Origin of the sequence: Streptomyces sp. NPDC059897, assembly GCF_042730865.1 — a bacterium.
GTDB lineage: Bacteria > Actinomycetota > Actinomycetes > Streptomycetales > Streptomycetaceae > Streptomyces.
Genome location: NZ_JBHWKQ010000035.1, coordinates 1 through 56260 on the forward strand (window position 1 = coordinate 1; position 56260 = coordinate 56260).

The following is a 56260-nucleotide window of genomic DNA, read 5'->3' on the forward strand; positions in this document are numbered from 1 at the left end:
ACAGGGGCACTTCGCTGCCCCGCCCGCGGCGTTCTGCTGTGGTCGCGGGCCCGCTTGAGCGCGACGTCGACGGTGCCCGGCTCCGGTCACACCGCCCGATGCCCCAGCGCGTCGATGATCCGGTCCATGAAGTCCGCCGCCGCGGGCGGGAGTTCGCGGCCCGCGCGGCACTGGACCTGGAGGGTGCGCTGGCGGAACTCCTTCTCCTCCAGGGGGATCGCGGCCAGGGCGCGGCGGTCGGACGGCCCCAGGGTGACGCGGCTCGCCAGGGTGACCGCGCTGCTGGCGCGGACGAAGCGCAGGAGCGCGTCCACCGTGGTGCACTCGAAGACACCCTCCACCGTGAGCTGGTGGGCCGCCGCCGAGGCCTCCAGGAGCAGCCGGCTCGTGGTGTCGGTCGAGGGCAGCGCCACCGGATGCCGGACGAGGTCGCGCACGGAGACCGCCGCCTTGTCGGCGAGCGGGTGGCCCCTGCGGACGATCGCGCACAGCGGGGCCTCCTGCGTGTGGCGGATCGAGACACCCGCCGGGAGCGCGATGTTGAAGGTGACGCCGAGGTCGGCGATGCCTTCCGCCACCATCTGCGTGGCCTCCGTCGGCCGTGCCACGTGCAGGATGACGCGGGCCTCCGGGTGGGCCGCGTGGAAGCCCGCCGCGACATCGGGCAGCAGGTGGTGGGTGACACCGATCGTGGCGGCGACGGTGATGACCGCCCGCGTCGTGCGACGCTGGTGGACCTCTTCGGTGAACGCCTCGGCGTCCTGGATGGCCCGCCGCGCGTAGCCCGCGAACGCGCGACCGGCCGCGGTCGCGGTGACACCGCTCGGCTGCCGGTCGAAGAGCGGGGCTCCCACCTCCCGTTCGAGACGGGCGAGTTGGCGGCTCACCGCGGAACCGGCGACGAAGAGCCGGCGCGCCGCCGCGTTCACCGAGCCCGTCTCGAAGACGGCGATGAAGTACTTCAGGGCCGGGTCGACCAGTGGCATCGGATGTGCCCTCTCCCTGCGCCTTCGCCATGGACCGGGCGTTGCCGTTACGGCAACGCACGCGTTCCCATATTGTCACCGCCGGACGTGCCACCGCCCCTTGTTGGCCTCTCCCGTGCGGTGCCACCGTCGTGGCCCATGAGCAGACAGGACGCGATCGACAGCGCCGCACACCACTTCGACTCCGGGGCGTTCCTTGAGGAACTCACCCGCCTCGTCGCGGTCCCGACCGAGAGCCACGACCCGGCCCGGGAGCCCGCGCTCCACCGCTACTTGAGCGAGGAGATCGCGCCGCGCCTGCACCGCATGGGGTTCGACGTCGACATCGCGGAGAACCCCGTCTCCGCCCGGCACCCGTTCCTCGTCGCCCGCCGCACCGAGGCCGAGGGCCTGCCCACGCTCCTCACCTACGGCCACGCCGACGTACAGCCGGGCCATCCCGAACGCTGGCGCACCGGGCTCGACCCCTGGCGCCTCACCGTCGAGGGCGAGCGCTGGTACGGGCGCGGCGTCGCCGACAACAAGGGCCAGCACCTGGTCAATCTCGTCGCCCTGGAACAGGTCGTCGCGCGGCGGCAGGGCGTCCTCGGGCACAACCTGGTGTTCCTGCTGGAGACCGGCGAGGAGTTCGGCTCCCCCGGTCTCGCCGAGTTCTGCGAGCAGCAGCGGGACCAGCTGCTGGCCGCGGACCTGCTCATCGGCTCCGACGGGCCGCGCGTCGCGACGGACCGGCCGACCGTCTTCCTCGGTTCCCGCGGCGCCGTGAACTTCACACTCCGCCTCGACCTGCGCGAGGGCTCCCACCACTCGGGCAACTGGGGCGGGCTGCTGCGCAACCCCGGCACCGTCCTGGCCAACGCGATCGCCTGCCTCGTCGACGAGCGCGGCAGCATCCGCGTCGAGGGCCTGCGCCCCGCCGCGATCCCCGACGAGGTGCGCCGCGCGCTCGCCGACATCCCCGCCGGCACGGACGGGCCGGCGCCCGATCCCGGCTGGGGCGAGCCGGGGCTCACCCCGAACGAGCGGCTCTTCGCGTGGAACACCATCGAGGTCCTCGCCATGACCACGGGCCAGCCGGACAACCCCACCAACGCCATCCCGGGCTCCGCTCGTGCCCACTGCCAGCTCCGCTTCGTCGTCGGCCTGGAGTCGTCCGACGTGGAGCGGGCGGTGCGCAAGCATCTCGACGAGCACGGCTTCGGCATGGTCGAGGTCACCGCCGACTACGGCATGGAGGCGACCCGGCTCGACCCGGACAACCCCTGGGTCGCCTGGACGCTCGGCTCGCTGGAACGCACGACCGGCACGACGCCCGCGCTCCTGCCCAACCTGGCGGGCTCACTGCCCAACTCCGCCTTCTCCCGCGGCCTCGGCCTGCCCACCGTGTGGGTTCCGCACTCCTATCCCGGCTGCTCCCAGCACGCACCCGACGAGCATCTGCCGGCGCCGCTCGTGCGGGAGTCGCTCCAGGTGATGGCCGGGCTCTTCTGGGATCTCGCCGACCTCGCCGAGCACGGCACCTGGCCTCCGGCCGCCCCTTCGACCGACGGGAGCGCCCCATGAGCGCGCCGCCTGCGAGAACCACGGCACGGTCGACCACCACCCCGAGCCCGGGGAAGATCATCACCGCGGCGTGCGTCGGCAACGCCCTGGAGTGGTACGACATCGCGGTCTACAGCTACTTCGCGACGTACCTGTCGAAGGTCTTCTTCACCGACGACGACCCGGCCCTGGCCCTGCTCCTCACCCTGGGCACCTTTGGTGTCTCGTTCCTGATCCGCCCGGTGGGCGCCCTCGTGCTCGGTTCGTACGCCGACCGGGCCGGCCGGAAGGCCGCGCTGACCTGGTCGATCGGGCTGATGGCCCTCGGCACGCTGCTGATCTGCGTGATGCCGTCGTACGCGGCGATCGGCGCGGCCGCGCCGGTTGGCATCCTGCTCGCCCGGCTGATCCAGGGCTTCGCGGCGGGCGGCGAGTTCGGCAGCGCGACGGCCCTGATGGTCGAGTTCATGCCGAACCGGCGTGGTTTCGCGGCCAGTTGGCAGTTCACCAGTCAGGCCGCCAGCACCCTCCTCGCGGCCCTCCTCGGCACCGTGCTCACCTCGACGCTGAGCGAGGAACAGCTCACCTCCTGGGGCTTCCGGATCCCGTTCCTCATCGGCCTGCTCGTGGCGCCCGTGGGCCTGTACATCCGCCGCAACGTGCCCGAGCCGCCCGCCGCCGCGGAGCCCGAGTCCACCCGCGCCCCGGTCCGCACCCTGCTGCGCGAGCACAAGGCGGGCGTGCTGCTCACCATCGGGCTGCTCGCCGTGACGACCTGCCTCAACTACCTGATCACGTACATCCCGACGTACGCGACGAAGACCCTCGGCCTGCCGGATTCCACGGGTTTCGTCGCGGCCCTCGCTGGTGGTCTGGTGCTGCTCGCGGTGACGAGTGTGGCGGGCCACTTCTCCGACCGGGTCGGCCAGATCGCGATCATGATTCCGGCCGCGGGCGCGGTCCTGCTGCTGATCTACCCGATGTTCGCGCTCCTCGTGGCCGCACCCTCGCTGGCCCTGCTGATCGGCGTCGTCATGGTGATGGCACTCTTCAAGGCCTGCTATTACGGACCGATGGGCGCACTCATGGCAGGCATCTTCCCGGCCGGGACCCGCGCGACGGGGATGGCCGTGGGCTACAACATCGGCGTCACCGTCTTCGGCGGCTTCACCCCGATGATCGCGGCCTGGCTGCTCGATACGACCGGGCAGTCCGCGGCCCCCGCGTACTGGGTGGCATTCGCCGCCGTGGCGAGCCTGACCAGCCTGTTCGTGCTGCGCCGCCGCACCATGCACCCCCGTTGACCGCCACCCGACGCGCCCGCCCACGTAAGGAGTCCCCATGTCCCTGAACGACTTCGAGCGCCACCCCCTCCTGTTCGGCCCGAGCCCCGTGCACCCCCTCGACCGGCTCAGCAAGCATCTCGGCGGCCCGCGGATCTGGGCCAAGCGCGAGGACTGCAACTCCGGGCTCGCCTTCGGCGGCAACAAGACCCGCAAGCTGGAGTACCTGGTCCCCGACGCTCTCGCCCAGGGCGCCGACACGCTGGTCAGCATCGGCGGCGTGCAGTCCAACCACACCCGGCAAGTGGCCGCGGTCGCCGCCAAGTTGGGCCTGAAGGCCGTGCTGGTGCAGGAGAGCTGGGTGGACTGGCCGGACGCGGTCAACGACAAGGTCGGCAACATCCTGCTGTCCCGGATCATGGGCGCCGACGTGCGCCTGGTCGAGGCCGGGTTCGGCATCGGCTTCAAGGACAGCTGGCAGCAGGCCCTGGAGGACGTACGCGCCGCGGGCGGCACCCCCTACGCGATCCCGGCGGGCGCCTCCGACCACCGGCTCGGCGGTCTCGGTTTCGCGAACTGGGCGTACGAAGTGGAGCGGCAGGAACGCGAGTTGGGCGTCTTCTTCGACACCATTGTGGTGTGCAGCGTCACCGGCAGCACGCACGCGGGCATGATCGCCGGGTTCGCGGGCCAGGACCGGCCGCGCCGGGTGATCGGCGTCGACGCGTCGGCGAAGGTCGACGAGACCCGCGCACAGGTGGCGAAGATCGCCCAATCCACCGCCGAACTCATCGGCCTGGGCCGGGAGTTGCGCGAGGACGAGATCACCGTCCTGGACGGCTGGGCCGGTGACCGCTACGGCATCCCAGTCGACTCCACGGTGGACGCGATCCGACTGACCGGCGAACTGGAGGGCGTCATCCTGGACCCCGTCTACGAGGGCAAGTCGATGGCAGGACTCATCGACCTCGTACGCGACGGCGACATCCCCAAGGACTCCAACGTCCTGTACGCACACCTGGGCGGGCAGCCCGCGCTCAATGCCTACAGCGGCGTCTTCCACTGATCGGTGACCCACTCGCGGAACGTCCGGGCGGGCACCCCGAGGACATCGGCCACCGTCGATGTCACGTACGCCGGGTGCCCGTCGGACGCGCCCCACGCGTCGAGCAGCATGTCGACGACGGGGCGCGGCCAAACACCTTCGGTCGCGCGCCGGAATCCGTCCGGGGTGAGCTCCTCGAAGGGGATCGGGCGGCCGATGACCTCACCGATCACGCGCACCTGGTCGGCGTGACTGAGCGCCTCGGGGCCGGTGAGGACGTAGTCGCCGCCGGTGTGCCCGTCCTCGTACAGGGTGCGGGCCGCCACGGCGGCGAGGTCGCGCTCGTCGATCGGGGCGGTCTCCACGGCAGCGTAGGGCCACCGGACGGGTTCGCAGGCGTTGATGGCAGGCTCCCACCACAGGCGGACGTTCGAGGCGAACATGCCGGGCCGGAGGATGGTGGAGTCGAGCCCCGAGGCCGCGATCAGGCGCTCGATGCGGGCGTGCAGGTCGGCCATCGGGTTGGGCTGCTGGAAGAACGGGTGCGGCGTCCGGTGCGGCGAGGAGAGGAAGACGATCCGTCGCGTGTGGGCCGCGATCCGCTCGACGACGGCCTCGGCCGTCGCGGGCGGCGCGGTCCACAGCAGGAACACCGAGCGCACACCTCGCAGTGCGGGGTCGAGCGAGGCGGGGTCGGCGAAGTCGCCCGCCACCACCTCGACCCCGTCGGGAAGTTTCGCTGCCGCGGGGTCGCGCGTGAGCGCCCGCACGGGCACGCCCGCGGCCAGCAGTTCATCGACCACCGCCCGACCGATGCGGCCGGTGGCTCCTGTCACGAGGACGGGGTGCGTCCCGCTGCCCTGTTCGTTGTCCGTCTGGTGCGCTTCGTCGGTCGTCACGGGAGCCATCCTAACGTAACCGAGTTACGTTTTTTACCGGGTGAACCTCACGGTGTGACGATCGCGAAGTCCCGGTCGCCGGGGTCGAGCACCGCGGCGAGCCGCCCGAGCACCGACGCGTCGCCCTGGACCTGCACGCCCGCCCGCTCCAGCCCTTCGGGGGTCAGCCCCGTGGTGGCCAGCGCGGACAGAGCCTTGACCGCACCGGCGAGGGAGACGTCGGCCGCGGTCTTCCGGGACGCGGAGCTGTAGGTGAGCACACCGTTGGCGAGGCGGAGCCGGTAGCGCTCGTCGACATCCGTGAGATGGACGTCGATGCTGAGCTTCTCGTCCCAGGCCTTGGGGCCGTCGATCTGGATGGCGATGGCGTCGAACAGCATGGTCGGACCGAGGTTCGCGATCACGTCGGCCGACGCGGCGACGGTGGGGGTGCCGAACCGGCCGTCGCGCAGTTCGGTGGCGCCGGAGAGGTAGAAGTTGCGCCAGGGGCCGTTCTCCGCGCCGTAGCCGAGCTGTTCGTAGGTGTCGGCGAGCAGTTCGCGCGCTGCCGCGTGGTCGGGCTCGGCGAACACCACGTGACTGAGCACCTCGGCCGCCCAGCGGTAGTCGCCCGCATCGAAGGAGCCGCGCGCCTTGTCCACGACGGTGTCGGCGCCGCCCATGAACTCGACGTAGCGCTTGCCGGCCTCGACGGGCGGGTGCTGCCAGAGATGGGCCGGATTGCCGTCGAACCAGCCCATGTAGCGCTGGTAAATGGCCTTCAGGTTGTGGCTGACGGAGCCGTAGTAGCCGCGGGCGTTCCAGGCGTTCTCCAGGGCGGGCGGCAACGGCAGGTGTTCGGCGATCTCGGCCCCGGTCCAGCCCTTGTTGATCAGGCGGAGCGTCTGGTCGTGGAGGTAGCCGTACAGGTCGCGCTGGCTCTCCAGGAACTCGACGACGCGGTCCTGGCCCCAGGTCGGCCAGTGGTGCGAGGCGAAGACGACATCGCTCTTGTCGCCGAAGAGGTCGATGGTCTCGGTGAGGTAGTGCGACCAGCCGTGCGGGTCGCGGACCACGGCGCCGCGCAGGGTCAGCAGGTTGTGCAGGGTGTGCGTGGCGTCCTCGGCCGCGCACAGCGCCCTGAAGTCGGGGAAGTGGATCAGCATCTCCGAGGGAGCCTCGGTGTCGGGCGCCATCTGGAAGACCATGCGGACCCCGTCGACGGTCTCCTCGTGACCCGTCGTCGTGATGGACAGGGTCGGCGGGATCAGCGTGACACCACCGGTCGAGGTCGTCTGCCCGAGCCCTGCGCCGACCTGCCCCTGCGGTCCGCGGGCGAGCGCCGCCCCGTACATGTAGGCGGCGCGACGGGCCATGGCGGTGCCCGCGTACACGTTCTCGGCGACCGCATGCTCGGTGAAGCCCTCGGGCGCGATGACGGGTACGCGCCCCGCGTCGACGTCCTCCTGCGTGGTGACACCCTTGACGCCGCCGAAGTGGTCGGCGTGCGAGTGGGTGTAGATCACGGCGGTGACCGGGCGCTCGCCTCGGTGCTCGCGATACAGGTCCAGCGCCGCCGCGGCCGGTTCCATCGACAGCAGCGGATCGATCACGATCACACCGGCGTCGCCCTCGACGAACGTGACGTTCGACAGGTCGAGACCACGCACCTGGTAGATGCCTTCGACGACCTCGAACAGGCCCTGTTCGGCGGAGAGTTGGGACTGCCGCCACAGGCTCGGGTTCACCGTGTCGGGGGCGTCACCCTTGAGGAAGGCATACGTGTCGTTGTCCCACACGACACGCCCGTCCTCCGCGGTGACGGCGTTCGGCGCACGCCGGGCGATCAAGCCCCGCCTCGCGTCCTCGAAGTCCTGGGTGTCGGAGAACGGGAGACGCTCACGAACCTCCGTCTGCTGGTGAGTGATGGACGGCTGCGCGGCCTTGGGTGTCGAAGTCATATCGACACATTCACACCTTTATGCCCCGAATGTGTGGCACGACGCGCACAACCAACCGTTGTGCCCGCGTGCCATGTTCGTTGTTTGATCCCGGCGGCCGCCGATGGCTTGGATGACTGCCATGCCAGACCAGGATCGCCTCTACGTCCACACACCCGAGTTCGCGCGCGTGGCCGAACGCATCGAGCACGTCACCATGCTGACGTCACGGCTGAACGTCCTGCCCTTCGACGACAAGGAGGCACGCGCGGTGCTGCTCTCCGACATCCTCGGCAAGCCGCTGCCCGACTCCGCCACCGTCTATCCGCCCTTCTACACGGACTTCGGGCTCCGCACCGAGTTCGGTGAGCACGTCTTCGTGAACCAGAGCTGCACGTTCCTCGACCAGGGCGGGATCACTCTGGGCGACGGCGTGCTGATCGGGCCGAAGACCAATCTGATCTCCGCCAACCACCCGATCCGCGCGTCCGAGCGCCCCGAGTACTACACCCGGGCACCCATCACCATCGGGGCGAACGCATGGCTCGGCGCGGCGGTGACGGTGCTGCCCGGTGTCACGATCGGCCGCGGTGCCGTGGTCGGCGCCGGCGCCGTGGTCACCAAGGACGTGCCACCCGACACCTTGGTGACCGGGCCCGCGGCGGCTGTGCGCAAGCGCTGGGACGACTGAGCCCGGCCGCCCCAGCGGTTCTACAGGTCCACGTTCAACAGGCCCACGCTCTAAAGGCCCACGTCGCGGCTGCGCATGTCCTCCAACGACTCGCGGCGTACGAGGAGTCGGGCGCGGCCGTCGCGGACGGCGACCACCGGCGGGCGGCCGACCGCGTTGTAGCCGGAGGCCATCGACAGGTGGTACGCGCCGGCCACCGGCACGGCGAGCAGGTCGCCCGCCCGCACGTCGTCGGGGAGCCGGGCATCGGGGGCCAGCACGTCACCGGCCTCGCAGTGCCGGCCGACGACCGTGACGGGGGCCGTGCCCGCACCGCACCGGCGGCCCACCAGGCGGGGCGCGTAACGCACTCCGTACAGCGCGGGCCTCGGGTTGTCGCTCATGCCGCCGTCGACCGCGACGAAGGTGCGGCCGCCGGTGCGCTTCACGGACACGACGCGGTACAGGGCGACTCCGGCGGGGCCCACGACGGCCCGCCCCGGCTCGACGAGCAGGCGCGGCACGGTCAGCCCGGCCGCCGCGCACGCCTCGGTCAGCTCGGCGCGGACCTTTCGGGCCAGGCGGGTGAGGTCCATGGCGGGCTCACCGGGACGGTAGGCGATGCCGTGGCCGCCTCCGATGTCCAGTTCCCGCAGCACCAGGCCGTGCTGCTCCTTCAGACGGGCCATCAGACCCACCATGCGGCGCACCGCCGCCAGGTACGGCTTGACGTCGGTGATCTGTGAGCCCAAGTGGCAGTGCAGACCCGTGAGTTGGAGTTGCGGCTGGTCGAGGATGCGGGCGATGGCGTGCTGGGCGTAGCCGTCACTGATGGACAGGCCGAACTTCTGGTCGTCGGTGCCGGTGCGGATCTTGTCGTGGCCGCCCGCGCTGATGCCGGGGACCACGCGGACCATCACCCGCTGGTGTCCTTCGGGGCCGACCGCCGCGGCGATCCGGGCGATCTCGGAGGGGCTGTCGATGACGATGCGGCCGACGCCGTACCACAGGGCCCGCTTCAGGTCGTGCGGCGTCTTGGCGTTGCCGTGCAGGACGATCCGGTCGGCGGGGAAGCCCGCGGCGACGGCGAGTTCCAGCTCACCGGCGGAGCACACGTCGAGCCCGAGCCCCTCGTCCGACACCCAGCGCGCCATGGCCCGGCACAGGAACGCCTTGGCCGCGTAGTGGACCTCGGCCTCCGGGAAGGCGTCCCGGTAGGTGCGGCAGCGGCGGCGGACCTCGCGCTCGTCGAGGACGTAGACCGGTGTGCCGTAGCGGCCCGCGACCTCGGCGAGCGACACACCGCCGACGGCCGCGTCGCCGGGGTGCGGTTCGGTGGTGGAGTGCGGCCACACCGACAGGTCCTCGGCGCTCGCGGTGGTGGGAACGGTTTCGTGAACGGTGGTCATGGTGTCGTCGCCCCTCAGCCGATCCAGTACGACAGCGGATCCACCGTGACGCGGGCGGCGCCGAGCGGCACGGTCATGTCGCGCAGAGCGGGCTCGGCCAGCCGAATCCATGGCTGGCCCGCGCCGAGGGTGGCCGCCAGCGCGCCCTCTGAGGTGAAGCCGACAGCCGTACGGTCACCGAGCGGGGTGCGGAACAGCCGGGCGGCGCACCCGAGCCGGCCCGGCCGGACGGGAACGTAGAGGGGCCGGGCCGGGAAGGGTTCGGAGGGTTCCGGGTCTTCGTCGCTCACGGGTTGTGCCATGGAGTGTCTCCTGGAGAGTCCGGTAGTGGTGGCTCACCAAGGACGCTAGGCGCCTCTCCCCCACCCTCGGCCCGTCCTGACGGGACGCTGACGAGACCGGCGTCGATGCTGACGCGCTGCTGACGGGCCCGGGTTCGGCACCCCTGACCAGGAGCCCTACCGCCCCTCCCACTCCGGTTTCCGCTTGTCCAGGAACGCCGCCACACCCTCCGCGAAGTCACGGCTGCCGTAGACGCGGGCGTACAGGTCCTCCGCGTGGCCGGGGGCCGAGGCGGCCAGGACGCGGCGGTCCGCCTCCTTCAGGGCGGCCAGGGTGAGCGGGGCGCATCGGGCGATGTCCGCCGTCAGCTCTACGACGTGTGTGTCCAGGTCGGCCGGGTCGAGGATGTCCGCCACGAATCCGGACTCGTACGCCTCCGTCGCCGTGATCAGCCGTCCGGCGAGGAGGGCCCGCAGGACGCGGGCGCGGCCGAGCCCCGCGTAGAGGCGGGACATCATGGCGGGGGAAAGGCAGTTGCCGAGGGTGCGGCCGATGGGGGCGCCGAAGACCGCGTCCGGGGTGCACAGCACCACGTCGCAGCAGCTCGCGAGCGCGCTGCCCGCGCCGACCGCCGGGCCTTCGACCGCGGCGACGAGGGGCATCCGCAGCCCCGCGAGCCGGTCGACGGCGAGCCCGACACGACGCTCGTACGCGACGCCGTCCTCGCCGCTCGCGAAGTCGCGGAACTCGCGGATGTCGGTGCCCGCCGCGAAGGCGCGCCCGCCCGCGCCGCGGAGCACGGTCAGCCGGATGCCGGGGTCCGCGTCGATCTCCTGGCAGGCGCGCTCCAGTTGGTCGTACATGCGCAGCGTCAGGGCGTTGCGCCGGTCCGGGTTGTTCAGGGTGAGGTGGGCCGCGTATGTGTCGGTTCCGGGGACCGCGTGGCGGGTCCAGGTGACGGTCCCGCCGACCTCGTCGTCGTTCGACATCAACTCGGTCTCCTTTCCCAGGAGTTCGTCGTTGTGCTCGCCGAGCACCGGCGGGTGACGGCGCAACGTCGCCGGGGTGCGGGCGAGTTTCACCGGGAAGCCGATGACGCGGCTGCGGCCGTCGACGGGGTGGTCGTACTCCTCGACCATGCCGCGGGCCCGCGCGTGCGGGTCGTGGTCGAGGATCTGCCCGTAGTCGAGGATCGGTCCCGCGGGGACCCCCGCGTCGAGGAGCTGGGCCACGCACTCCTCGGTGCTGGTCGCCGCAAGTCGGCCTTCGAGGAGGGCGATGAGTTCGGCGCGGTGGGCCATCCGGTCGGTGTTGGTGGCGAACCGTTCGTCGTCCGCGAGGTGGTGGAGGTCGAGGGCCTCGCACAGCCGCAGCCACAGCCGCTGGTTGTTGGCGGCGATGGTGGCGTGGCCGTCCTTGGTGCGGACGACCTGGTAGGGCGCGGACATGCGGTGCGCGGAGCCGAGGCGCTGCGGGGGCTCGCCACCGGCGAAGTACTCGACCGACTCCCACACCGACATCGCCAACACCGCTTCGTAGAGCGACGTTTCGAGGTACTGGCCCTCCCCCGTGCGCAGCCGGTGCACGTGCGCGGCGGCGATGCTCAGCGCGCAGAGCATGCCCGCGCCGAGGTCACCCACGGGCAGCCCGCACTTGACCGGCGGCCCGTCCGGGTCGCCGGTGACACTGACGGCGCCCGCCATGCCCTGCGCGATGAGGTCGTAGCCGGGCCGGTCGGCGTACGGGCCGTACTGGCCGAAGCCGGAGATCGACGCGTAGATGATGTCGGGCCGGACCGCGCGGACGGCTTCGTAGCCGACACCGAGGCGGTCGGTGACACCGGGCCGGAAGTTCTCCACGACGACGTCCGCGTCGGCGACAAGCCGGAAGAACTCGGCGCGGTCGGCGTCGGTGCGCAGATTGAGGGTGACACTGCGCTTGTTGCGGTTGAGGGCGTGGAAGGCGGGGGTGTCGCTGCCGGGGCGTGGCGTGCCCATGGAGGTGCGGGTCTGGTCGCCACCGTCGGGTGACTCGACCTTGATGACGTCCGCGCCGAGGTCGGCGAGCAGCATCGTGCAGTACGGGCCCGCCATGACCTGCGTGAGGTCGAGGACGCGGACGCCGTCCAGCGCGCCTGCGGTGCCGGTCATCGCAAGGCCTCCCGGATCAGCTGGAGCGGGTGCACCGCCGTGCGCTCCGTGCCGTGGTGGATCTGCTGGCGGCAGGAGACACCGGTGGCGGCGACGATGGTGTCCTCCGCCTCGGCCCGGACCGCGGGGAAGAGCCGGTCCTCGCCGACCGCCATGGATGTGTCGTAGTGCTCGGCCTCGAAGCCGAAGGAGCCCGCCATCCCGCAGCATCCTGCGTCGAGTTCGACGACCTCGGCGCCCGGGATGCGCTGGAGCAGCGCGACGGTGGCGGCGGTGCCGACCTCGGCCTTCTGGTGGCAGTGTCCGTGGAAGAGGACGCGGCGGCCCGCGGGCCCCACGTCGTCCCGCAGCTGGAGCCTGCCGTCGTCGATGGCCTCGGTGAGCAGCTCCTCCAGTTGCTTGACCCGTCCGGACACGTCGGCGACGGCCGGGTCGCCGGGCAGCAGGGCGCGGTGTTCGTCGCGCAGGGTCAGCAGGCAGGAGGGTTCGCAGCCGACGATGGGGCCGTCCCCCGAGTCCGCGAGGCGGTGCACGAGATCGCCTGCCTGTGCCTTCGCCTGGTCGAGCAGGCCCTTGGAGAAGGCGGCGCGGCCGCAGCAGCCGCCGCTCTCCAACTGCACCTGCCAGCCTGCCCGTTCGAGGAGTTCGACGGCGGCGCGGCCGACGTCCGGGTCGGTGTAGGTGGTGAAGGAGTCGGCGAGGAGGGTGACGGTGCCCTGGCTGCCCGCCACCGTCCCCGGCCTGCGCCGGAACCACGTCACGAGGTTGCGGCGGGCGAACACGGGCAGCGGCCGGGCGCTGGCGATGCCGAGTCCCCGCTCCAACAGCCGCCTCGGCAAAGGCAGGTTGGAGATCGGGGCGGTCGCCGAACCGAGCCGGTTGAGGCGGCGGATGGCGCCGAACACCCGCGACCGCAGCGGCGTGCCGTGCCGTTCGTGGTGGTGGGCCAGGGTCTCGGCCTTGAGGGACGCCATGTCGACGCCGAGGGGGCACTCGCTCTTGCAGGCCTTGCACATCAGGCACAGGTCGAGGACCTCGTGCAGCCCCTCGTCGCCGAGCGCCGCCTTGGGGTCGGGCTCGGAGAGCGCCTTGACCAGTGCGTTCGCCCGGCCGCGCGTGGAGTCGTGTTCGTGCTTGGTGACCATGTACGAGGGGCACATGGCGCCCGCGTCGCTCTTGCGGCACAGGCCGATGTTCATGCACCGGTCGGCGGCGCCGCGCATGTCACCGCCCCCGACGACCTCGAAGTCGAGGTGGGTACGCAGGCGTGGCGCGGGCGGCAGCGCCGCGTCGCGGAGGTGTTCGGTCATCGCCGGGGCGTCGACGATCTTCCCGGGGTTCAGCCGGTTCTCCGGGTCGAAGAGGCCCTTGACCTCGCGCATCGCCTCGTACAGGTCGTCGCCGTAGAGTTCGCGGTTGAACTCGCTGCGGGCCAGGCCGTCGCCGTGCTCGCTGGAGTTGACGCCGTCGTACTCCCGGACGAGCTCCTTGATCTCCTCGGCGACCGCCCGCATCGTCTTGACCTGGGCGGGGTCGGCGACGTCGACGAAGGGCCTGATGTGCAGGCAGCCGACCGAACAGTGGCCGTAGAACCCGGCGTCGAGGCCGTGCCGGTCCAGGACCTGTTTGAAGCGGCGGGTGTACGCGGCGAGGTCTCGCGGGTCCACCGCGGTGTCCTCGATGAAGGCCAGCGGTCGCCGGGTGCCCTCGCTCGCCGCCATCAGCAGTCCGAGGCTGGACTTGCGGACCTTGAGCAGCCCGGACTGCTGGGCCGGGGTGACGGCCTGGAGCGTGTGGTAGCCGTGGCCGTGCCGCTTCCAGAGGCCGGTCAACTCCTGGAGGCGGCCCGTGAGTTCGGCCTCGTCGTCGCCGGTGAAGCTGACGAAGAGCAGGGCCTCCGGGTCGCCTTCGAGGATGTTTCCGAGCGAGGCGTACTCGATCTTCTGCCGGGAGAGGTCGAGGATCGTCCGGTCCATCATCTCGACGGCGGCCGGATCGAGCCCGAGGGCGTCCTCGGTGGCCTCGATGGCTCCGGCGACCGAGGTGAAGTGGCCGACAGCGATGACCGTGCGGGCCGGTTTGGGCACGAGGTCGACCAGGGCGCGGGTGGCGACGACGAGGGTACCCTCCGAGCCGACGACGAACTTCGCGAGGTCGAAGGGGGCGTCGCCGCCGGTGTCGGCCAGTCGGTCCAGGCGGTAGCCGCCGGAGCGGCGCCAGTAGGCGGGGAAGTCCGTGGCGATGGAGGCGGCGTGCGCGTCCACGATCCTGGGGAGCTCGCGGTAGAGCCGCCCCTCCAGGGTGTCGAGTCCGGCGCGGCGGGCGCGCTCCGCCTCGTCGACGGGGGCGAGGCGGGCCGTGGTGCCGTCCGAGAGGACGACGTCCAGCTCCCGTACGTGGTCGATGGTCATGCCGTAGCGGATCGAGCCACTGCCCGCCGAATTGTTGCCCGCCATGCCGCCGATGGTGGCGCGGTTGCTGGTGGAGGTGTCGGGGCCGAACATCAGGCCGTGTGCTGCGGCGGCCCGGTTCAACTGGTCCTGGACGACGCCGGGTTCGACGAGTGCGGTGCGTGCGTCGGCGTCGAGTTCGAGGATGCGGTGCATGTGCCGGGAGAGGTCGAGGACGAGCCCGGGGCCCACGGTCTGCCCGGCCAGGCTGGTCCCGGCACCCCGGGGCACCAGCGGCACACCGTGCTCGGCGGCGGCCACGACCGCGGCCCGTACGTCGTCGGCGTGGCGGGGGAAGACGACGCCCTGCGGTTCGATGGCGTACATGCTGGCGTCGCGGGAGAACAGGTGCCGGGTGTAGTCGTCGAAGGCGACCTCGCCGTCGAGCTCGCGGCGCAGTGCGGCTTCCAGGTCGCGGGCGGCGGTGCGGACTTCGCTGGGGACCTCGCTGGGGACTTCGCTGGGGGCCGTCATCGCAGCACGTCCAGCGCCGCTTCGAGGCCACCCCGTTGGACCGGCACCCCCGCGAGTTCCAGGCCCATCTGCACTCCGGCGAGCGTGCCCGCGAGGGTCAGGTCGTTGAAGTGGCCGAGGTGGCCGATGCGGAAGACACGGCCCGCGAGTTTTCCGAGGCCCGAGCCGAGTGACATGTCGAAGCGCTCCAGGATGATCTTGCGGAGCTTGTCGGCGTCGTGTCCTTCGGGCATCAGGACGGCGGTGAGCGAGCCCGAGTGCTCGCGCTCGTCGGCGCACAGCACCTCGAGCCCCCAGCCCCGCACCGCGGCGCGGGTGGCGGCGGCATGCCGGGTGTGCCGGGCGAAGACGTTCGTCAGCCCCTCCTCCTCCAGCATCCGCAGCGCCTCGTCCAGGCCGTAGAGGAGGTTGGTGGCCGGGGTGTACGGGAAGGCGCCCTTGGCGTTGGCGTCGATGATCGGCTGCCAGCGCCAGAAGGAGCCGGGAAGCCGGGCGGTGCGGGAGGCGGCGAGGGCCTTGTCGCTCACGGCGTTGAAGCTGAGGCCGGGCGGCAGCATCAGCCCCTTCTGCGAGCCGGCGACGGTGACATCGACGCCCCACTCGTCGTGCCGGTAGTCGATGGAGCCCAGCGAGGAGATGGTGTCGACGAGCAGCAGGGCCGGGTGGCCCGCGGCGTCGATGGCCGCACGTAGCTCGGGGATGCGGCTGGTGACACCGGTCGATGTCTCGTTGTGGACGACGCAGACCGCCTTGATGCGGTGGTCGGTGTCCGCGGCGAGCCGTTCGGCGAGCGCCTCCGGGTCCGCGCCGTGCCGCCAGTCACCAGGGATGGCGTCGGTGTCGGCGTCGAGGCCCAGGCCGCGGGCCATCTCGCGCCAGAGCACCGCGAAGTGCCCGGTCTCGAAGGACAGCACACGGTCACCGGGGCTGAGGGTGTTGACCAGTGCGGCCTCCCAGGCACCGGTACCGGATGCCGGGTAGACGACGACGGGCCCGGAGGTGCCGAACACCGGCTTCAGGGCGGCGAGCAGACGCTTCGTCAGCTCGGCGAACTCCGGGCCGCGGTGGTCGATGGTGGGCGCCGCCATGGCGCGCAGGACCCGGTCGGGGACGTTGGTGGGGCCGGGGATCTGCAAGAAGTGGCGGCCGGTGCGGAGCGTCATGCGGTCGACTCCTCAAGGGTGTTGTGCCGTGAGGCGGCACGCCGTACCGTTGAGCGGCACATGGAGCGTAGGCTTCCCGTCGCCGACGCGTCAACGGCCGCGCACGGCTCGCCGGGCGCGCAACCAACACCCGCCCACAGGAAACCGGTTGGGATCAACGGATGCGTGAGGACTCGCGATGATGCAGAACGTGGCCAACACCCTGCGGGCGCTCGAGGAAGTGGCCGCCCGGCAGCCCGTCGGCGTCGCCGACCTGGCCAGGGCCCTCGACCTGCCGAAGAGCTCGGTGCAGCGCTCGCTCGTCACGCTGCACACCACGGGCTGGATCCGCCCGGCCGGCGGCACCCCCACCCGCTGGGTGGTGACCACCAAGGCACTGCACGTCGGACGGCACGCGACGGACGAGCTGGGGCTGCGCGACGCGGCGCTCCCAGTGATGGAGGAGCTGCGCCGACGCACCGACGAGACGGTCCACTTGGCGGTCCGTGAGGGCGGGAAGGTGCTGCTGGTCGAGCGCCTGCAGACGACCAAGGCGGTGCGCATCATCCTGCCGCTCGGCCAGGACCTGCCGATGCACGCCTCGGCCAACGGCAAGGCGGTGCTCGCCGCCGACCCCGACGAAGCGGTCGAGCGCTACCTCGACGAGGGCCTCCCGCGCTACACCGGCACCACCGTCACCGACCGGGAGCAACTCCTGGCGGAGGTACGGGAGATCCGGGCGCGCGGCTACGCGACGAACTCCGGTGAGTGGCGTGCGGACGTGTCGGCGGTGGCCTCGGCCGTGCTCGGCGCGGAGGGCCTGCCGGTGGCCAGCGTCAGCGTCAATGTGCCGACGAGCCGGATGACCGAGGACGCGGCCGCCACCTTCGGTGACCTGGTCCAGGAGGCGGCGCGACACATCAGCGCCCGAATCTCCTGAAGCGCAAGGTGTCTTGACGCGCCATCAGAGGCCTTCCATACTCTCGCCCCAACCCGAAACGCAGATTCCGGATTCCGGAACGTCCTGAATGTGTGGTGACCACCGACCGAAGGCGAGGAAGCCTCGTGTCAGATCAAGTCATCTCCATCATCGGCCTCGTGCTCGTGTTCCTGATCGCAACCTTCTCCAAGGTGCACATGGGCGTGATCGCCGTCGTCGCCGCGTTCATCGTCGGCACGGCCATCGCCGGTGAGTCGGCGGACGAGCTTTTCGCCGGCTTTCCCGGCGATCTGTTCGTGGTGCTCGTCGGCGTCACGCTACTGTTCGCGATCGCCAAGAACAACGGGACCGTGGACTGGCTCGTCCAGGCCTCGACCCGTGCCGTGCGCGGCAGGATCGCCCTCATCCCGTGGGTGATGTTCCTGATCACCGGGGCGCTCACGGCCTCCGGTGCGGTCGTTCCCGGCGCGGTGGGCATCATGGCACCCATCGGCATGGGCTTCGCCGTGCGCCACAAGATCAACCCGGTCCTGATGGGCCTGCTCATCATCAACGGTGCCAGCGCCGGCGGCTTCTCGCCGATCAGTATCTTCGGCACCATCACCAACGGCGTGGTGCAGCGGGAGGACCTGCCCGGCAGCGAGGGCCTGCTCTTCCTGACCTCGTTCCTCTTCAACCTGGCGCTGAGCGTGATCGTCTTCTTCCTGTTCGGCGGCCGGGGGCTCCTTGGGCGGCGGGCGGAGATTCCTGCCGGTGCGTCCGGCGGCGGAGGGAACTCAGCCGAGGACACCACGGGCGGCGGCGCCCCCGCCGCGCCTGTCCCGGCCCCGGCGGGCGAGCGCGTACCGGCGTCGGCCCCGGCGGGCGGGCAGATGGTGGCACCGGCGGCCGCCCCGCCGAAACCCCGGCCGTCCGGCACCGGCACCGGATCCGGCACCGACACCGACACCGACACCGACACCGAGGAGATCCACCGCCTCACCCCCGTGCGCGCGCTCACCGTGCTCGGAGTCATCAGCCTGGCCGTCGGCTCCCTCGCCTTCGACCTCGACGTGGGCCTGATGGCCTTCGTGGTCTCGGCCGTCCTGTGCCTCGTCTCCCCCGCCTCCGCGAAGGGAGCCGTAGAGCGCTGCGCCTGGCCGACCGTCCTGCTGGTGTGCGGCATCGTGATGTACGTCAGCCTGATGGACAGGATGGGCACCATCAAATGGGCCGGCGAGAGCGTCAGCGACCTCGGCACACCCCTGGTGTCGGCGCTGCTGATCTGCGTGATCGGCGGCGTGGTGTCCGCGTTCGCCTCCACGACCGGCATCCTCGGCGCCCTCATCCCGCTGGCCGTCCCGTTCCTCGCAGGGGGCGAGATCGGCGCGATCGGCATGATCAGCGCCCTGGCCATCTCGTCGTCCGTGGTGGACTCCTCACCGTTCTCCACCAGTGGTGCGCTGACCGTGGCCAGCTCACCGGAGGACATGCGGGACACCGTCTTCCGGCGGCTGATGGCATGGGGCCTGAGCATGACCCTGATCGCCCCGCTCGCGACCTGGGTCATCCTCGTCATCCCCGGCCAGCTGTGACGGCGCGGCGGCCGGGACCGTTCAGCGGGTCAATTGCCGCAGGGCGACGTTGAGTTCGAGGACGTTGACCCGCGGCTCCCCCATGAACCCGAGGTCCCGGCCGTCCTTGTGCGCGTCGACGAGCTTCTGGACCCGCGCGACGGAGAGGTGGTTGCGCTCCGCGATCCGGTGCACCTGGAGGTCGGCGTACTCGGGGGAGATCGCCGGGTCGAGGCCCGACCCCGAGGAGGTGACGGCGTCGGCCGGGATGTCGGAGGCCTTCACCTTGTACGTCGCCGTGGAGTTGTCCTCGACGACGGCGGCCTTGGCGGACTCGACCTGCTCGACCAGCTCCTTGTTGTCACCGGCGAGATTGGTGGCGCCGGAGAGGATCAGCTTGTACTGGGTGTTCACGCTGTTCTCGCCGAGGCCGTTCGAGGGCCGGGGCTGGAACCACTTGAGGTCGGGCTTGCCGTCCTTGGTGAGGTACGTCTGGCCGATGAGGGAGGAGCCGACGACCTTGCCCTCGGAGGTGATCTCCGAGCCGTTGGCCTTGTCGTGGAAGGCCACTTGGGCGACGCCGGTCACCGCGAGCGGGTAGAGCACACCGCACACGACGGTCAGGACGAGCAGGGCGCGCAGCCCCGCCCACAGCAACCGGCCCGTGTTTCCTACGGAGTTGTTCATGGCCTTAACCGATTCCAGGGATGAGGGAGATGAGGAGGTCGATGAGCTTGATTCCGATGAAGGGCGCGACGAGCCCGCCCAGGCCGTAGATCCCGAGGTTGCGGCGCAGCAGCCTGTCGGCGCTCACCGGCCGGTACTGGACGCCCTTCAGGGCGAGCGGTACGAGCGCGATGATGATGATCGCGTTGAAGACGACCGCGGAGAGGATCGCGGAGTCGGGGCTGGACAGCCGCATGATGTTGAGCTTGTCCAGGCCGGGGTAGACCGCCGCGAACAGCGCCGGGATGATCGCGAAGTACTTCGCGACGTCATTGGCGATCGAGAAGGTCGTCAACGCGCCCCGGGTGATGAGGAGTTGCTTGCCGATCTCGACGATCTCGATGAGCTTGGTCGGGTTCGAGTCGAGGTCGACCATGTTGCCGGCCTCCTTCGCGGCCGACGTACCGGTGTTCATCGCGACACCCACGTCGGCCTGCGCGAGGGCGGGCGCGTCGTTGGTGCCGTCACCGGTCATCGCGACGAGCTTGCCGCCCGCCTGCTCCCGCTTGATGAGGGCCATCTTGTCCTCGGGCGTGGCCTCCGCGAGGAAGTCGTCGACGCCCGCCTCCTCGGCGATCGCCTTGGCGGTCAGCGGATTGTCGCCCGTGATCATCACGGTCTTGATGCCCATGCGGCGCAGCTCGACGAACCGCTCGCGCATGCCGTCCTTGACGACGTCCTTGAGGTGGATGACACCGAGGACGCGGGCGCCTTCGGTGTCCTCGACCGCCACGAGCAGTGGTGTGCCGCCGGCCTCGGAGATCCGGTCGGCGAGGGTGTCGGCGTCCTCGGCGATGCGGCCGCCCCGCTCCTTCACCCAGGCGATGACCGAACCGGCAGCGCCCTTACGAATCTTGCGCCCGTCCACGTCGACGCCCGACATCCGGGTCTGGGCGGTGAACTCGATCCATTCGGCGCCGGTCAGTTCCCCCTGGTGCCGTTCGCGCAGCCCGTACTTCTCCTTGGCGAGGACCACGACGGAGCGGCCCTCGGGTGTCTCGTCGGACAGTGAGGAGAGTTGCGCGGCGTCGGCGACCTCGGCCTCCGTGGTGCCGCGTACCGGTACGAACTCGGCGGCCTGGCGGTTGCCGAGGGTGATGGTGCCGGTCTTGTCGAGCAGCAGCGTGGACACGTCGCCGGCGGCCTCGACGGCCCTGCCGGACATGGCGAGTACGTTGCGCTGGACCAGGCGGTCCATGCCCGCGATGCCGATCGCGGAGAGCAGTGCGCCGATGGTGGTCGGGATCAGACACACGAGCAGGGCCACGAGCACGACCATGGTGAGGTGTGTGCCCGCGTAGTCGGCGAACGGCGGCAGGGTGGCGACCGCCAGCAGGAAGACGATGGTCAGCGAGGCCAGCAGGATGTTGAGGGCGATCTCGTTGGGCGTCTTCTGCCGGGCGGCGCCCTCGACCAGGTTGATCATGCGGTCGATGAACGTCTCGCCGGGCTTCGTCGTGACCTTGACGACGATGCGGTCGGACAGCACCTTCGTACCGCCGGTGACCGCGCACCGGTCGCCGCCGGACTCGCGGATGACCGGGGCGGACTCGCCGGTGATGGCGGATTCGTCGACGGAGGCCACGCCCTCGACGACGTCACCGTCGCCGGGGATGATGTCGCCCGCCTCGCAGACGACGAGGTCGCCGATCCGCAGCTCCGTGCCGGGGACCCGCTCCTCGCGCTCCCCCGTCAGGCGCCGTGCCACGGTGTCGGTCTTCGCCTTGCGCAGCGTGTCGGCCTGCGCCTTGCCGCGGCCCTCGGCGACGGCCTCCGCCAGGTTCGCGAAGATCACCGTCAGCCACAGCCAGGCGCTGATCGTCCAGCCGAACCAGTCGGAGGGGTGCAGACAGGAGAACACCGTCGTCAGCACGGACCCGATCAGCACCACGAACATCACGGGCGCCTTGACCATGACGCGCGGGTCGAGCTTGCGGCAGGCGTCGGGCAGCGACTTCAGCAGCTGCTTGGGGTCGAACAGGCCCCCGCCGACCTTGCCGCCGCCGGGCCCGGTCCCGGTGGGCGTGTGGCCGGTGGGCGCGTCCGGGTGGGGCGCCTTGGTGGGTGTGGCAGTGGACATCGCGTCCTCGGAATTCTCGGAACGTTCAGTAGATGCGGTAGATGCGGAACGTGCGCTACGTACGGTCATGACGCGAGCCCTTCCGCGAGCGGGCCGAGCGCGAGCGCCGGGAAGTACGTCAGGCCGGTGATGATCAGGAGCGTGCCGACCAGCAGCCCCGTGAACAGCGGCTTGTTGGTGCGCAGGGTGCCCGCCGTGGCGGGGATCGGCCGCTGCTCGGCGAGCGAGCCGGCGAGCGCGAGCACGAACACCATCGGCAGGAAGCGGCCGAGCAGCATCGCGAGGCCGATCGTGGTGTTGAACCACTGGGTGTCGGCGGACAGGCCCGCGAAGGCGGAGCCGTTGTTGTTGGCTCCGGACGTGTACGCGTAGAGGATCTCGGAGAAGCCGTGCGCGCCGGGGTTGAGCATGGAGTTCGGCGGGGTCGGCAGGGCCATGGCGCAGGCCGTGAAGGTCAGCACGAGGGCCGGGGTGACGAGGATGTAGCAGGCCGCGAACTTGATCTCGCGGGTGCCGATCTTCTTGCCGAGGTACTCGGGCGTGCGGCCCACCATCAGGCCGGCGATGAACACCGCGATGATCGCCATGATCAGCATGCCGTAGAGGCCGGATCCGGTGCCGCCGGGCGCGATCTCGCCGAGCTGCATGCCGAGCAGGTTGAGGCCGCCGCCGAGCCCGGTGTTGGAGGAGTGGAAGGAGTTCACCGCGCCGGTCGAGGTGAGCGTCGTGGCGACCGAGAAGATCGCCGATCCGCCGATGCCGAAGCGGCTCTCCTTGCCCTCCATCGCGCCGCCCGCGATGTCGAAGGCCGGGCCGTGGTGGGCGAACTCGGTCCACATCATCAGCGCGGTGAAGCCGACCCAGATGGTCGCCATCGTGGCGAGGATCGCGTACCCCTGCTTGACCGAGCCGACCATGGTGCCGAAGGTGCGGGTCAGGGCGAACGGGATGAGCAGGATCAGGAAGACCTCGAAGAGGTTCGAGAACGCGGTGGGGTTCTCGAAGGGGTGCGCGGAGTTGGCGTTGAAGTAGCCGCCGCCGTTGGTGCCCAGCTCCTTGATGACCTCCTGGGAGGCGACGGCGCCGCCGTTCCACTGCTGCGAGCCGCCCATGAACTGCCCGACCGAGTGGATGCCGGAGAAGTTCTGGATGGCACCGCAGGCGACGAGGACGAGCGCGCCGACGACGGCGATCGGGACCAGAATGCGGATGACACCGCGCACCAGGTCGGCCCAGAAGTTGCCCAGTTCACCGGTCCGAGAGCGGGCGAAGCCGCGTACGAGGGCGACCGCCACGGCGATCCCCACGGCCGCCGAGACGAAGTTCTGCACGGCCAGTCCGGCGGTCTGCACGACGTGGCCCATGGCCTGTTCGCCGTAGTACGACTGCCAGTTGGTGTTGGAGACGAAGGAGGCCGCCGTGTTGAAGGCCTGGTCCGGGTCGATCGAGGCGAAGCCGAGCGAGCCGGGGAGGCTGCCCTGGAGTCGCTGCAGCAGGTAGAGGAACAGGACGCTCACGGCGGAGAAGGCGAGGACGCCGCGCAGATAGGCGGTCCAGCGCATCTCGGTGTCGGGGTCGGCGCCGATGCCCTTGTAGATCCACTTCTCGACCAGCAGGTGCCTGCCGGAGGAGTAGACCCGGGCCATGTGGTCGCCGAGGGGCCGGTACGCCAGTGCCAGCGCCGCTATGAGCGCGAGGAGCTGGAGCACTCCGGCGAGTTCGGGGCTCATATCTGTGCTCAGAACCTCTCCGGGTAGATGAGGGCGAGGACGAGATAGCCCAGGAGGGCGACGGCCACGACGAGGCCGACAATGTTCTCGGCGGTCACAGCTTGGTCACCCCCTTGGCGACGAGTGCCACCAGCGCGAAGACCGCGATCGTGGTGACGACGAAGGCCACGTCGGCCATCGTGAGCTCCCTGAGTCAAGTTCTTGGCTTGGATCTGACACTCAGAGGAAACCCCCGGTCAGGGCCGGTTTCGGGATCCGTTGACGGCTCCCATACGGCGCCGCGTGCGCCCTTGACGGGTCTCTTACGGCGCGGGGTGGCGGGCGGCGGTCGTGGAACGGTTCCGGGAGTGTCCGGGAGCTGTCACATTCGGCGCCCGGACCTGGTTCGCGGGGACCGGCAGGCGCATCGTCGACATGTGGGGGCAGCCCTCAAGGACCGCCCCACCGGCCGACCCGGAGGTTCGCCATGTGTTTCCACCGCCCCGCCTGCCCGAACCCCGAGCACGTCGTCGCCGCCCACCCCGAGCAGGGCTGGAGCCTGCGCTGCGACGGCACGATCGTCTTCGACGACACCGGTGAGCTGCGGCCCGACGGGGGCGTCGTGGCCCCGCACCGGTCGTGCCCGGCCCCGGTGAGCGGGCTGGCCGTCGCGGCCTGAGGACGTCGGCGTCAGGACAGCTTGAACCGCAGCCGGCAGATCACCGCGTCGGTGTCCCGGCGCACGGCGTGCGCGACGACGGCGCCCCGCTGGTTCTGCAGGAGCCGCTGCCAGGCCCGGCCCGGTTCGGTCTCCGGGACGAGCACGGTCACGCGGGTGCCGGGCTCCGCGGCCTCGCGTACGTACGCGGCGACGGGCCTGCCGAGGGTGCGCCGCTCGGAGGGCAGCGGGACGAGCTCGACGCCCGGGTTCCACAGCGCCCAGTCACGGACGAGCGCCTCACTCGCGGCCCGGTCCTCCGGATCGGCGTGCACGACCGTGACGGCGCGCACCTCGTCTCCCAGGGAGTTCGCGGCGGTCAGCGCCTCGCTGGTGAGCCGGGAGATGCCGGAGACCGGCACGATGACGAGCGAGCGGGCGTGTGTCGGGCACTGCGGGACGCGGCCGAGTCCGAGCCGTTCGCCGATCCGGTCGTACGCGCGGTGCACGGCCCTGAACGCGAGGACGAGCAGCGGCAGCGCGATCACGATCAGCCAGGCGCCGTCGTGGAATTTGGTGGCCGTCACGACGATCGCGGACACACCGGTGAGCAGGGCGCCCGCCCCGTTCAGGAGCATCTTTCCGAGGGCTCCCGGTACCCCGCGCCAATGGATCACCATGCCGGTCTGCGCGATGGTGAAGCCGACGAAGACGCCGATGGCGAAGAGCGGCACGAGGGTGTTGGTGTCACCGCCGGAGAGGACCAGCAGCGCGGCCGAGACACCGGCGAGAGCGAGGACCCCGTGCCGGTGGACCTGGCGGTCGGCCTTGAGGGCGAAGACATGCGGCAGGTAGTTGTCCCGGGCGAGCAGCCCCAGCAGCACCGGCAGGCCGCCGAACGACGTGTTCGCGGACACGGCCAGCAGGATCGTCGTCGCGAACTGCACGACGTAGAACGCCCAGTTGTGGCCGAGGGACGCGTCCGCGAGCTGGGCGAGAACCGTGACGCCCGCCACCGGCTGGAGGTGGAAGCGGGCGATGAGCACGGAGAGCCCGATGAGCATGACGCCGAGCACCGCACCGAGCGCCACCTCGGCATGCTGGGCGCGACGAGCGCGCGGAGTGCGGAACTGCGGCACCGCGTTGGCGATGGCCTCGACGCCGGTCAGCGCGGAGCATCCGGAGGCGAAGGCCTTCAGCAGGAGCAGCGCGCCGACGGTGGTCGCGTCGTCGGCGAGGGCGGAGGCATGGCCCGCCGCGGCCTGTGTGGAGACGGGGGCGTCGCGGAACAGGCCGACGCCTATCAGGACCAGGATCGACACGACGAAGACCGCCGTCGGCGCGATGAAGGCGCGCGCCGAGTCGACGATGCCGCGCAGGTTCACGGCGGTGATCACCGCGAGCACGGCCAGGCAGATCCACAGCCGGTCGCCGTACAGCTCCGGAAAGGCCGAGGTCAGGGCGGCCACCCCGGCCGTGACGGCGACGGCGACGTTCAGCACGTAGTCGAGGACGAGGGAGGCGGCGGCCACCAGGCTGGTCCGGGTACCCAGGTGCTTCTTGGCGACGGCGTACGATCCGCCGCCGTCCGGGAACGCGGCGACGACCTGCCGGTACGACGCGACGAGCACCGCGAGCAGCGCGGCGATCGCGAGCGTGACCGGGAGGGTGAGTCCGAGGCCGTGGGCGCCGGCGGCGGCCAGCACCAGAACGATCGCCTCCGGGCCGTAGGCGACGGAGGCCATGGCGTCGAGCGAGAGCGCGGCGAGCCCGGTCAGGGCGGTGAGGCGGTGCCGCTCGGTGTCCGCGGGATCAGGGGGTTCCTCGGCGGTGCTGGTGTCCTCGGGTCGAGTGGCCTGGGTCGTCATGGGAGTCCTGCTCACGGTCGGGGGCGGTGGCCCGGTGGAACGGTTCGGCCAGGTTGTGCCCCCCGGGCGGCCAAGGCCGCTGTTCCTGGCGGGATCTTCGCGATCGTTGCGCGCACCTTGACGCGTCGTTGACGACCGTTCGGCGCGCCTCGTCAAGAAGGTGTACGGAAAGGCGTTCGGGCCGCATCAAGAAGACGAGCGGCACGGGATCGGCTGCCTAGCGTCCCCGGTATGGCAGACATCTTCAGCGCGGCGGGCACGTCGGGCGCACGGGACGAACAGTGGGCCGGCGAGGCGCGCAGCGCCGTGCGGTGCGGGGCGGTGCTGAGCGCGCTGCTGCTCGGAGTGGACACACTGTCGGGCCAACTCACCCTGTGGCGCTGCGCGTTGTGGCTCGGACTCGGAGCGCTGCTCACCGTGGTACTGCTGCCCGCCCGGGTCACCGCCACCGCGGACCGGCTCACGGCGCGCGGCCTGTGGCGTGCGCGCACGGTGCGTACGGACCTGCTGGTGTCCGTGCGCTGTGTGGGCGGCGTCGCCCAGCGGCTGGTGCTGCGCGACCGGTTGGGCGGCCGGGTGGAGATCGATCCTCAGGTCCTCGTGGCCAACCCGCCGCTGTGGCTCCTCCTCGACGACGCCGCCCGTGCCTCGGAGCGGCGCGGACTCCTGCTGTGCGGGACGACCGCGCTGCGCACGCTGGCGCGCCGGGTGGACGGGGAGCTGGCGCAATCGGTGTTCCGGATCTCCGGACTCCGCTGAGCGGCGTCCTTCCCCGCGCGCGTGCTGCGACGTCAGCCGGGCGACCCGCTCATGCCCAGACGGCCGCCGCGAGCGCCGCGCCCGTGAAAGCGGCGCCGAGTCCTGCCACGACGCTGCAGACGACGTTGACCGCGGCGTAGAAGCGCGCCCCGCTCTCGGCGAGCCGCAGGGTCTCGTACGAGAACGTGGAGTACGTGGTCAACGCCCCGCACAGGCCGGTGCCGAGCAGCAGCTGCACCTGGGAGGAGGCGCCGCCCGCGGCGACGGCGCCGGTGACCAGGCCGAGGATCAGGGAGCCCGTCACGTTGACGGCGAAGGTGCCCCAGGGGAAGACCGTGTCGTGGCGGGACTGGACGGTGCGGTCCGTGAGGTAGCGCAGCGGGGCGCCGACCATCGCGCCCGCGATCACCAACAGCCAGTTCACGCCACGCCCCCGTCCTTCGCCGCGCGCCCCACACGGCGGATGACCAGGCGGGTCAGGTGCGCCGCGGTCCACACCGACGCGAGCGCCACGCACACCGTCAGGGCCAGATAGCCGAGGGCGGTGCGCGGGTGTCCTCCGTCGATCAGGGTCTGGATGTCCACGGCGTACGTGGAGAAGGTCGTGAAGCCGCCGAGGACGCCGGTGCCGAAGAACGGCCGGACGAGGCGGTGCGCCGCCCAGACGTCGCTGATGACGACCATGAAGATGCCGATGACGGCGCAGCCGATCGCGTTGACGACGAGGGTCGTCCAGGGGAAGGCGCCGGCCGCGGTGGGCCACAGCAGGGCGGCGCCGTAGCGGGCGCTCGCGCCGACCGCGCCGCCCAGCGAGACCACCGCGATCACGGGCCCCTGCCCCCGCCATGCGGACGGTCGCGGGGCGGGAGCGCGCAGGTCCACGTCCGGGTCGACGGGTTCGTTCAGCATCGGGGTGCGGGCCTCTCCCACGTACGTCTCCTACTCGCCGGGCACAGGTTACGGGTGTGCGTCGTCGCAAGTAGGGACCGTTGGCGGCTACCGTGCCGCGGTTGGAGGACGGCGGGCCCCACCGCCGCGCGGTGATCGCGAACACCGCCGAAAAAATCTTACCTCGCGCCGCGCCGGGCCACCGTCCGAGGGCCCGGCGGGAGACCGCCCCGGCGATCGGCCCGCACCGTTTCGCAGATTGCCGGACGCACGACACTACGACGTCGCCAAAAGCGGGCATCACCGTAGTGGCCCCATACCGCTCCCTCCCCTCGCCCTGCGCTGTGCGCGCCCCGAAAGGACGGCTCAAGCGTGGCCACTCCCCCTCCCCCTGTCCTGCGGCCTGCCCCGCGACGCCGACTCCCCGTACGGAAATGGATTGCGCTCGTTCCGCTCCTTCTGGTCGCCGGGTGGGTGGCCTGGAACTGGCCCGTGTTCGTCTCGGGGCTCGCGCAGTTGCGCGGCGCGGACCCCGGGTGGTTGCTGGCCGCCGCGGTGATCACGGTCGCGTGCTGGGTGCCGGTGTGTCTGCTGCGGCAGGGCGCGGTGCTCGAACCGCTGCCCGCGGGGCGGCTGTTCGCCTCGCAGGTCGCCGCGGGTTCCGCCAATCACCTGCTGCCCGCGGGCCTCGGGGCGCACGTGGTGACGCTGCGCTTCATGCGCTCGTGCGGGATATCGGCGACCCGCGCCTGCGCCGCGCTCGCGCTGTACTCGCTGGCGCAGCCCATCGGCCGGTACGGACTGCTGATCGCGCTGATGGCGGCCTCGCCGGACACGCTGCCGCTGGGCGGCCTCATGCCGGCGGAGCGGGGCGGCCTGGCGGTGCTGCTGCTCGTCGCGGCGGTCGCCGTCGCGGCGGGCGTGCTGTGGTGGGTGCGGCCGCTGCGCGGGGCCGTGAGGGACTTCCTGGCCACCGCGCTGACCGATGTGCGGGCCCTGCACGCCCGGCCCGCCCGTGCGCTCGCCCTGTGGTGCGGGGCGGTCGGCTTTCCCGCGCTGCAGGCCACCGTCATGGTCGCGGTGGCCCGCTCCTTGCAGGTGCCGGTGCCGTCCCTGGACATCGCCCTCGCGTATCTGGCGGCCTCGGCCGTGGCCGGGGTGGTGCCGACGCCGGGCGGCATCGGGTCCGTCGAGGCGGCCCTCGCCATCGCGCTGGTGGGCGCGGGCTCACCGGTCGTCGAGGCGACCGCCGCGGTCGTGGGCTTCCGCCTGCTCACGGTCTGGGGGCCGCTGCTGCCCGGTGCCCTGGTGCTGGCCGTGCTGGTGCGCCGCAAGGTGATCTGACGGCGGCCGGGCCACCAGGGCGCAGAGCAGGCCGAGTTGGACCCATACGAAGGCGTTGCCGCCGAGGAAGCCGTCGATGCCCCCGGAGTCGTAGCGCCACAGCCATACGACGCTGCTGCACAGCAGTGCGTACGCCGCGGCCGTCCAGGCCAACCGGGCCCGCCGCAGCGGCAGTTCGAGGGCGCGGTCGGCGAGGAGGGCGAGTGCGGGCAGCGCCCAGACGAGGTGGTGGACCCAGGTGACCGGGCTGATGAGGCAGGCGGCGACGCCCGTGGCCGCGATGCCGAGGCGTACGTCCGCGGGTCCGGCCCGGTGGAGGCGGTACGCCCACAGTCCCGCGACGGCGAGCACGCCGCACGCCCACCACAGCGCGCTCGGTCCGGCCGGGTGGGCGAGGCGGGCCAGCGCGCCCTGCCACGACTGATTGGATACGTAGGCCAGTTCGCCGAGGCGGCTGGTGTCCCACAGCGCCGCGCTCCAGAAGTCCCGCGAGGTGGCGGGCGCGAGCAGGTGGGCGAGCAGGGTCGCGGCGGCGGCCACCACGCCCGCGGTGGCCGCGGCACGCCGGTGACGGGTGATCAGCAGATAGCCGATGAACAGGGCGGGCGTCAGTTTGACGGCGGCCGCGAGGCCGATGCCGACGCCCGCGAACCGGCCGCCGCGCGCCAACTGCCGAGCGTCGCACAGGACGAGCAGCAGCAGGAAGAGGTTGACCTGGCCGAAGCTCACGGTGTCGTAGACCGGCTCCAGCAGGGCGAACAGACAGCCCGCGACGACGTACGCGGGCAGCGGCGGCCACCCGTGCCGCCGGATGACGGGACCCGCGAGCAGCCGCAGGACGAGCACCGCCGCGGCCAGGTTCGCCGTGGTGGCGACGGCGACCGTGAGGGGCCAGCTGAGCAGGTTCATCGGCGTCATGCACAGCGCGGCGAACGGCGGATAGGTGAACCCGTAGTCCTGCCCCGGCACCCGGTACTCGTACAGGCCTCCGGAGCGCCCGGTCCAGAAGTGCACGGCGTCGTAGTAGACCCGCAGGTCGAACCAGTCCCGGTGGAGAGGGACCAGCGCAATGAAGAGGGCGACGGCCGCGCACAGTGCGGCGAGTGACGCCAACGCCCGTGCGCCTGGCCCGCGTTGGGGGCCCTGCCATGTGCTCACGGGGCACTCCTCGCCTCTTCCGCGCCGAGCCGGGACTCGGGCGCGACCCACTGGCCGGCCCACCACAGCACTCCCAGGGCGGCGAGCGCACCGCAGACGGCGACGGCGAACTGGCCGCCGCTCGGGGCCACTCCGCTGGGCAGTTCGGCGAGGGCGAGACCGCCGCTGGCCACCACGAGCATCCGGAGCAGGGGCCCGGACGGCGCCGCCGCCGCGAGCGGGAGCAGGCCCCACAGCGCGTACCAGGGCCGGATCGCCGGACCGAGGGCGACGATCGCAAGCAGGCTCAGGCCCAGCGCGAGCAGCGGGCCGTGCCGGGGGCCGCGCCACCAGAGCAGCAGAACGCAGACGACCGCCGCGGCGAGGCCTGCCGCCCGCCAGGCCGGGACGGCGAGCGGGGCGAGGCCACTGCCCGTCGCTTGCAGGGCCGCCTCGGTGACCCGGCCGAGCACCGAGGTGAGTGCCCAATTGTGATGCGTGACGGGCGTGTTGAGCGCGCCGATCCAGCCGTATCCGCTGCCGAGGAGCGCGGTGGCGGCGACGGTCGTCACCAGTGCGGTCCCGGCGGTGGCTGCCGCCGCTCTCACCCATCTGCGGCGCCCGCCGAGGCACCCTGCCCAGCACACCACGACCGCCAGCAGGCCCAGCGCCGCGGGCGCCTTGACCAGCGCGGCGAGTGACACCAGAACCGCGGCGAGGAGGTGGGCGCGGCGCTGGGCGGCGACCAGGCCGATGCCGAGCAGCCCCAGCATCAGGGCGTCGTTGTGCGCGCCTGCCACGAGGTGGAGCAGCAGCAGGGGGTTGAGCGCGCCGAGCCACAGCGCCATGGCCCGGCGCCGCCGGTCGCCGCGGGTCAGCAGCACCAGGGACAGCACCATCAGCGCCACGCCCAGCAGTGCCACGCCCCGCAGCCCGAGGATGCCACCGGTCGGCTCGGCCCGTGCGAGGCGCGCGGCCGGCGCGGTGAACGCCAGGAACAGCGGGCCGTACGGTGTCGGGGTGTGCTGCCAGATCGCGGGCACCTGCGCGGCGAGCGGGCCGCCGAGCACGGCCGGGCCGTGGGCGTAGACGTCGATCTGGGCGTCGATCATGGCGCCCTGCGCGAGATAGCTGTAGACGTCGCGGCTGAACAGGGGCGGCACCGGCAGCAGGGGCGCGGCCCACAGAGCGAGCGTGCCGAGCATGGCGCGCGTCCCCGGCGGCCGGGGCCCCCGAACGGCGCGGCCCAGCAGGAGCCAGGCCGCCACCAGCAGCACCAGGCCGAAGTAGGCGCCGAACAGGCCGAGGGCGGCGGGCCCCGACGCCGGGTCGAGGGTGTCCGCGACGGGGACCGCGCCGACGCCCGCGCCACCGACGGCCACCGCCGCGGAACCGGCGAGTCCCAGCAGCCGGTATCGGTGGACGTGGGACACGTCGCCGGGAGTGAGCACCCGGTGAGCGTGCCCGGGGCCGATGGCCGCGAGGGAACGGGCGCGCCAGCGCGGCGGGACGGGAGCATGTCGGGCGGGGTGGCTTGGTACATTCGCGGCGTGGGGGCCGATGTGCCGCGGAGCGAGGAGGCCTGGTGCCGGTGCTGACACTGGCCGTATACCTGCCGGAGCTGGACGCGGTCCCGCGCTGGCTGCAGATCACGGCGGCCGTGGTGATCCTCGGCCTGATGGCCGCACGGGTGTGGCTGTTCTTCCGGCGCAGGAAATAGCGTTGCCGCTGCCGGTGACCGCCATTAGGGTCCCCGACGTGACGACCGGGTCGGCCTTGGGCCATACACGAATGCAGGTGCAGCTGAACCACACCGCCGTCTATGCGAGCGACCGGCACCTGTCCGCCGAGTTCCTCGCCGCCATCCTCGGCCTGAAGGTGGGCGCCCCGTTCGGGCCGTTCCTGCCCGTCGATCTCGGCAACGGCGTGACGCTCGACTTCTACGAGAAGCGGGACGAGCCGATCCAGGCACAGCACTACGCGTTCCTCGTGCCCGACGAGGAGTTCGACGCGATGATCGACCGCCTGGAGAGGGTCGGCGTGACGTACTACGCCGACCCGTCACACACCGAGCCCGGCCGGGTCAACGACCTGTTCGGTGGCCGGGGCGCCTACTTCGACGACCCGGACGGCCACAACATGGAGATCATGACCCGGCCGTACGCCCGCCCCTGACACACGCAGGGGCGGGCCGGCCACCGCGTGATCAGCCCTGGACGCGGATCAGCTTCTTGTTCGCGAACTCCGCCATGCCGTACTTGCCCAGCTCGCGGCCGATGCCGGAGCGCTTGACGCCGCCGAAGGGCAGGTCGGCCTGGGTGCCCGCGAAGCCGTTGATCCACACCATGCCGGTGTCGAGCTGGTCGGCGACCCGCTTGGCGCGCTCGACGTCGCCGCTCCACACGGCGCCGCCGAGCCCGTACGGCGAGCTGTTGGCCAGCTCGACGGCGGCGTCCTCGTCGGCCACCGGGTAGACGACGGCGACCGGGCCGAACAGCTCCTCGGTGTAGGCACGCATCTCGGGCGTGATGCCGGTCAGCACGGTCGGCTGCACGTACGCGCCCGGGCCCTCGCCGCGGGCGCCACCGGTGTGCAGCGTGGCGCCCTTGTCGACGGCGTCCTTGATCTGCTCCAGCAGCTGGTCGGCGGCGGCGCGCGAGGACAGCGGGCCGAACTTGGTGTCCGGCTCCAGCGGGTCGCCCGCCTCCACCCGTGCGACGCTCGCGGTCAGCTCGCGCACGAAGTCCTCGTAGAGGCCCTCCTGGACGAGGAAGCGCTTCGGCGAGTTGCAGGCCTGCCCCGCGTTGCCGAGCCGGCCGCCGGCCGCCTTGCGGGCCGTCTTCGCGACGTCCTCGGTGTCCAGGAGGATGAACGCGTCGGAGCCGCCCAGCTCCAGGACGCACTTCTTGAGGTTGCGGCCCGCGATCTCGGCGACGGCCGAACCGGCCCGCTCGCTGCCGGTCAGCGACACACCCTGGTTCCGCGGGTCGGCGATGATGTCGGCGACCTGGTCGTTGGTGGCGAAGACGTTGATGTACGCGCCCGCCGGCAGGCCGGCGTCCACGAAGATCTGCTCCATCGCGAGGGCCGCCTGCGGGCAGCTGGGGGCGTGCTTGAGCAGGATGGTGTTGCCGAGCATCAGGTTCGGCGCGGCGAACCGGGCCACCTGGTAGTACGGGTAGTTCCACGGCATGATCCCGAGCAGCGAGCCCAGCGGGGCGGTGCGCACGGTGGCGGTGCCGCCGCCGCTGACCGAGAGCTCCTCGTCGGCGAGGAAGCCGGGGCCCTGGGTGGCGTAGTACTCGTAGATGCTGGTGACGATGTCGACCTCGCCCTTGGCCTGGGCGAGCGGCTTGCCCATCTCCAGGCTGATGATGCGGGCGAGCTCGTCCTTGCGCTCCTGGTAGATCTCGCCGACGCGCCGCAGCACCGCGGAGCGGGTCTCGACGGGCGAGGTGCGCCAACTCTGGTACGCCGCGTGGGAGTCCGCCAGCGCCGCCTCGATCTGCTTCGCGGTCGCCTCGGGGAATTCCTCGAGGGTCTCGCCGGTCGCGGGGTTCACCGTTTTGTAGGCCGTCATGGCCGCGACCATACCTTTTGCCTCCCGCCGCGCGTCCAGACCCTGCCCACCCCTCAGGAAACGTACTACGGGATATTGACGCTCCTCCAGTCGAACGTGGAGTGTTGAGTCATCCGAGGACAAGGGGACCGCCATGCGCGTCGAGTTCCGGACCGCCCCGACGCACTACCGCCACTGGTCGCTGAAGATCGACGAGGCCGTCGCCACGCTCACCATGGACGTGGCGGAACAGGCCGGCCTCGTGCCCGGCTACGAACTCAAGCTCAACTCCTACGACCTCGGCGTCGACATCGAGCTCTACGACGCCGTGCAGCGGCTGCGCTTCGAGCACCCCGAGGTGCGTGCCGTGGTGGTGACGAGCGGCAAGGAGAAGGTGTTCTGCGCCGGGGCGAACATCCGGATGCTGGCGGCGTCGGACCACGCCTGGAAGGTGAACTTCTGCAAGTTCACCAACGAGACCCGCGGCGCCATCGAGGACGCCTCCGCGCACTCAGGACAGACCTACCTCGCCGCCCTCAACGGCACGGCGTCCGGCGGCGGTTACGAGCTGGCGCTGGCCTGCGAGCGGATCCTGCTCGTCGACGACCGCTCATCGACGGTGTCCCTGCCCGAGCTGCCGCTGCTCGGCGTCCTGCCGGGCACCGGCGGCCTGACCCGACTCGTCGACAAGCGCCATGTGCGCCGCGACCGGGCCGACTTCTTCGCGACGAAGCCGGAGGGCGTGGGCGGCAAACGGGCCGCGCAGTGGCGCCTGGTCGACGAGACCGTGCCGCGCAGGGAGTGGGAGCACACCGTCGCCGCCCGCGCGGCCGAGGCCACCGCCCGCTCCGACCGCCCGGCAGGCGCCCCGCAGGGCATCCGCCTCACCCCGCTGGACAAGACCCGGACCGAGGACCGGATCGCGTACCGGCACGTGCACGCGACCCTCGACCGTGCCCGCCGCACCGTGGAGATCACACTCGAAGGCCCGCCCGAGGACGCGCCGGCCGACCTCGCCGCCCTGCACCGGCAGGGCGACGCGAGCTGGCCGCTCGCCCTGGCCCGCGAGCTCGACGACCTCGTGCTCGATCTGCGCACGAACGAACCGGAGTTGGGCACCTGGGTCGTCCGCAGCCGGGGCGACGCCTCCCGCGTCCTCGACCACGACGCGCTGCTGCTCGCCCACCGCGACGACTGGCTCGCCCGCGAGATCACGCTCTACCTCAAGCGCACGCTGAAGCGCCTGGATCTGAGCAGCCGCAGCCTCATCGCCCTGATCGAGCCCGGGAGTTGCTTCGCCGGAACACTCCTGGAGACCGTGCTCGCGGCCGACCGCTCCTTCCAACTGGCCGGTGTCTTCGAGGAGATCGCCCCGGACGCCGAACCGGCCGCGCTCGTCGTCGGCCCGATGAACCTCGGCCCGCTCCCCATGAGCAACGGGCTGAGCCGCCTGGAGACCCGGTTCCTCGGCGACGAGGAGTCCCTGGCGCACGCGCGGGCCGCCGAGGGCCGGCCGCTCGACGCCGAGGAGGCCGAGCGGCTCGGCCTGGTCACCTTCGCCCCCGACGACATCGACTGGGACGAGGAAGTGCGGATCTCGCTGGAGGAGCGTGCCGGGTTCAGCCCGGACGCCCTCACCGGACTTGAGGCGAACCTGCGCTTCGCGGGCCCCGAGACACTCGAAACCAAGATCTTCGGCCGCCTCACCGCCTGGCAGAACTGGATCTTCAACCGTCCCAACGCCGCGGGCCCCGTAGGGGCCCTGCGCAGGTACGGCACTGGACAGCGCGCCGAATTCGACCGGAAGCGGGTGTGACGATGGCGCTCACCGCCGACTACACCGACAAGATCCCCAACAATGTGGACCTGCACGAGGACCGCCGCCTCCAGCGGGCCCTGGAGTCCTGGCAGCCCAACTTCCTCACCTGGTGGGACTCCATGGGCCCCACCCTGCCCACCGACGACGTATATCTGCGCACGGCCGTCGACGTCGGCCGGGACGGCTGGGCGCAGTTCGGGCACGTGGCCATGCGCGACTACCGCTGGGGTGTGTTCCTCGCCGAGCCGAAACCCGACCGCCGGATCGCCTTCGGCGCACACCGCGGCGAGCCCGCCTGGCAGCAGGTGCCCGGCGAGTACCGGGCCGATCTGCAACGCCTCATCGTCATCCAGGGCGACACCGAACCCGCCAGCGTCGAGCAGCAGCGCAATCTCGGCGCCACCGCGCCCAGCCTCTACGACCTGCGCAATCTCTTCCAGGTGAACGTGGAGGAGGGTCGGCACCTGTGGGCGATGGTGTATCTGCTGCACGCCTACTTCGGCCGGGGGGGCCGCGAGGAGGCCGAGGAACTGCTGCACCGCAACTCCGGCAGCGAGGAATCCCCGCGCATCCTGGGCGCGTTCAACGAGGAGACACCAGACTGGCTGTCCTTCTTCATGTTCACGTACTTCACCGACCGCGACGGCAAGTACCAGCTGGGCACGCTCAAGGAGTCGGCCTTCGACCCGCTGTCACGCACGTGCGAGTTCATGCTGAAGGAAGAGGCGCATCACATGTTCGTCGGCACCACCGGCATCGACCGGGTGGTGCTGCGCACGGCCGAGCTGATGCGCGAGCACGACACCGACGACGTGACGGCCTCCGGCGGCATCCCGCTGGACGTCATCCAGAAGTACATCAACTTCCACTACTCCGTTTCCCTCGACCTGTTCGGCTCGGAGACCTCGACGAACGTCGCCAACTACTACACCTCGGGCCTCAAGGGCCGCTGGGGCGAGGAGCGCCGCAAGGACGACCACACCCTGACCGACGACTCGTTCCTGGTCGACGCGCTGGTCGAGGGCGCCATCGGGCAGCGGGAGGTCGCGGCGCTCGTGGGCCTCAACACCGATCTGCGCCGCGAGTACATCCGCGACTGCCACAGCGGCCTGAACCGCTGGAACCGCCTCCTTGAGGAGGCCGGGATCGACCGGCGGCTGTATCTGCCGCACATCGCGTTCAACCGCAAGGTCGGCGCGTTCGCCGCGGTCGAGACGGCGCCCGACGGCACGGTCCTCACCGCCGACGACTGGGTGGACGCCAGGAGTGCCTGGCTGCCGGCCGAGGTCGACAAGACGTACATCCGCTCGCTGATGCGGCCCGTGCACGAGCCCGGCCGGATCGCCTCCTGGATCGCCCCGCCGCGCCAGGGCATCAACGGCAAGCCGTTCGACTACGAGTACGTGCACCTCACCTGACGACGTCCGGAGCCGACGACCGGGGAGCCGATGATGAGCGGGAGCCCGACGATGAGCGAACCCTTCAACGCGTGCCGCTATCTGCTCGACCGCCGGCTCGACCACGGGGACGGCGACCGTCTCGCGCTGAGCGGCCCCGCGGGCGAGGTCACCTACGCCGAACTGCACGACCGGGTGTGCCGCACGGCGAACGGCCTGCGCGCGGCCGGCCTGCGGCCCGAGCAGCGCGTGATGCTGTTCATGGCCGACTCCCCCGACTTCGTCACCGTCTTCCTCGCCGCGCTGCGGATCGGTGCGATCCCGGTGCCGGTGTCGACCATGCTGCACGCGGGCGACCTCGCCGAGCTGCTGCGGGACGCGCGGGCGGCGTACCTGGCCGTCAGCTCCTCGTACGCGGCGGTGGCGGACAAGGCGGTGCCGGACGCGCCGGAGCTGCGGGGGCTGCTCGCGGGGGACGATGTCACGTTCACCGGCGCCCTCCCGATGCACCGGCTGCGGGAGTTGGCCGAGGCGGACCCGGCCACCGACACGTACACCACCACCGCCGACTCCCCCGGCTTCTGGCTGTACACCTCCGGCACCACCGGCTCCCCCAAGGCCGCGATGCACCGGCACGGCGCGGTCGCCGAGGTCTGCGAGACGTACGCGGCCCGGGTCCTCGGCATCCGGCCGGGCGACCGGTGTCTGTCGGCGGCCAAGGCGTTCTTCGCGTACGGGCTCGGCAACTCGCTGCTGTTCCCGCTGGCGGTGGGGGCGACGGCCGTGCTCGAACCGGAGCCGTCCCGACCGGAGTTGCTGGCCGCTCGGGCCCGCGAGTTCGGCGCGACGCTGTTCTTCGCCGGGCCGACGTTCTTCGCCAACATGCTCCGCGCCGGCCTGCCCGGCGACGCGCTCGCGGGTGTCAGGCTCGCGGCCTCCGCGGGCGAGCCACTGCCCGCCGCGTTGCAGCGGCGCTGGAGCGAGCGTTTCGGCGTCGACATCATCGACGGCATCGGCATGACCGAGACGCTGCACATCTTCCTGTCGAACGCGCCAGGAGCGATCCGCCCCGGCACGACCGGCCGCCCGGTGCCCGGCTACGAGCTGCGCGTCCTCGACGAGGAGGACCGCGAGACACCGGCCGGCACACCGGGCACCCTGCACGTCCGCGGCCGCTCCGTCGCCACCGGCTACTGGTCCCGCTACGACGCGTCCCGCCAGGTGTTCCGCGGCGAGTGGCTGCGCACCGGAGACACCTACGTACGCGACGAGGACGGGTACTTCACCTGCCTCGGCCGCACCGGCGACATGCTCAAGGCCGGTGGCATCTGGGTGTCCCCCGCCGAGGTCGAGGCGCGCCTGCTGGAGCACCCCGCCGTCGCGCAGGCCGCGGTCGTCGCGGCGACGGACACGGACGGCCTGGAGAAACCGGTCGCGTACGTCGTCGCCACGCCGGGACAGGAGCCCACCGCGGCGGAGCTGATCGCGTACTGCCGCACCGGTCTTCCCTCGTTCAAGCGGCCCCGGCACGTGCTGATCACCGAGGCGCTGCCGACGACCGCCACCGGCAAGATCCGCCGCGTGGAGCTGAGGGCCCGCGTGGCCGGCGACGTCACCGCTTCCCGAGAGCAGCACGAGGAGACCTGATGCTGGACGGCCACCCGCTGATCGACGTCCACCTCCACCCGGCACGGCTGTCCACGCTGAAACCCACGTACGAGGAGTGGACCCAGGGCGTCGCCGACCACGATCTCCTGGACCGCGTCTACGACGGCGACACGGTGGACCCCGAGGCGTTCCACCGCCACCTCGTCTCCGAGGGCGTCGACATCGCGCTGCTGCTGTCGGAGTACAGCCCGCGGACGACCGGCATCCAGCCGATCGAGGACCTGCTGCCGATCACGTCCTACGACCCGTCGCGGGCCAAGCCGATCGCCAACATCAACCCGCATCTGCACTACCCGATCGAGGAGGAGCTGCGGCGCCAGCTCGATCTGGGCGCGGTCGCCTGCAAGCTGCACCCCGTGCACGCGGGCGTCGCCGCCAACGACCGGCGGCTCTATCCGGCGTACGAGCTGTGCCAGTCGGCCGGCGTCCCGCTCGTCGTGCACTGCGGTACGAGCACGTTCCCCGGCGCCCTCAACAAGTACGCGGACCCGCTGTTCCTGGACGACGTGCTGCGCGACTTCCGGCGCCTGGACGTGGCCCTCGCGCACGGCGGGCGCGGCTGGTGGTACGACGCGGCGGCCTTCATGGCGCTGTCCAACGAGCGGGTGTGGATCGAGCTCTCGGGCCTGCCGCCGTCCCGCCTTCGCACGTACTACGGCAAACACGACTGGGCGCGCCTCACCCGCCGCATGATCTTCGGCACCGACTGGCCTGGCGTCCCGGGCATCGCGAGGAACGCCCGAGCGGTGGCGGCCCTGTGCCCCGACGAGGCGACCGCGGGGCTGGTCCTGGCGGGGAACGCGGCGCAGGTGTACCGGCTCAAGCCGGAGGTGTGAGCGGGGCGATCAGCCGGTCCCACTCCTCCTGCGCGGCGCCGTGCCACCGCTCGTGCAGCTCGGTGAAGAGGTTCGCCGCGCGCACCCCGATCCAGTGCGGGGGCAGCAGCTCGAGGGGCAGCTGCGGGTCGAGGGCCGGGAAGCGGCGCCATGCGTCGACGAGGCGGACCTGTGCGAGCAGGGTGTCCGCCCCGGACGCGACGCGCATTCCGGCGAAGGAGTGGACGAATTCCGCGTACTCGGTGGCCAGGTCGCCGAGTCGCCAGGCCTGTTCCACCATGTCCCGCTCGGAGCCGATGCCCGCGAAGGGGCCGCAGAACGAGGACACCTCGGGCCCCAGGCCCAGGTCCTCCACCACCTGCTTGGCCTCCGCCTCGCGGGAGGTGTGCGGGCCGACCCACAGGCCGGGCGCGGGGCTGCCGAGGCCCACCCAGGTCAGCCGGGCACGCAGCCGGTGGCGCAGTTCGCGCCGGGACTCCGGGACGCTGACGAGCAGCACCAGCCAGCGCCCGTCCCAGCTCGCCCGCGCCCGCCCGAAGGAGTAGATGCGCTCGGCGCCCTCGCTCAGCAGTGTCCTGCCGTGCTCGGTCAGCGCCCAGCGCACCCGCCGCCCGGACCGCTCGGCGGTGACGAGGCCGCTCGCCGAGAGCCGGTTGAGCGCCTGGCGGGCCGCCTTCTCCTCGACGCCGAGTCCGTCGAGGACGCGCAACAGCGCCGAGGTCCACACGGGTCGGTCCCGCGGCAGCACGTACTCACCGAGCACGGTGAGCAGGAGGGAGCGTGCGCTCCCCGATCCGGTCGGCCTGGACAATCGGGGCTCCTTGGCTGGGCGTTGCCCCAGCGTAGCCGAGTTCCGCTACGGATCTGCGGCGGAGCGTCCAGCTTTCGTAGAGCTTGAACCGTGGGCCGACTGGTCCCTCAGCGCCGCCCCTTGATCCGTTCCACGCCCGCCACGCCGATGGCGGCGAGGCCGATCTGGATGGCGAGTTCGACCCAGTCGACGCCCTCGGTCTCGGCGACGTCGACAGCGCCGGCGAGGGCCGTTCCGATGAGCGCCGCGACGATGCCGACCAGGAGCGTCCACAGGATGCCGATGCGCTGCCGGCCGGGAATCGCCAGTCGGCCGAGTACGCCGATCACGATGCCTATGAGTATCGCGGTGAAGATGCCGGAGATCTCCATGCCTGTCTGCCTCTCCTCGATCCGACATTTCGACGTTTCGACACAGCTGTCGAATGTCGATTTACGTGTTCCCCGGCATGGGGGACGCAGTCCCGCCGACGACGGTTGAGCGGCGGGGTGGTGCCAGCCCCACTACGGGAACGGTGGCTGCCCGGCTCCCCGCGACGATCACAACTCCGTAGCTTCGGCGGCATGTTGAAGCGGACTGCACACGCAGCCATCGCCGTCGCTCTCGCCTCCGGAGCCATGGTGGCCACGGCGACAGCGAGCACCGCCGCCGCCACCGGCACCACCGTGCGGACCGACAAGGGGCTCGTGCGGGGCGCGGCCGACGCCTCCGTGCGCACCTTCGAGGGGATCCCGTACGCCGCCCCGCCCGTGGGCGAGCGCAGATGGGCGCCGACCGCGCCCGCCTCCCGGTGGCACGGTGTCCGGGACGCCACCCGGCCGGGCCCCGCCTGCCCACAGACCGGTCTCGTGCCGCCCGTGGGGCCGCGTTCGGACGCGGAGGACTGCCTGTCCGTCAACGTGACGACTCCCAAGGGGACTTCACCGCGACCTCGGCCCGTGATGGTCTATCTGCACGGCGGCGACCACACCGACGGCGAGGGCGCGATGAACGGCGCCGCGCGGCTCGCCGCCCGGGGCGGGGTCGTCGTCGTGACCGTCAACTACCGGCTCGGAGCGCTGGGTTACCTCGCCCACCCCGAACTGGAAAGGCGGGTCGGCGAGTCGGGGAACTACGGGTTCCTCGACCAGCAGGCCGCCCTGCGGTGGGTGCAGCGCAATGCCGCCGCGTTCGGCGGCGACCCCGACAACGTCACCCTCTTCGGCCAGTCCGCCGGAGCCACCAGCACCTGCGCCCACCTCGTCGCCCCCGGCTCGGCCGGGCTCTTCGACCGGGCGATCCTGCAGAGCGGCGCGTGCACAAGGGACGACGCGACGACGAAACGGTCCGACGCGCTGCGGCAGGGCGAAGCGACGGCGAAGGACATCGAGCGGACGCAGCACATAGACGACTGGCGCACCGCCTCCCCCGCACAGCTGGTGCACCCCTTCGGCACCGGGCCGCACTACGGCCCCGTGTACGGCGGCAGGCTGCTGCCCCGCACACCTCAACAGGCGTTCGCCAAGGGCAGCTTCAACAAAGTGCCCGTCCTGCAGGGGATCACCCGCGACGAGAACCTCGGCGCCGTCTACGGCATGGAGCTGGCCAAGCGACAGCGCACCGGAGACCCGGACGCCACCCTCGACGCGAACGACTACCGCAGCCACCTCGAAGACACCTATGGCGAGGACAGGGCTCGGGCGGTCGCGGCCGAGTATCCCGTCTCCGCCCACGGCGGCTCCCCCGCGCTCGCCCTCGGCGCGGCGCTCACCGACGGCGACCACGGCCTGGCCACGGTCGCCACAGGGCAGGCCCTGTCCCGTCATGTCCCCACGTACACCTACGAGTTCGCCGACGAACCCACACCCTGGTACAGCGACCCGGCCTACACCGAGCCGTCGTTCCCCGCCGGCGCCATGCACACCTTCGACCTCCCTTACCTTTTCGAGCTCTCCGCCCACCGGCCGCTGGACGCGCGTCAGCGGGCGCTGTCCGCCACGATGATCGACATCTGGACGGACTTCGCCCGCACCGGCCGGGCGCCGTGGAAGCCCACGACGCCGTCGGTGCTCAACGCCCAGGGCCTCGCATCGGGGCCGGGTGGCATCCGGCCCGTCGACTTCGCGAAGGAGCACCACGACGCCTTCTGGAAGTCACTCGGCTGACAGGGCCGCTCAGTCCGCCGCCTGCGGGTCGGTGAGGCGGGCCAGCAGGTCGTCGAGGGCGACCAGGCCGGTCAGCCGGCCGGTGTCGTCGCGGACCACGGCGAGCGAGGCGCGGCGGTGGCGGAGCTGTTCGATGGCCTGGCCGACCGTGTCGGTGGCCAGCAGCTCCGGCACCGGGCGCGCCAGTTCGCCCGCGGTGGTGGCGCGCCCCCGGCTGCGGGCGATGAGCGCGTCGCGGGCGTGCACGGAGCCGACGATCCGGTCCCCCGCCCGCACGAGGAGGCGGCTGCGGTCGCGCTCCGCCGCCGTGGCGAGGATCGCGTCGAGATCGGCTTCTGCCGGTACGGACGTGATCCGCGCGGCGGGCGTCTGGAGGTCGCCGACGGGGGTGAGGGGTTCGACCAGCGAGCTGGTGATCAGCTCCGAGTCGTCCTTGCTGATCAGGCCGAGCCGTTCGGACTCCACGACGAGGTGCGTGAGCTGCTCCCGGTTGTGGACCTCGGCGAGTTCGTCGCGCGGGGTGACCCGGCACATCCGCACCAGTGCGTTGCTGACCTTGTTGAGGACCCAGATCAGCGGGCGGACCACCTTGACCACTCCGCGGAACGGCGGAGCCAGGAGCATCGCCGAGCGCTCGGGGTGGGCGATCGCCCAGGACTTGGGCGCCATCTCGCCGACGACCATGTGCAGGAACACCACGACGATCATCGCGAAGGCGAAGGAGACGCCGTAGCTGAGCCCGCTGGGCAGGCCCCAGCTGTGCAGCAGCGGATCGAGCTCGTGCGAGATCGCGGGCTTGGAGATCGAGCCGAGGCCCAGCGTGCAGATGGTGATGCCGAGCTGGGCGCCCGCGAGCATCAGCGACAGCTCGCGCATCCCGGCGAGCGCCGCCTTGGCGCCGCGGGCGCCGGACGCGACGGCCTGCTCCATGCGGTGCCGCTTGGCGGCGACGAGGGCGAACTCGGCGGCCACGAAGAATCCGCTGCCGATCAGGAGGAGGAGCGTGATGAAGAGGGCCATGGGGAAGCTCATGAGCGCGGCTCCTCCTCGGTGTCGGCGGTGGCGGTTTCGCGGGTCAGGTGGACGAGTTCCGGTACGTGCCGGTCGAGGGTGCGGACGTCGATGACCGCGTGCTCGCCGTCGTCTGCCAGGTCGACCGTGATCCGGTCGCCGATCGCGGGGAAGCGGCCGAGGCGGTCCACGATCAGTCCTGCCACGGTGTCGTAGCCCTCCTCCTCGGGCAGTGCGACACCCGTGGCCTCGGCGATCTCGTCGATGCGGCGGCCCGCGTCGATCACCCAGCCGGTGCCGTCCTGGTCCCGGACCGCCAGCTGTGTCTCGCGGTCGGTCTCGTCCGCGATGTCACCGACCAGTTCCTCGGCGATGTCCTCGTACGTGACGACGCCGGCGACGCCGCCGTGCTCGTCGAGGACGACCGCGAACTCGTCGTCGGCCTCCCGCATCCGGTCGACGGCGGCGGGGAGCTGGAGCGTGTCGGGCAGCAGGAGCGGGCGGCGGGCCAGGGTCCCGGCGAGGGTGTCCGCGTACGCGGACTGCTGGAGCCGCATCAGTTCGCGCACGCCGAGGACGCCCGTGACGTCGTCGGGGTGGTCGCCCATGACCGGGTAGTTCGAGTGGCCGTGCTTGGCGATCAGCTCGATCGCGTCGGCGGCCGTGGCCTCCTTGCGGACGAAGACCGCGTCGGCGCGCGGCACCATCACCTGGTCCAGAGTCCGCTCGTTGAACTCCAGGGCGTGGTCGAGAAGGGTCGCGGTCTCGCGGGGCAGCTCGCCCTGCTGGTGGGACTCGCCGATGAGATGGCTCAGCTCCTCCAGGGTGGCGCCGTGGTGCAGTTCCTCCACGGGCTCGATGCCGACCTTGCGCAGCAGCTTGTTCGCCGCGCTGTCGAAGAGGTGCACGACGGGGCCGACGACCTTCAGGTAGCCGAGCGTGGACCCGGCGAGGGACTTGGCCAGGCGCTCCGGGACGGCGAGCGCGAGGTTCTTCGGGGCCAGCTCGCCGAGGACCATCTGGACGACCGTGGCCACGACGAACGCCAGGGCCACCGAGATCCAGGTCACCGCGGCGTCCGGGATGCCGATGCCGTCCAGGGCCGGGCGCAGCAGGGTCGACACGGACGGTTCGGCGAGGAAGCCGACGACAAGGCCGGTGACCGTGATGCCGAGCTGGGCGCCGGAGAGCATGAAGGACAGCCGCTCGAGGACCTTGAGGGCCTTGGCGGCCCGCTTGTCGCCCGCCTCGGCGTCGCGGGCCAGCGCGAGCCGGTCCGCCGCGACGTACGCGAATTCCTGGGCCACGAAGTAGCCGGTTCCGGCGGTCAGCACAAGGACCGCGAGGAGGCCGAGCACGGCACTCAGCATGTGCCACCACCTCGCCGCGTGCCGTGCTCACCGATCAAGGGGCGGGGTGGTCGGGGACTGTGCCCCGCTGGGTCCGTCGGTCTGGCGGACAACCGGCTACTCCTTCGCATTTTACTTTCTCTTTGCTTAATCACGACAACGTCCGGCCCGGCGCCGTCGTTCCCGACCACTTTCCTTCGGGCCCGTACGCGGCGCCACCGCACCTCCCCGTCGGGGCCGCGGGGGCGAGCAGGGATGATGGAGCGCACCGCACACCCAGCCACCAGGAGGAGCCGGTGACGACGTCCCGCCACAGCACCCCACGACGCGCCCAGGGCGAGCTGGAGGCCCAGGTCCTGGCCGCGCTGCGCACGGCCGAGACCCCGGTGAGCGCCGGGTGGGTGCGCGACCGGATGGACGGCGACCTCGCGTACACCACCGTGGTGACGATCCTGGCCCGGCTGCAGGCCAAGGACGCGGTCACCCGGCGGCGCGAGGGGCGCTCGTTCGTGTGGACTCCCGTGGCCGACGAGGCCGGGCTCGCGGCGTTCAAGATGCGCAAGGTGCTGGACGGCGAGGCGGACCGGGAGGCCGTCCTCGCCAGCTTCGTCACCTCGCTGCCCGAGGGCGACGAGCAACTGCTGCGGGACCTGCTGCGGCGCGCGGAGGCGGACGAGGGTGCGACGGCCGAGGGCGCGGCGGTCGAGGGCGCGTCGGCCGGCGACGAGGAAGGCACGGACTGAGCCGTGGGCATCTTCGTCTTCCTGCCGCTCGTGCTGCCGCTGACGGCCTGGCCGGTGGCCCGGCTCGCCACGCACCGGCTGCATCCGCGCACCGCGACCCGGCTCCTGACCGGCGTGGCCGCCGTGATGGCGGTGTGCAGCACGGTGTGCCTGGCCCTCCTGATGGTGGTCGGCACCGCGCAGCTGCCGGGCAATCCGCTGCCGGACGGCTGGTCGGACCCCGAGGTGCGGGCCGCCGTGCCGCAGGACGAGATCGCGGGCAAGGCGGCCATCCCGGCACTGCTCGCCGTCCTCGCCGCCTGCGCCCGCACGCTCTGGCGCCACTTCGCGCTGCGCCGCCGCGCCCACGCCGCGCTCGCGGGACTGCCCGCCACGCAGGTCGCGGTGCTGCCCGACCCGCAGGCGTACGCCTACGCACTGCCCGGTGGCGCTCGCGGCCGGATCGTCGCCAGCACCGCGCTGCTCGACCGGCTCGCGCCCGCGGAGCGGCGGGCCCTGTTCGCCCACGAGCGGGCCCATCTGACGGCCCGGCACCACCGCCTGCTGCTGACCGTGCGGCTTGCCGCCCGCGCCAACCCGTTCCTGCGACCGCTGAGTTCGGCCGTCGGGTACACGGCCGAGCGGTGGGCCGACGAGGAGGCCGCCGCGCTGGTCGGTGACCGCAAGGTGGTCGCCCGCGCCATCGGCAAGGCGGCCCTCGCGCCCGGCGGGGCGGGCGAGCCGGCCTTCGCGGCGTTCGCCGCTCCCGGCCCGCTGCCCCGCCGTGTCGCCGCACTGCTCGCGCCGCCACCCGGCACGCAGGTGCGGGCCACGGCGTTCACGTCCGTCGGGCTCGCCACGTGGACGGCGGGGTTCGGCACGGCGGTCTCCGCCATGTCGTCCGCCAACTCCGCGCTCACCCTGGCGGCCACGCTGCACGCCGCCACCCCGCTCTGACACGGTCACCGAGCCGGGGCTACAGGTCGAACTCGGCCGGCGCCAGGCCGAGCATCTGGCACGCCTCGCGCACGACGCCCCGCTCCGTCGGGTCGAAGTCGCCGTCGGCGCCGCCGATGACGATGCCGATCTGGATCACGGCGCGGGCCTCGGCCTCCTTCTTCTTCGCCTTGGCGACCTCCTGCAAGACGCTGACCTTGCCGAAGTCGAAGTCGGCCGTCAGCTTGTCGAGGTTGGCCTCGAAGCGCTTCTGGAGCTCCGTGGCGTCGAAGTTCTGCAGCACCTCGTTGCTCATGATGAGCTGCGCGACGCGGCGGCGCTCCGACGCGTCGATGGTGCCGTCGGCGGCTGCCACCAGCGCGCACATCGCCATGGAGGCGTCCCGGAAGGCGCCGGACTTCAGGTCGTTCTTCTTCGCCACGAGCTGCGTCTGCATGGTCGACGCGGACTCCTTGATGCGGTCCCACAGGGCCACGGGTACTCCTCGGATTGCGGTTCTCCACTGTGCCTTACTTCTACAGCACTGTAGAAACTGGCGAAGCACCGGGAAAGTTCCGCCCCACCCCTATACTTCTACACGCCTGTAGAACAGGCCTCGCGCCCACAAGCTCACAAGGGAGTTCACCCCCCGATGGTGTTCAAACGACTGCTCGGCTCGCTCGGCGTGGGCGGGCCCACCGTCGACACGGTCCTGCCCGACTGGACCAGCGCCCCCGGCAGCACCGTCTCCGGCCAGGTCCATCTCAAGGGCGGCAGCGGCGACTTCGAGATCGAGCACATCACCCTGGAACTCGTCGCCCACGTCGAGGCGGAGCACGACGAGGGCGAGGGCCACGGCACTGTGACCTTCGACCGGTTCGTGGTCGGGGGCGGCTTCCGGCTCGTCGAGGGCGCCGAGCACAGCGTGCCGTTCACGGTGACACTGCCGTGGGAGACGCCGATCACCGAGCTGCACGGGCAGCCGCTTGGCATCGCCCTCGGCGTGCGCACCGAACTCTCGGTGGCCGGCGCCAAGGACAAGGGCGACCTCGACCAGCTGGCCGTCGGGCCGCTCCCCGTGCAGGAGGCGATCCTGGAGGCGTTCGGGCAGCTCGGCTTCGGCTTCACGTCCGCGGACCTGGAGTACGGGCACATCGGCGGCACCGGCCAGCAGCTCCCCTTCTACCAGGAGATCGAACTGGCGCCCTCGCCGCAGTACGCGCACGCCGTCAAGGAGATCGAGCTGACCTTCCTCGCCGCGCCGGGCGGCATGGAGGTGGTCCTGGAGGCCGACAAGCGCGGCGGCCTCCTCTCCGACGGCCACGACGCCCTCACCCGCTTCACCGTTGCGCACGAGGACGCCGGACGCCAGGACTGGCACACGGTCGTGGACGGCTGGGTACGGGAGTTGGTCGAGCACCACTCCGCCTACGAGTCGGGCGCCTCGTACGGGCATGATGGCGGGCACCGCTCCGGACCCGGTGTGGGAACGGCCGTGGCGGTCGGCGCGGCCGGGCTCGCGGTCGGTGTGGTGGGCGGCATGGTGGCCGCCGAAGTCGTCGACGAGGTCGGGGACTTCTTCGAGGGTGACGACGAAGGCGACGACGAGGGCGACGAGGACTGATCATGTTCGGACTCAGTGAGCTCGCCATCGTACTGATCGTGATCGCGGTCGTGATCGGCGTGAAGAAGCTGCCGGAACTGACCCGCAGCGCGGGCAAGTCGGCCCGCATCCTCAAGGCCGAGGCGCGGGCCATGAAGGAGCAGGACGACGAGCATCAGCCGCCGCCGCGCGTCATCCAGGGCGAGACGGTGACCCCGCCCCCGCGGGAGCCGGGGCAGGAGTCACCGAAGGCGTAACTCCTCGCCTCAGGGCGTCGGTTGCAGCTTCTCGAAGAAGAACTCGTGCTTCAGGTACGACGTGTCGTACTCGTGGCCGGGATACGGCGGGAGAAGCTGGGCGGCCTGGAAGAGCCGCCAGCCGTCGAGGAGGGCTTCGAGGCCCGTCTCGTACGGCGGCTCGTCGCTGTCGCCCGTGGTGTGTTCGGCGGTCCCGGTGCCGTCGTAGCGGGCCCAGCCGACCACCTTCGCGTCGAGCGCCGAGTTGGCGAGGTAGAGGACGAGTACCTGCTGTCTCATGCGTGGCTCCCGAGGGTGGGGCGGTTGGAGACCCGGGTCACCCAGTGGTCCAGGTCGAAGGTGTCGTCGCCGGTCAGGGCGCGCCACAGCCGGATCCGGTTGTGGATCTCCAGGCGGCCGGTGGCGGGCTCGTACCAGGGGAAGACGTGGCGGAGTTCGTCGCCGACCGCCGGGTCGTCGAGGTCGCTGGTGTCCCACAGACGTACCTGGGGCACGGTCGGGTTGAAGCGGATCTTGAACATGTAGCGCCGGATGTCGCTGTCGTTGCGGCGCCCGCCGTGCCAGATGCCGTGGTGCATCAGGAGGACGGTGCCGGCGGGGCAGGTCAGCCGGTTCTGGCCGCGCAGATTCTGGTAGCGGCCGGTGTCGGTCTCGTTGGTGTGCCGCAGATGGCTCCCCGGCACGCTCAGGGTGCCGCCCATGTCGAGCGTCACGTCCTGCGGGTAGTACATGAGCTGGACGTCGAACGCGTCGGGGCGCACATCGATGATCGCGTCTCCGTGCAGCGGCTGCGCGGTGCCCTCACGGGCCTCGCGCACATGCACGGCGTGGTGGTCGACCTCCGGGTCGGGGCCGACGAGACTCTGCAACGCGCCCGCCACGGCAGGCAGTTCGAGGAGCCTCCGGGCGAAGGAGCCCTCCGGGTAGGCCTTCGGGACGGGAGTCCCGTACGGCGCGGCAGGGATTCCGGCCTCGAAGACGCCGACGGCCTGATGGTTCAACTCATCCGGCACGACCGCGTCGAGGCGGAGCGAACCGTGGGCGACGAAACGCGCCATCTGTACGGAGCTCAGCAGCTGCTCACTGGTTGGCATGAGGCGAACGTAGACGGCGCATGCCCCCGGGTCGTGGGCTGTATCGGGCCTCCACTGGTAATTTTCCAGCATGGCCGAGAGCGTCGCACTGCGATTGGACAAGCCGCCCGAGGTGGTCAGCGCGGGCGTCGGCGTCCACGGCGGACAGGGGCTGCACGAGTCCTTCCGGCTGCCCGACCTGTGGCAACTGCACCTCTACAGCTACGCGGGCGAGCTGACGGTCGACGGCCACCGCCACCCGATCCGGCCGGGACACCTCAGCCTGATCCGGCCGGACACCGAGGCACACTTCCGGTACGCGTCGCGGCGCAGCGAGCACCTGTACGCGCACTTCCGGCTGCCGGGCCGCGACCCGCGGGCGCTGCGCCGGGTGCCGGTGATGCAGGACACGGGGGCGCAGGCGGCGCTGCTGGGCACGCTGCTCGGGAGCGCCGTGGCGGCCATGCCGACGGCGCGGGCGCGGGCCTCCGCCGAGGTGTGGACGGTGCTGTGGCACACCACCCAACTGGGCCCGCCGGAACGGTCCGGGCGCCCCCATCCGGCGCTCGCGGCGGCGACGGAGCACATCGAGCGGTCACTGGCGACGGCCCTTACGGTGCCGGGGATCGCCGCCGCGGCGGGCGTCTCCCCCGGCCATCTGACGCGCCTGTTCCGCGCCGACACGGGAGACACCGTGGTGGCCTGGATCCGCAGGCGCCGGATGGAGCGCGCCCGGCACCTGCTGCAGTCCTCCACACTCGCGATCACCGCGGTCGCGGCCACGGTGGGCATCCCGGACCTGCAGGCATTCAACAAGACGTGCCGCAGGGAGCTGGGCGCGTCGCCGCGGGAGGTGCGGGGGCGGCGCCACCAGGGTCAACAGGGGCAATAGGCCCGAGTCAGGCGGCCCCCGCCGCTTCCAGTCGTTCGCGGGTGGGGCGCAGGACGGCCACGACGGGGCGTCCGGTGACGAGCCGGCCGTCGGCGACGAAGCCCTCCTCCCGGCCGGTCAGTGCCTCGGTGAGGTGGCCGCGCCAGGTGTTCAGCAGGTCGTCCGCGGCCGGATCGTCCGCCAGGTTGTGCTGTTCGTGCGGGTCGGTGTCGAGGTCGAAGAGCTGCTCGTGCCCTTCGCCCGACATCCACAGGTACTTGGTGTGTCCGTCGGTCACCCACTGCAGGGACTGGCCGAGCAGCACGTGCTCGCCGTGCAGCACCGGCCGCCAGTCGTCCGGCCGTTCGCCGCGCAGCAGCGGTGCGAGGCTGCGTCCGTCGCAGGTGTCGGGGACCGGAAGACCGGCCAGGTCGAGGAGGGTCGGCATGATGTCGCGCAGCTCGACCACCTCGTCGGCCGTGTTCCCGGCCGCGTATCCGTCGGGCAGTGCGCCGAACAGCAGGGGGACGTGGGCCGAGCCCTCGTAGCCGTACCCCTTGCGGAGCAGGTGGTGTTCGCCGAGCATCTCGCCGTGGTCCGAGGTGAACGCGATGACTGTGTCGTCGCGCAGGCCGAAGTCGTCAAGGGCCGTGCGGATCCGGTGGATCTGGAGGTCGATGTGGGCCATGTGCCCGTAGTAGCCGGCCCGCGCGCGGTGCAGGGTCCTGGTGTCGATCCGGCCGGCGAAGGCCTCGTGGTCGCCGTCCTTGCGGTGCGCGGCGAAGTCGTCCGCCCAGTTCCCCACCACCGGTTCGTAGGGCGGGAGTTGGAGGTACTCGTCGAAGGCCCATTGCGGCGGGTCGTACGGCGGGTGCGGCCGGTGGAAGGACAGGTACAGGAAGAACGGGCGTGAGGGGTCGCGCCGGTACAGCCACTCGGTCGTCTGGGTGGCGATCCAGTTCGTCGGGTGGAGGTGTTCCGGCTTGTCCCAGGGGCGGGCGACGACGGAGTTGCAGCCCGCGCCGTGGTCGCCGTACTCGGCGTCGGGGCCCATGCCGGGCTGGCGGCGCAGCCAGGGGACGTAGTCGTCGAAGAACGCGAAGTCGCGGCGGTGCTCGCGGCGGGCGTGGTGCAGGAAGCCGTCGTGCAGGATCACGTCGTCGAAGCCGGCGCGGGCCCGCTCGGGCCACACGTGCATCTTGCCGATGGCCTGCGTCTGGTAGCCGCCGCGCCGCAGCTCGCCCGCGAGGGTCACCCGGTGGGCGGTCTCGAAGGGCACCCCCTCGACGTATCCGACGCGCCCGTGCCGCTCCTGGGACTGGCCGGTGAACAGGGCGGCGCGGGCCGGGATGCAGGTGGGGGTGGCGGAGTAGGCGGACGTGAAGTGTGTCCCGGAGGCGGCGAGCTGGTCGAGGTGCGGGGTGCGTACGTGGGGGTGTCCAGCGGCGGAGAGGCAGTCGCCGCGCCACTGGTCGACGCAGATGAGGACGATGTTCGGTGCGGACACGGGCGTCACCTATCTCGGTCGTCTCACGGGGCCGGCTCCTGGGCGCGCCGCGACTTTAGCTCTCGAGTTGCACGCCGAGGAAGACCGCGATCACGACCGCCCGCCGAACTCCCAGTTGTGCACCTCGATGTCGGCGTACCGTTCCGGGGTGAGAACGGCGCGGGCCGCGTCCGCGTCCGGGGCCCGCAGGAGTGCCGCCGTGCCCAGCCAGGCGGTGCCGTCGTCGGACAACAGCGGCCCGTAGGCGATCAGTTCGTGTGCGCCGCGGGGTGCGTCCCGGTCGAGGTCGGCGGACGGCTCCGCACCGAGGCCGAGCACCAGGTAGCGGTTGCCCCCGGTCCGGCCGCCGGGGAAGTCCCACATGGTGCGCCCCAGTACGTTGCGCCACCGTCTCAGCAGCACGTCCCGGTAGGCGCCCGCCTGGTAGCCCGGCTCGTCGAACGCGAAGGCGCGGGCCGCCGCGGCGTCGGGCAGGTCGAGGATGTGCAGGCTTCCGGTCAGCGTCTCGCCGTCGTCCAGGAACGTGGGGCCGCGGGCGACCATCTCCTTCGCGTACCGGTCCATGTAGGCCCAGTGTGTCTCCACCAGTTCATGGCGCAGCGCCAGGGAGTCCTTGCGGTCGCGGTGGTAGCAGAGGAATTCCATGGCCTCAGCTTCTCCTCCGGACGGCGGCCGCGTCCTTCGCTTTCTTCAACGGACGGCGGCCGTGTCCTTCACTCGGACCTTTCCCCGGACTGGAACACACATGGAAACGGCCGTTTCTGGAAATCCTTGCGCCTGAGTTCTCTCGGCACCATCCGTACGCGCCCGCAGGCGGCCGCACCGCGCCGCTCCAGGTCCACCGGGGAAAGCGAGAACGCACGTGCTCAGACGAAACCGCCGCACGACGCGCCGCCTGTCGGCCACCGTCTCGGCCGCCATCGCCCTCGCCACCGTGGCCGCATGTTCGGGTTCCGACGGCGCGTCCTCCAAGGGTGCGGGCGGGCCCCTGGTCTTCGGGATCACCGCGGACGCGACGCAGTTGCTGCCCTGGACGGCGACCGCCGTGCAGTCCCAGCAGGTTCTCGGCCAGGTCTACAGCTCGCTCCTCGACCAGGACGACAAGCTCGCCCCGGTCGCGGGGCTCGCCGGGCTGCCCGAGATCTCGAAGGACGGCCGCACCTACACCTTCACGCTGAAGTCCGGCGTCACGTTCTCCGACGGGTCCGCGCTCGACTCCACCGATGTCAAGTACAGCCTGGAGCGGATCCTCGATCCCGGCACCAAGGCCGTGGCGCGCAGTTCGCTCGCCGCCGTGCGGAAGGTGGCCGCCCCCGACAAGACGCACGTCGTCCTCACCCTCAAGGCGCCCGACGCATCCCTCGTCACCGCGCTGACCAGCGTCAACACGGTCATCCTGCCGTCCGACAAGCCGTTGTCCGGGCTCAAGCGCAAGCCCGTCGGCTCCGGCCCGTACGCGTTCAAGAGCCGCACCGCCAACCAGTCCGTCACCCTGGTCCGCAACGCCGACCACTTCAGGGGCAGGCCGGGGCTGCGCTCCCTGGAGTTCCGCGTCATCCAGGACAAGAACTCGCTGGCGTCGGCGCTGCGCTCGGGCACCGTCGACATGGCCATCTTTGACGACTCGGTCACCGCGAAGACCGCGAAGTCCGGGTCCGTCGAGATCCATGCCGTCGACCAACTCGACTACCACGCGCTTCAGTTGCGTGCAGACTCCGCGACCTTCCGCAAACTGGACACCCGGCTCGCCGTGCAGTGCGCCATCGACCGCAAGCAGGTGATCAAGACCGCCGCGCTCGGCCAGGGCAAGGTCGTGGGCCCGTTCACCTCCCCCGCCTTCGCCTCCGACCCCGACGCCCGCCCCTGCCCGCGGCGCGACATCAAGGCAGCCAGGAAGCACCTCGCGGACGCGGGGCAGCCCAAGGGATTCGCGTTCACGGCGCTCGTCCCACAGGGCCTGTACTCCACCGCCACCGACGAGGCGCAGAACATCCAGGCCCAACTCGGCGACGTCGGCATCAAGATGAGGATCGAGACACTGGACTCCAGTGCCTACGTGGACCGTTGGCTCGCCGGGAAGTTCGATGCGGCGATCGCCCTGAACGGCGCGGTGGCCGACCCCGCCCCCGCGTACGCCCGCTACTTCACCAGCGACGGCAACTTCAACAAGGTCGCCGGACACCGCTCCGCGGCCCTGGACAAGCTGTTCGCCGAGGGCATCGCGACCGACGACATGGCCGCCCGCAAGGAGATCTACGCCAAGATCTCGCGGAACCTCGAGGACAACGCGGCGTGGATCTGGCTCTACAGCGGGCGCAGCCACATCGCCACGAACACGCGCGTGCAGGGGTTCCGGCCGGTGATCGACGCGAGTCTGCAGAGCCTGTGGGAGACGAAGCTCGCATGACGACACACGTACAGCTGTCGTCCTGGGGCCTGCTCGGCCGGCTCGTCACGCACCCGGTCGTGCGCCGCGTCGCCGAGGCCGTGCTCACTCTGGTCGGTGTGTCCGTGCTGACCTTCGTGGTGCTGCGGGTGCTGCCCGGCGACCAGATCACCGCCGCGTACGGCACCGACGCGGGCGACCTCACCGGCGCGCAGCGTGCCCAGCTCCGGGCGTACTACGGCCTGGACCAGCCGCTGGCCGGGCAGTATCTGTCCTGGCTCGGCGGGATCCTCACCGGCAATCTGGGGTTCTCCTCGAACGCGGGCCAGAGCGTCGCGCGGCTGACCGCGCACGCCCTGCCGGTGACCCTTGAACTCGCCGTCCTGGCCATCGTGTTGGCCCTCGTGCTCGGTGTGTCCGGCGGGCTGCTCGCCGCCTCCCGGCCGGGCGCGCTGCGGGACGGCGCGACGCAGACGGTGAGCCTGCTCGCGCTGTCCGCGCCGGTCTTCCTCACCGGCACCGTCCTCGCGCGCGTGCTCGCCGACTCGTTCGGCTGGAACCCCAACGGGCAGACCTACGCGGCCCTGACCACCGACCCGTCCCTCAACCTCCAGCAGATGGTGCTGCCCGCGCTGGTGCTCGGCGTGAGCATCGCCTCGCCGATCGCGCAGACCACGCGGACGGCGGTCCTCGACATCCGCGGCGAGGACTTCATCAACACGGCCCGCGCGAAGGGCGTGCCCGAACGGGCGCTCCAGGTGCGGCACGTGCTGCGCAACGCGCTGATCCCCGTCGTCACCATGAGCGGCCTGCAGTTCGGCTTCCTGCTGGGCGGGGCCGTCGTCGTCGAGCAGGTCTTCTCGCTGCCGGGGATCGGCCGGCAGGTACTGCTCGGCATGGGGCAGAAGGAGTACGCGGTGGTGCAGAGCACGGTCCTGGTGATCGCGGTGCTGTTCGTGCTGGTCAACCTGGCGACGGATCTCGTCTACCGGCTGGTCGACCCGAGGGTGTGGTCACGTTGAGCGCGCTGCCGACCCAGCGGCCCCGGCCGTTCGCCTCCGCCGCGCCACCGGCCCGCCGTCGCTCCCTCCTGCGGGGGCTCGTCCGCAGCCGCACCGGTCTGATCGGCGCCCTGCTCACCCTCGTCGTCGTGGTCGCCGCCGCGGCCGGTCTGCTCGGGGCGCTGCCGTACAATCCGGCCGCGCAGGACGTCGAGGCGGCGCTGACGGCGCCGAGCGGCGAACACTGGCTCGGCACCGACCAGTTCGGCCGGGACGTGTTCTCGCGGGTCGCCGCGGGACTCGGCAGTTCGCTGCTCGTGGCGGGCGGGGCGGTCGCCGTGTCCGGGGCCGTGGGTGTCGTCCTCGGCGTCCTCGCCGGCTACTTCGGCGGGGTGCTCGACCGGGTCGTCGGGGTGCTGACCAATGTGCTGTTCGCGTTCCCCTCGCTGCTGCTCGCGCTGGCCCTTGCCGCGACCCTGTCCCGCACCCGGGCCACGGTCGCCCTCGCCATCGCGGTGGTGTACGCGCCGATCTTCGTACGGGTCGCGCGCGGGCCCGTGCTGACGCTGCGCGGCGCGGACTACGTCATCGCCGCCACCGCCGTCGGGCAGCGGCGCCTGGCCACGCTGTTCACCCACGTACTGCCCAATATGCGCGGCATCGTGCTGGTCCAGGTCACGCTGAGCCTGTCCTGGGCGGTCCTCACCGAGGCCTCGCTCAGTTTCCTCGGCTTCGGCACGCCGCCGCCCGCCGCGTCGCTCGGCGTGATGGTGTTCGACGCGCGCACCCTGTCCAGCGTCGCGCCGTGGCTGCTCGCCGGGCCGGGCGTCGCGCTCATCGTGTTCGTGTTCGGGCTCAACCTGCTCGGCGCGGGACTGCGGGATGTGCTGGACCCGCGCGCGGGAGGCAGCCGATGACCACCGCCCGCGCCACTGCCGCTCCAGACACTTCGAACACTTCGAACACTTCGAATGAGAGAGGATTTCGATGCGCGTCCTCGGCATGATCTCCGGTACCTCGCACGACGGCATCGATGTCGCCGTCGTCGACTTCGCACAGGACGGCACGACGCTGCGCGGCCATCTCACCCACCACGGCTCGACCCCGTACACGCCGCGGCTGCGCGCCGATCTCGTGGCCGCGCTGCCACCGCGTCGGATCACGGCGGAGGACGTCTGCGCCCTGGACACCCGCATCGGGCAGGCCTTCGGGGAGGCGGCCCGCGCCGCGCTCGCGGAGGCGCCCGCCGACGCGGTGTGCAGCCACGGCCAGACCCTGTACCACTGGGTGGCGGGCAACACGGTCCTCGGCACGCTCCAGATCGGGCAGCCGGCCTGGATCGCGCAGGCCACAGGGCTGCCCGTGGTCAGCGATCTGCGGACCGCCGACATCGCGGC

Annotated in this window: 51 protein-coding genes and 1 pseudogene (1 of these 52 cut by a window edge); 25 read left to right on the forward strand and 27 right to left on the reverse strand. The window is 71.6% G+C overall.

All coding sequences use genetic code 11. From position 1 onward, the window contains the following. Positions 1-86: 86 nt before the first annotated feature. Entirely contained in the window at positions 87-986 is a 900-nt protein-coding gene (locus ACFV9W_RS29790; protein ID WP_385766856.1) for a LysR family transcriptional regulator, read from the reverse strand. Between the two features lie 138 nt (positions 987-1124). Between ACFV9W_RS29790 and ACFV9W_RS29795 the strand changes: the two genes are divergently transcribed. Genes ACFV9W_RS29795 through ACFV9W_RS29805 form a run of 3 tightly spaced genes read left to right on the forward strand, consistent with a single transcriptional unit; the run spans position 1125 to position 4877 of the window. Continuing rightward, positions 1125-2549 (forward strand): M20 family metallopeptidase, encoded by a 1425-nt coding sequence (locus ACFV9W_RS29795; protein ID WP_385766859.1) that lies wholly within the window; start codon positions 1125-1127, stop codon positions 2547-2549. Then, the gene (locus tag ACFV9W_RS29800) at positions 2546-3832 is read left to right on the forward strand and encodes an MFS transporter (RefSeq protein WP_385766862.1); all 1287 of its coding nucleotides are present in this window, start codon (positions 2546-2548) and stop codon (positions 3830-3832) included. The genes ACFV9W_RS29795 and ACFV9W_RS29800 overlap by 4 nt, the downstream gene beginning before the upstream one ends. A gap of 37 nt (positions 3833-3869) precedes the next feature. Beyond that, positions 3870-4877 (forward strand): 1-aminocyclopropane-1-carboxylate deaminase, encoded by a 1008-nt coding sequence (locus tag ACFV9W_RS29805; RefSeq protein ID WP_385766865.1) that lies wholly within the window; start codon positions 3870-3872, stop codon positions 4875-4877. Here the strand turns inward: ACFV9W_RS29805 and ACFV9W_RS29810 are convergent. Beyond that, the gene (locus ACFV9W_RS29810; RefSeq protein ID WP_385766868.1) at positions 4856-5755 is read right to left on the reverse strand and encodes an NAD(P)H-binding protein; all 900 of its coding nucleotides are present in this window, start codon (positions 5753-5755) and stop codon (positions 4856-4858) included. The two genes, ACFV9W_RS29805 and ACFV9W_RS29810, sit on opposite strands and share 22 nt — an antisense overlap. Positions 5756-5802: 47 nt before the next feature. Then, positions 5803-7695, reverse strand: a complete 1893-nt coding sequence (locus ACFV9W_RS29815) for an alkyl/aryl-sulfatase (RefSeq protein WP_385766871.1) — start codon at positions 7693-7695, stop codon at positions 5803-5805. Between the two features lie 121 nt (positions 7696-7816). Here ACFV9W_RS29815 and ACFV9W_RS29820 point away from each other — a divergent pair, with 121 nt between their 5' ends. Continuing rightward, the gene (locus ACFV9W_RS29820; protein ID WP_385766873.1) at positions 7817-8365 is read left to right on the forward strand and encodes a DapH/DapD/GlmU-related protein; all 549 of its coding nucleotides are present in this window, start codon (positions 7817-7819) and stop codon (positions 8363-8365) included. 50 nt (positions 8366-8415) lie between these two features. Here the strand turns inward: ACFV9W_RS29820 and lysA are convergent, their stop codons facing one another. The 5 genes and pseudogenes from lysA to ACFV9W_RS29845 all read right to left on the reverse strand — a co-directional run bounded on the left by lysA (position 8416) and on the right by ACFV9W_RS29845 (position 16272). After that, positions 8416-9753: a diaminopimelate decarboxylase gene (gene lysA, locus ACFV9W_RS29825; protein WP_385766876.1), complete on the reverse strand. Its 1338-nt coding sequence runs from the start codon at positions 9751-9753 to the stop codon at positions 8416-8418. 35 nt (positions 9754-9788) lie between these two features. After that, positions 9789-10055, reverse strand: a pseudogene (locus ACFV9W_RS29830) (SAV_915 family protein); the annotation flags it as partial. A 156-nt stretch (positions 10056-10211) separates the two neighbouring features. Then, the gene (locus ACFV9W_RS29835; RefSeq protein WP_385766879.1) at positions 10212-12185 is read right to left on the reverse strand and encodes an enoyl-CoA hydratase; all 1974 of its coding nucleotides are present in this window, start codon (positions 12183-12185) and stop codon (positions 10212-10214) included. Beyond that, positions 12182-15109, reverse strand: a complete 2928-nt coding sequence (locus ACFV9W_RS29840; protein WP_385766882.1) for an FAD-binding and (Fe-S)-binding domain-containing protein — start codon at positions 15107-15109, stop codon at positions 12182-12184. The genes ACFV9W_RS29835 and ACFV9W_RS29840 overlap by 4 nt, the downstream gene beginning before the upstream one ends. Further along, the gene (locus ACFV9W_RS29845; RefSeq protein WP_385766884.1) at positions 15106-16272 is read right to left on the reverse strand and encodes a pyridoxal-phosphate-dependent aminotransferase family protein; all 1167 of its coding nucleotides are present in this window, start codon (positions 16270-16272) and stop codon (positions 15106-15108) included. Before ACFV9W_RS29845 ends, ACFV9W_RS29840 begins: the two co-directional genes overlap by 4 nt. A 178-nt stretch (positions 16273-16450) precedes the next feature. Between ACFV9W_RS29845 and ACFV9W_RS29850 the strand changes: the two genes are divergently transcribed. After that, positions 16451-17191 (forward strand): IclR family transcriptional regulator, encoded by a 741-nt coding sequence (locus ACFV9W_RS29850; protein WP_385766887.1) that lies wholly within the window; start codon positions 16451-16453, stop codon positions 17189-17191. 125 nt (positions 17192-17316) lie between these two features. Further along, a complete protein-coding gene (locus ACFV9W_RS29855) occupies positions 17317-18765 on the forward strand; it encodes an SLC13 family permease (RefSeq protein WP_385766890.1) in 1449 nt (482 codons plus the stop codon). Positions 18766-18786: 21 nt separating this feature from the next. On the opposite strand, the gene ACFV9W_RS29860 is transcribed toward ACFV9W_RS29855, so the two are convergent. The 4 genes from ACFV9W_RS29860 to kdpF form a co-directional block, all read right to left on the reverse strand. Then, on the reverse strand, positions 18787-19431 hold the full coding sequence (locus ACFV9W_RS29860) for a potassium-transporting ATPase subunit C (RefSeq protein ID WP_385766893.1): 645 nt from the start codon (positions 19429-19431) through the stop codon (positions 18787-18789). 4 nt (positions 19432-19435) lie between these two features. Then, positions 19436-21550 (reverse strand): potassium-transporting ATPase subunit KdpB, encoded by a 2115-nt coding sequence (gene kdpB, locus ACFV9W_RS29865; RefSeq protein WP_385766896.1) that lies wholly within the window; start codon positions 21548-21550, stop codon positions 19436-19438. Positions 21551-21615: 65 nt separating this feature from the next. Beyond that, the gene (gene kdpA, locus ACFV9W_RS29870) at positions 21616-23280 is read right to left on the reverse strand and encodes a potassium-transporting ATPase subunit KdpA (RefSeq protein WP_385766899.1); all 1665 of its coding nucleotides are present in this window, start codon (positions 23278-23280) and stop codon (positions 21616-21618) included. An 8-nt stretch (positions 23281-23288) separates the two neighbouring features. Continuing rightward, complete coding sequence (gene kdpF / locus ACFV9W_RS29875; protein ID WP_018533641.1) at positions 23289-23378, reverse strand: K(+)-transporting ATPase subunit F; 90 nt, start codon at positions 23376-23378, stop codon at positions 23289-23291. A 368-nt stretch (positions 23379-23746) separates the two neighbouring features. Here kdpF and ACFV9W_RS29880 point away from each other — a divergent pair, with 368 nt between their 5' ends. Then, entirely contained in the window at positions 23747-23938 is a 192-nt protein-coding gene (locus tag ACFV9W_RS29880) for a DUF5999 family protein (protein ID WP_385766903.1), read from the forward strand. Between the two features lie 11 nt (positions 23939-23949). Here ACFV9W_RS29880 and ACFV9W_RS29885 read toward each other — a convergent pair whose 3' ends face one another. Next, positions 23950-25785, reverse strand: coding sequence for an APC family permease (locus ACFV9W_RS29885; protein WP_385766906.1), 1836 nt, complete (start codon positions 25783-25785; stop codon positions 23950-23952). Between the two features lie 231 nt (positions 25786-26016). Between ACFV9W_RS29885 and ACFV9W_RS29890 the strand changes: the two genes are divergently transcribed. Then, entirely contained in the window at positions 26017-26544 is a 528-nt protein-coding gene (locus ACFV9W_RS29890) for a hypothetical protein (RefSeq protein WP_385766908.1), read from the forward strand. A 49-nt stretch (positions 26545-26593) separates the two neighbouring features. On the opposite strand, the gene crcB (ACFV9W_RS29895) is transcribed toward ACFV9W_RS29890, so the two are convergent. Both crcB (ACFV9W_RS29895) and crcB (ACFV9W_RS29900) read right to left on the reverse strand, forming a co-directional pair. Further along, complete coding sequence (gene crcB, locus ACFV9W_RS29895; protein ID WP_385766911.1) at positions 26594-26968, reverse strand: fluoride efflux transporter CrcB; 375 nt, start codon at positions 26966-26968, stop codon at positions 26594-26596. Next, positions 26965-27453 (reverse strand): fluoride efflux transporter CrcB, encoded by a 489-nt coding sequence (crcB, locus tag ACFV9W_RS29900; RefSeq protein ID WP_385767037.1) that lies wholly within the window; start codon positions 27451-27453, stop codon positions 26965-26967. Before crcB (ACFV9W_RS29900) ends, crcB (ACFV9W_RS29895) begins: the two co-directional genes overlap by 4 nt. A gap of 453 nt (positions 27454-27906) precedes the next feature. On the opposite strand from crcB (ACFV9W_RS29900), the gene ACFV9W_RS29905 reads away from it, so the two are divergent. After that, the gene (locus tag ACFV9W_RS29905; protein ID WP_385766914.1) at positions 27907-28776 is read left to right on the forward strand and encodes a YbhN family protein; all 870 of its coding nucleotides are present in this window, start codon (positions 27907-27909) and stop codon (positions 28774-28776) included. On the opposite strand, the gene ACFV9W_RS29910 is transcribed toward ACFV9W_RS29905, so the two are convergent. Then, positions 28660-29934: a glycosyltransferase family 87 protein gene (locus tag ACFV9W_RS29910; protein ID WP_385766917.1), complete on the reverse strand. Its 1275-nt coding sequence runs from the start codon at positions 29932-29934 to the stop codon at positions 28660-28662. The genes ACFV9W_RS29905 and ACFV9W_RS29910 overlap by 117 nt on opposite strands. Beyond that, positions 29931-31364, reverse strand: a complete 1434-nt coding sequence (mptB, locus tag ACFV9W_RS29915) for a polyprenol phosphomannose-dependent alpha 1,6 mannosyltransferase MptB (protein ID WP_385766920.1) — start codon at positions 31362-31364, stop codon at positions 29931-29933. The genes ACFV9W_RS29910 and mptB overlap by 4 nt, the downstream gene beginning before the upstream one ends. A 134-nt stretch (positions 31365-31498) precedes the next feature. On the opposite strand from mptB, the gene ACFV9W_RS29920 reads away from it, so the two are divergent. After that, entirely contained in the window at positions 31499-31633 is a 135-nt protein-coding gene (locus tag ACFV9W_RS29920) for a hypothetical protein (protein ID WP_385766923.1), read from the forward strand. Positions 31634-31704: 71 nt separating this feature from the next. Continuing rightward, positions 31705-32088 (forward strand): VOC family protein, encoded by a 384-nt coding sequence (locus tag ACFV9W_RS29925; protein WP_385766927.1) that lies wholly within the window; start codon positions 31705-31707, stop codon positions 32086-32088. A gap of 31 nt (positions 32089-32119) precedes the next feature. Here ACFV9W_RS29925 and ACFV9W_RS29930 read toward each other — a convergent pair whose 3' ends face one another. Further along, the gene (locus ACFV9W_RS29930) at positions 32120-33493 is read right to left on the reverse strand and encodes an NAD-dependent succinate-semialdehyde dehydrogenase (protein ID WP_385766929.1); all 1374 of its coding nucleotides are present in this window, start codon (positions 33491-33493) and stop codon (positions 32120-32122) included. Positions 33494-33626: 133 nt separating this feature from the next. Between ACFV9W_RS29930 and boxC the strand changes: the two genes are divergently transcribed. From boxC to ACFV9W_RS29950, 4 genes are read left to right on the forward strand one after another with little or no spacing between them, the layout of a single operon-like run. Continuing rightward, on the forward strand, positions 33627-35288 hold the full coding sequence (boxC, locus tag ACFV9W_RS29935) for a 2,3-epoxybenzoyl-CoA dihydrolase (protein WP_385766932.1): 1662 nt from the start codon (positions 33627-33629) through the stop codon (positions 35286-35288). Positions 35289-35290: 2 nt separating this feature from the next. Further along, positions 35291-36709, forward strand: a complete 1419-nt coding sequence (boxB, locus tag ACFV9W_RS29940) for a benzoyl-CoA 2,3-epoxidase subunit BoxB (RefSeq protein ID WP_385766935.1) — start codon at positions 35291-35293, stop codon at positions 36707-36709. A 51-nt stretch (positions 36710-36760) separates the two neighbouring features. Next, the gene (locus ACFV9W_RS29945) at positions 36761-38335 is read left to right on the forward strand and encodes a benzoate-CoA ligase family protein (RefSeq protein WP_385766938.1); all 1575 of its coding nucleotides are present in this window, start codon (positions 36761-36763) and stop codon (positions 38333-38335) included. Next, a complete protein-coding gene (locus tag ACFV9W_RS29950; RefSeq protein ID WP_385766940.1) occupies positions 38335-39192 on the forward strand; it encodes an amidohydrolase family protein in 858 nt (285 codons plus the stop codon). Before ACFV9W_RS29945 ends, ACFV9W_RS29950 begins: the two co-directional genes overlap by 1 nt. Here the strand turns inward: ACFV9W_RS29950 and ACFV9W_RS29955 are convergent. After that, positions 39176-40003, reverse strand: a complete 828-nt coding sequence (locus ACFV9W_RS29955) for a PaaX family transcriptional regulator C-terminal domain-containing protein (protein ID WP_385766943.1) — start codon at positions 40001-40003, stop codon at positions 39176-39178. The genes ACFV9W_RS29950 and ACFV9W_RS29955 overlap by 17 nt on opposite strands. A gap of 107 nt (positions 40004-40110) precedes the next feature. Further along, the gene (locus tag ACFV9W_RS29960; RefSeq protein ID WP_385766945.1) at positions 40111-40374 is read right to left on the reverse strand and encodes a GlsB/YeaQ/YmgE family stress response membrane protein; all 264 of its coding nucleotides are present in this window, start codon (positions 40372-40374) and stop codon (positions 40111-40113) included. A gap of 192 nt (positions 40375-40566) precedes the next feature. Here ACFV9W_RS29960 and ACFV9W_RS29965 point away from each other — a divergent pair, with 192 nt between their 5' ends. Then, the gene (locus ACFV9W_RS29965) at positions 40567-42147 is read left to right on the forward strand and encodes a carboxylesterase/lipase family protein (RefSeq protein WP_385766948.1); all 1581 of its coding nucleotides are present in this window, start codon (positions 40567-40569) and stop codon (positions 42145-42147) included. A gap of 9 nt (positions 42148-42156) precedes the next feature. Here the strand turns inward: ACFV9W_RS29965 and ACFV9W_RS29970 are convergent, their stop codons facing one another. Together ACFV9W_RS29970 and ACFV9W_RS29975 are read right to left on the reverse strand one after the other, a co-directional pair. Next, positions 42157-43179: a hemolysin family protein gene (locus tag ACFV9W_RS29970; protein ID WP_385766950.1), complete on the reverse strand. Its 1023-nt coding sequence runs from the start codon at positions 43177-43179 to the stop codon at positions 42157-42159. Continuing rightward, positions 43176-44528, reverse strand: a complete 1353-nt coding sequence (locus ACFV9W_RS29975; protein WP_385766953.1) for a hemolysin family protein — start codon at positions 44526-44528, stop codon at positions 43176-43178. Before ACFV9W_RS29975 ends, ACFV9W_RS29970 begins: the two co-directional genes overlap by 4 nt. A 275-nt stretch (positions 44529-44803) precedes the next feature. Between ACFV9W_RS29975 and ACFV9W_RS29980 the strand changes: the two genes are divergently transcribed. Further along, a complete protein-coding gene (locus ACFV9W_RS29980; RefSeq protein WP_385766955.1) occupies positions 44804-45250 on the forward strand; it encodes a BlaI/MecI/CopY family transcriptional regulator in 447 nt (148 codons plus the stop codon). Between the two features lie 3 nt (positions 45251-45253). Continuing rightward, a complete protein-coding gene (locus ACFV9W_RS29985; RefSeq protein ID WP_385766957.1) occupies positions 45254-46186 on the forward strand; it encodes a M56 family metallopeptidase in 933 nt (310 codons plus the stop codon). A gap of 19 nt (positions 46187-46205) precedes the next feature. Here the strand turns inward: ACFV9W_RS29985 and ACFV9W_RS29990 are convergent, their stop codons facing one another. Further along, positions 46206-46661, reverse strand: coding sequence for a tellurite resistance TerB family protein (locus ACFV9W_RS29990; protein WP_385766959.1), 456 nt, complete (start codon positions 46659-46661; stop codon positions 46206-46208). A 156-nt stretch (positions 46662-46817) separates the two neighbouring features. Between ACFV9W_RS29990 and ACFV9W_RS29995 the strand changes: the two genes are divergently transcribed. After that, complete coding sequence (locus tag ACFV9W_RS29995; RefSeq protein WP_385766962.1) at positions 46818-47789, forward strand: sporulation protein; 972 nt, start codon at positions 46818-46820, stop codon at positions 47787-47789. A gap of 2 nt (positions 47790-47791) precedes the next feature. After that, positions 47792-48025, forward strand: a complete 234-nt coding sequence (locus ACFV9W_RS30000) for a twin-arginine translocase TatA/TatE family subunit (RefSeq protein ID WP_385766965.1) — start codon at positions 47792-47794, stop codon at positions 48023-48025. 9 nt (positions 48026-48034) lie between these two features. Here ACFV9W_RS30000 and ACFV9W_RS30005 read toward each other — a convergent pair whose 3' ends face one another. Both ACFV9W_RS30005 and ACFV9W_RS30010 read right to left on the reverse strand, forming a co-directional pair. After that, a complete protein-coding gene (locus ACFV9W_RS30005) occupies positions 48035-48304 on the reverse strand; it encodes a hypothetical protein (RefSeq protein WP_385766968.1) in 270 nt (89 codons plus the stop codon). Beyond that, positions 48301-49119 carry a phytanoyl-CoA dioxygenase family protein gene (locus ACFV9W_RS30010; protein ID WP_385766971.1) on the reverse strand — a complete coding sequence of 273 codons (819 nt, stop codon included), beginning with the start codon at positions 49117-49119 and terminating at the stop codon, positions 48301-48303. The genes ACFV9W_RS30005 and ACFV9W_RS30010 overlap by 4 nt, the downstream gene beginning before the upstream one ends. A gap of 70 nt (positions 49120-49189) precedes the next feature. Here ACFV9W_RS30010 and ACFV9W_RS30015 point away from each other — a divergent pair, with 70 nt between their 5' ends. After that, complete coding sequence (locus tag ACFV9W_RS30015; protein ID WP_385766973.1) at positions 49190-49990, forward strand: helix-turn-helix domain-containing protein; 801 nt, start codon at positions 49190-49192, stop codon at positions 49988-49990. Positions 49991-49997: 7 nt separating this feature from the next. On the opposite strand, the gene ACFV9W_RS30020 is transcribed toward ACFV9W_RS30015, so the two are convergent. Next, positions 49998-51476 (reverse strand): arylsulfatase, encoded by a 1479-nt coding sequence (locus tag ACFV9W_RS30020; protein ID WP_385766976.1) that lies wholly within the window; start codon positions 51474-51476, stop codon positions 49998-50000. A gap of 90 nt (positions 51477-51566) precedes the next feature. Further along, positions 51567-52121 (reverse strand): YciI family protein, encoded by a 555-nt coding sequence (locus ACFV9W_RS30025; protein ID WP_385766979.1) that lies wholly within the window; start codon positions 52119-52121, stop codon positions 51567-51569. A gap of 217 nt (positions 52122-52338) precedes the next feature. Between ACFV9W_RS30025 and ACFV9W_RS30030 the strand changes: the two genes are divergently transcribed. From ACFV9W_RS30030 to ACFV9W_RS30045, 4 genes are all read left to right on the forward strand, one after another. Next, entirely contained in the window at positions 52339-53883 is a 1545-nt protein-coding gene (locus ACFV9W_RS30030) for an ABC transporter substrate-binding protein (RefSeq protein WP_385766982.1), read from the forward strand. Further along, positions 53880-54884 (forward strand): ABC transporter permease, encoded by a 1005-nt coding sequence (locus ACFV9W_RS30035; protein ID WP_385766985.1) that lies wholly within the window; start codon positions 53880-53882, stop codon positions 54882-54884. Before ACFV9W_RS30030 ends, ACFV9W_RS30035 begins: the two co-directional genes overlap by 4 nt. After that, complete coding sequence (locus ACFV9W_RS30040; RefSeq protein ID WP_385766987.1) at positions 54881-55780, forward strand: ABC transporter permease; 900 nt, start codon at positions 54881-54883, stop codon at positions 55778-55780. Before ACFV9W_RS30035 ends, ACFV9W_RS30040 begins: the two co-directional genes overlap by 4 nt. 70 nt (positions 55781-55850) lie before the next feature. Next, a protein-coding gene (locus ACFV9W_RS30045) for an anhydro-N-acetylmuramic acid kinase (RefSeq protein WP_385766990.1) crosses the window boundary here: on the forward strand, positions 55851-56260 show its 5' portion. Its footprint extends 790 nt past the window's final position; only the first 410 of its 1200 coding nucleotides appear in the window; it begins with the start codon at positions 55851-55853; its stop codon lies off the right edge, out of view.

Bases quoted from the DNA above. Each gene is read 5' to 3' on its own strand.
- ACFV9W_RS29790 (WP_385766856.1), bottom strand. From the start codon at position 986: ATGCCACTGGTCGACCCGGCCCTGAAGTACTTCATCGCCGTCTTCGAG.
- ACFV9W_RS29795 (WP_385766859.1), top strand. From the start codon at position 1,125: ATGAGCAGACAGGACGCGATCGACAGCGCCGCACACCACTTCGACTCC.
- ACFV9W_RS29800 (WP_385766862.1), top strand. From the start codon at position 2,546: ATGAGCGCGCCGCCTGCGAGAACCACGGCACGGTCGACCACCACCCCG.
- ACFV9W_RS29805 (WP_385766865.1), top strand. From the start codon at position 3,870: ATGTCCCTGAACGACTTCGAGCGCCACCCCCTCCTGTTCGGCCCGAGC.
- ACFV9W_RS29815 (WP_385766871.1), bottom strand. From the start codon at position 7,695: ATGACTTCGACACCCAAGGCCGCGCAGCCGTCCATCACTCACCAGCAG.
- ACFV9W_RS29820 (WP_385766873.1), top strand. From the start codon at position 7,817: ATGCCAGACCAGGATCGCCTCTACGTCCACACACCCGAGTTCGCGCGC.
- lysA (WP_385766876.1), bottom strand. From the start codon at position 9,753: ATGACCACCGTTCACGAAACCGTTCCCACCACCGCGAGCGCCGAGGAC.
- ACFV9W_RS29835 (WP_385766879.1), bottom strand. From the start codon at position 12,185: ATGACCGGCACCGCAGGCGCGCTGGACGGCGTCCGCGTCCTCGACCTC.
- ACFV9W_RS29840 (WP_385766882.1), bottom strand. From the start codon at position 15,109: ATGACGGCCCCCAGCGAAGTCCCCAGCGAGGTCCCCAGCGAAGTCCGC.
- ACFV9W_RS29845 (WP_385766884.1), bottom strand. From the start codon at position 16,272: ATGACGCTCCGCACCGGCCGCCACTTCTTGCAGATCCCCGGCCCCACC.
- ACFV9W_RS29850 (WP_385766887.1), top strand. From the start codon at position 16,451: ATGATGCAGAACGTGGCCAACACCCTGCGGGCGCTCGAGGAAGTGGCC.
- ACFV9W_RS29860 (WP_385766893.1), bottom strand. From the start codon at position 19,431: ATGAACAACTCCGTAGGAAACACGGGCCGGTTGCTGTGGGCGGGGCTG.
- kdpB (WP_385766896.1), bottom strand. From the start codon at position 21,550: ATGTCCACTGCCACACCCACCAAGGCGCCCCACCCGGACGCGCCCACC.
- kdpA (WP_385766899.1), bottom strand. From the start codon at position 23,280: ATGAGCCCCGAACTCGCCGGAGTGCTCCAGCTCCTCGCGCTCATAGCG.
- ACFV9W_RS29880 (WP_385766903.1), top strand. From the start codon at position 23,747: ATGTGTTTCCACCGCCCCGCCTGCCCGAACCCCGAGCACGTCGTCGCC.
- ACFV9W_RS29885 (WP_385766906.1), bottom strand. From the start codon at position 25,785: ATGACGACCCAGGCCACTCGACCCGAGGACACCAGCACCGCCGAGGAA.
- ACFV9W_RS29890 (WP_385766908.1), top strand. From the start codon at position 26,017: ATGGCAGACATCTTCAGCGCGGCGGGCACGTCGGGCGCACGGGACGAA.
- crcB (WP_385767037.1), bottom strand. From the start codon at position 27,453: ATGCTGAACGAACCCGTCGACCCGGACGTGGACCTGCGCGCTCCCGCC.
- ACFV9W_RS29925 (WP_385766927.1), top strand. From the start codon at position 31,705: ATGCAGGTGCAGCTGAACCACACCGCCGTCTATGCGAGCGACCGGCAC.
- ACFV9W_RS29930 (WP_385766929.1), bottom strand. From the start codon at position 33,493: ATGACGGCCTACAAAACGGTGAACCCCGCGACCGGCGAGACCCTCGAG.
- boxC (WP_385766932.1), top strand. From the start codon at position 33,627: ATGCGCGTCGAGTTCCGGACCGCCCCGACGCACTACCGCCACTGGTCG.
- boxB (WP_385766935.1), top strand. From the start codon at position 35,291: ATGGCGCTCACCGCCGACTACACCGACAAGATCCCCAACAATGTGGAC.
- ACFV9W_RS29945 (WP_385766938.1), top strand. From the start codon at position 36,761: ATGAGCGAACCCTTCAACGCGTGCCGCTATCTGCTCGACCGCCGGCTC.
- ACFV9W_RS29950 (WP_385766940.1), top strand. From the start codon at position 38,335: ATGCTGGACGGCCACCCGCTGATCGACGTCCACCTCCACCCGGCACGG.
- ACFV9W_RS29960 (WP_385766945.1), bottom strand. From the start codon at position 40,374: ATGGAGATCTCCGGCATCTTCACCGCGATACTCATAGGCATCGTGATC.
- ACFV9W_RS29965 (WP_385766948.1), top strand. From the start codon at position 40,567: ATGTTGAAGCGGACTGCACACGCAGCCATCGCCGTCGCTCTCGCCTCC.
- ACFV9W_RS29970 (WP_385766950.1), bottom strand. From the start codon at position 43,179: ATGAGCTTCCCCATGGCCCTCTTCATCACGCTCCTCCTCCTGATCGGC.
- ACFV9W_RS29975 (WP_385766953.1), bottom strand. From the start codon at position 44,528: ATGCTGAGTGCCGTGCTCGGCCTCCTCGCGGTCCTTGTGCTGACCGCC.
- ACFV9W_RS29995 (WP_385766962.1), top strand. From the start codon at position 46,818: ATGGTGTTCAAACGACTGCTCGGCTCGCTCGGCGTGGGCGGGCCCACC.
- ACFV9W_RS30000 (WP_385766965.1), top strand. From the start codon at position 47,792: ATGTTCGGACTCAGTGAGCTCGCCATCGTACTGATCGTGATCGCGGTC.
- ACFV9W_RS30005 (WP_385766968.1), bottom strand. From the start codon at position 48,304: ATGAGACAGCAGGTACTCGTCCTCTACCTCGCCAACTCGGCGCTCGAC.
- ACFV9W_RS30010 (WP_385766971.1), bottom strand. From the start codon at position 49,119: ATGCCAACCAGTGAGCAGCTGCTGAGCTCCGTACAGATGGCGCGTTTC.
- ACFV9W_RS30015 (WP_385766973.1), top strand. From the start codon at position 49,190: ATGGCCGAGAGCGTCGCACTGCGATTGGACAAGCCGCCCGAGGTGGTC.
- ACFV9W_RS30025 (WP_385766979.1), bottom strand. From the start codon at position 52,121: ATGGAATTCCTCTGCTACCACCGCGACCGCAAGGACTCCCTGGCGCTG.
- ACFV9W_RS30035 (WP_385766985.1), top strand. From the start codon at position 53,880: ATGACGACACACGTACAGCTGTCGTCCTGGGGCCTGCTCGGCCGGCTC.